The organism is Paraburkholderia sp. GAS448 (assembly GCF_050435685.1).
Taxonomy (GTDB): domain Bacteria; phylum Pseudomonadota; class Gammaproteobacteria; order Burkholderiales; family Burkholderiaceae; genus Paraburkholderia.
The window spans coordinates 115344-171480 of sequence record NZ_JBNDKT010000016.1; the positions used below are offsets into that span (position 1 = coordinate 115344).

Annotated in this window: 57 protein-coding genes and 3 pseudogenes (1 of these 60 running past the window's edge); 34 read left to right on the top strand and 26 right to left on the bottom strand. The window is 60.6% G+C overall.

The window, feature by feature from the left end; genetic code table 11:
* Positions 1–245: 245 nt before the first annotated feature.
* The 3 genes from P3T23_RS26720 to P3T23_RS26730 all read right to left on the bottom strand — a co-directional run bounded on the left by P3T23_RS26720 (position 246) and on the right by P3T23_RS26730 (position 3528).
* Positions 246–458 carry a hypothetical protein gene (locus P3T23_RS26720; RefSeq protein ID WP_429319103.1) on the bottom strand — a complete coding sequence of 71 codons (213 nt, stop codon included), beginning with the start codon at positions 456–458 and terminating at the stop codon, positions 246–248.
* A gap of 403 nt (positions 459–861) precedes the next feature.
* Positions 862–2328, bottom strand: coding sequence for a UvrD-helicase domain-containing protein (locus P3T23_RS26725; RefSeq protein WP_429319104.1), 1467 nt, complete (start codon positions 2326–2328; stop codon positions 862–864).
* 1008 nt (positions 2329–3336) lie between these two features.
* Positions 3337–3528 carry a hypothetical protein gene (locus P3T23_RS26730; protein ID WP_429319105.1) on the bottom strand — a complete coding sequence of 64 codons (192 nt, stop codon included), beginning with the start codon at positions 3526–3528 and terminating at the stop codon, positions 3337–3339.
* Between the two features lie 178 nt (positions 3529–3706).
* Between P3T23_RS26730 and P3T23_RS26735 the strand changes: the two genes are divergently transcribed.
* On the top strand, positions 3707–5062 hold the full coding sequence (locus tag P3T23_RS26735; protein ID WP_429319106.1) for a hypothetical protein: 1356 nt from the start codon (positions 3707–3709) through the stop codon (positions 5060–5062).
* 732 nt (positions 5063–5794) lie between these two features.
* Complete coding sequence (locus P3T23_RS26740) at positions 5795–5965, top strand: hypothetical protein (protein ID WP_429319176.1); 171 nt, start codon at positions 5795–5797, stop codon at positions 5963–5965.
* 132 nt (positions 5966–6097) lie between these two features.
* Here P3T23_RS26740 and P3T23_RS26745 read toward each other — a convergent pair.
* Positions 6098–6220, bottom strand: a pseudogene (locus tag P3T23_RS26745) (helix-turn-helix domain-containing protein); the annotation flags it as partial.
* Between the two features lie 292 nt (positions 6221–6512).
* Here P3T23_RS26745 and P3T23_RS26750 point away from each other — a divergent pair.
* The 4 genes from P3T23_RS26750 (at position 6513) to P3T23_RS26765 (ending at position 9979) form a co-directional block, all read left to right on the top strand.
* Positions 6513–6923: a hypothetical protein gene (locus P3T23_RS26750; RefSeq protein ID WP_429319107.1), complete on the top strand. Its 411-nt coding sequence runs from the start codon at positions 6513–6515 to the stop codon at positions 6921–6923.
* Between the two features lie 227 nt (positions 6924–7150).
* Entirely contained in the window at positions 7151–7561 is a 411-nt protein-coding gene (locus P3T23_RS26755) for a hypothetical protein (protein WP_429319108.1), read from the top strand.
* Between the two features lie 585 nt (positions 7562–8146).
* Positions 8147–8383 carry a hypothetical protein gene (locus P3T23_RS26760; RefSeq protein WP_429319109.1) on the top strand — a complete coding sequence of 79 codons (237 nt, stop codon included), beginning with the start codon at positions 8147–8149 and terminating at the stop codon, positions 8381–8383.
* Between the two features lie 267 nt (positions 8384–8650).
* Positions 8651–9979, top strand: coding sequence for a hypothetical protein (locus tag P3T23_RS26765; protein WP_429319110.1), 1329 nt, complete (start codon positions 8651–8653; stop codon positions 9977–9979).
* A 58-nt stretch (positions 9980–10037) separates the two neighbouring features.
* Here the strand turns inward: P3T23_RS26765 and P3T23_RS26770 are convergent, their stop codons facing one another.
* The 4 genes from P3T23_RS26770 to P3T23_RS26785 all read right to left on the bottom strand — a co-directional run bounded on the left by P3T23_RS26770 (position 10038) and on the right by P3T23_RS26785 (position 15407).
* Positions 10038–11000: an amidohydrolase family protein gene (locus tag P3T23_RS26770; RefSeq protein ID WP_429319111.1), complete on the bottom strand. Its 963-nt coding sequence runs from the start codon at positions 10998–11000 to the stop codon at positions 10038–10040.
* Positions 11001–11077: 77 nt separating this feature from the next.
* Positions 11078–12550 carry a benzaldehyde dehydrogenase gene (locus tag P3T23_RS26775; RefSeq protein ID WP_429319112.1) on the bottom strand — a complete coding sequence of 491 codons (1473 nt, stop codon included), beginning with the start codon at positions 12548–12550 and terminating at the stop codon, positions 11078–11080.
* Positions 12551–12707: 157 nt separating this feature from the next.
* Positions 12708–14351, bottom strand: a complete 1644-nt coding sequence (locus P3T23_RS26780) for a GMC family oxidoreductase (RefSeq protein WP_429319113.1) — start codon at positions 14349–14351, stop codon at positions 12708–12710.
* 153 nt (positions 14352–14504) lie between these two features.
* Positions 14505–15407, bottom strand: a complete 903-nt coding sequence (locus P3T23_RS26785; RefSeq protein WP_429319114.1) for a LysR substrate-binding domain-containing protein — start codon at positions 15405–15407, stop codon at positions 14505–14507.
* A 198-nt stretch (positions 15408–15605) separates the two neighbouring features.
* On the opposite strand from P3T23_RS26785, the gene P3T23_RS26790 reads away from it, so the two are divergent.
* Entirely contained in the window at positions 15606–15926 is a 321-nt protein-coding gene (locus P3T23_RS26790) for a DUF4148 domain-containing protein (protein ID WP_429319115.1), read from the top strand.
* A gap of 27 nt (positions 15927–15953) precedes the next feature.
* Here the strand turns inward: P3T23_RS26790 and P3T23_RS26795 are convergent, their stop codons facing one another.
* Positions 15954–16709 carry an SDR family NAD(P)-dependent oxidoreductase gene (locus P3T23_RS26795; protein WP_429319116.1) on the bottom strand — a complete coding sequence of 252 codons (756 nt, stop codon included), beginning with the start codon at positions 16707–16709 and terminating at the stop codon, positions 15954–15956.
* A gap of 45 nt (positions 16710–16754) precedes the next feature.
* Positions 16755–17195: a YybH family protein gene (locus P3T23_RS26800; protein ID WP_429319117.1), complete on the bottom strand. Its 441-nt coding sequence runs from the start codon at positions 17193–17195 to the stop codon at positions 16755–16757.
* Positions 17196–17424: 229 nt separating this feature from the next.
* On the opposite strand from P3T23_RS26800, the gene P3T23_RS26805 reads away from it, so the two are divergent.
* Complete coding sequence (locus tag P3T23_RS26805; protein ID WP_429319118.1) at positions 17425–19125, top strand: FAD-dependent oxidoreductase; 1701 nt, start codon at positions 17425–17427, stop codon at positions 19123–19125.
* A gap of 88 nt (positions 19126–19213) precedes the next feature.
* Here the strand turns inward: P3T23_RS26805 and P3T23_RS26810 are convergent, their stop codons facing one another.
* Positions 19214–19507 (bottom strand): YciI family protein, encoded by a 294-nt coding sequence (locus P3T23_RS26810; protein WP_408182548.1) that lies wholly within the window; start codon positions 19505–19507, stop codon positions 19214–19216.
* A 234-nt stretch (positions 19508–19741) separates the two neighbouring features.
* On the opposite strand from P3T23_RS26810, the gene P3T23_RS26815 reads away from it, so the two are divergent.
* From P3T23_RS26815 to P3T23_RS26900, 18 genes are all read left to right on the top strand, one after another.
* Positions 19742–20983, top strand: a complete 1242-nt coding sequence (locus P3T23_RS26815; protein ID WP_429319119.1) for an ABC transporter substrate-binding protein — start codon at positions 19742–19744, stop codon at positions 20981–20983.
* A gap of 67 nt (positions 20984–21050) precedes the next feature.
* Positions 21051–21803, top strand: coding sequence for an ABC transporter ATP-binding protein (locus tag P3T23_RS26820; protein ID WP_429319120.1), 753 nt, complete (start codon positions 21051–21053; stop codon positions 21801–21803).
* The gene (locus tag P3T23_RS26825) at positions 21796–22527 is read left to right on the top strand and encodes an ABC transporter ATP-binding protein (protein WP_408182552.1); all 732 of its coding nucleotides are present in this window, start codon (positions 21796–21798) and stop codon (positions 22525–22527) included. The genes P3T23_RS26820 and P3T23_RS26825 overlap by 8 nt, the downstream gene beginning before the upstream one ends.
* A 52-nt stretch (positions 22528–22579) precedes the next feature.
* Positions 22580–24490 (top strand): ABC transporter permease, encoded by a 1911-nt coding sequence (locus tag P3T23_RS26830; protein ID WP_429319121.1) that lies wholly within the window; start codon positions 22580–22582, stop codon positions 24488–24490.
* Positions 24491–24552: 62 nt separating this feature from the next.
* Entirely contained in the window at positions 24553–25419 is an 867-nt protein-coding gene (locus P3T23_RS26835) for an SDR family oxidoreductase (RefSeq protein ID WP_429319122.1), read from the top strand.
* A gap of 65 nt (positions 25420–25484) precedes the next feature.
* Positions 25485–26273, top strand: coding sequence for an SDR family NAD(P)-dependent oxidoreductase (locus P3T23_RS26840; protein WP_429319123.1), 789 nt, complete (start codon positions 25485–25487; stop codon positions 26271–26273).
* Positions 26274–26319: 46 nt separating this feature from the next.
* Positions 26320–27096, top strand: coding sequence for an SDR family NAD(P)-dependent oxidoreductase (locus tag P3T23_RS26845; RefSeq protein WP_429319124.1), 777 nt, complete (start codon positions 26320–26322; stop codon positions 27094–27096).
* Between the two features lie 157 nt (positions 27097–27253).
* Positions 27254–28513 carry an alpha/beta hydrolase gene (locus tag P3T23_RS26850; RefSeq protein WP_429319125.1) on the top strand — a complete coding sequence of 420 codons (1260 nt, stop codon included), beginning with the start codon at positions 27254–27256 and terminating at the stop codon, positions 28511–28513.
* Positions 28514–28528: 15 nt separating this feature from the next.
* Positions 28529–29392, top strand: coding sequence for a VOC family protein (locus P3T23_RS26855; protein ID WP_429319126.1), 864 nt, complete (start codon positions 28529–28531; stop codon positions 29390–29392).
* A 26-nt stretch (positions 29393–29418) separates the two neighbouring features.
* Positions 29419–31116, top strand: a complete 1698-nt coding sequence (locus P3T23_RS26860) for an AMP-binding protein (protein WP_429319127.1) — start codon at positions 29419–29421, stop codon at positions 31114–31116.
* Positions 31113–31892 (top strand): maleate cis-trans isomerase family protein, encoded by a 780-nt coding sequence (locus P3T23_RS26865; RefSeq protein WP_429319128.1) that lies wholly within the window; start codon positions 31113–31115, stop codon positions 31890–31892. Before P3T23_RS26860 ends, P3T23_RS26865 begins: the two co-directional genes overlap by 4 nt.
* A gap of 1 nt (position 31893) precedes the next feature.
* Entirely contained in the window at positions 31894–32391 is a 498-nt protein-coding gene (locus P3T23_RS26870) for an acyl-CoA thioesterase (RefSeq protein WP_429319129.1), read from the top strand.
* A 2-nt stretch (positions 32392–32393) separates the two neighbouring features.
* The gene (locus tag P3T23_RS26875) at positions 32394–33533 is read left to right on the top strand and encodes an FAD-dependent monooxygenase (protein ID WP_429319130.1); all 1140 of its coding nucleotides are present in this window, start codon (positions 32394–32396) and stop codon (positions 33531–33533) included.
* Between the two features lie 174 nt (positions 33534–33707).
* Positions 33708–35105: an MFS transporter gene (locus tag P3T23_RS26880; protein ID WP_429319131.1), complete on the top strand. Its 1398-nt coding sequence runs from the start codon at positions 33708–33710 to the stop codon at positions 35103–35105.
* A 79-nt stretch (positions 35106–35184) separates the two neighbouring features.
* Complete coding sequence (locus P3T23_RS26885) at positions 35185–35598, top strand: DoxX family protein (RefSeq protein WP_429319132.1); 414 nt, start codon at positions 35185–35187, stop codon at positions 35596–35598.
* Positions 35599–35718: 120 nt separating this feature from the next.
* Positions 35719–36942 (top strand): porin, encoded by a 1224-nt coding sequence (locus P3T23_RS26890; RefSeq protein ID WP_429319133.1) that lies wholly within the window; start codon positions 35719–35721, stop codon positions 36940–36942.
* A gap of 28 nt (positions 36943–36970) precedes the next feature.
* Entirely contained in the window at positions 36971–37909 is a 939-nt protein-coding gene (locus P3T23_RS26895) for a LysR substrate-binding domain-containing protein (RefSeq protein ID WP_429319173.1), read from the top strand.
* 126 nt (positions 37910–38035) lie between these two features.
* Positions 38036–38731 carry a TetR/AcrR family transcriptional regulator gene (locus P3T23_RS26900; RefSeq protein WP_429319134.1) on the top strand — a complete coding sequence of 232 codons (696 nt, stop codon included), beginning with the start codon at positions 38036–38038 and terminating at the stop codon, positions 38729–38731.
* Positions 38732–38743: 12 nt separating this feature from the next.
* On the opposite strand, the gene P3T23_RS26905 is transcribed toward P3T23_RS26900, so the two are convergent.
* The 4 genes from P3T23_RS26905 to P3T23_RS26920 are packed head-to-tail and all read right to left on the bottom strand — an operon-like array spanning position 38744 to position 41399.
* Complete coding sequence (locus P3T23_RS26905; RefSeq protein WP_429319135.1) at positions 38744–39217, bottom strand: nuclear transport factor 2 family protein; 474 nt, start codon at positions 39215–39217, stop codon at positions 38744–38746.
* A 24-nt stretch (positions 39218–39241) separates the two neighbouring features.
* Positions 39242–40072: an SDR family NAD(P)-dependent oxidoreductase gene (locus P3T23_RS26910; protein ID WP_429319136.1), complete on the bottom strand. Its 831-nt coding sequence runs from the start codon at positions 40070–40072 to the stop codon at positions 39242–39244.
* A complete protein-coding gene (locus P3T23_RS26915; protein ID WP_429319137.1) occupies positions 40069–40968 on the bottom strand; it encodes an NAD-dependent epimerase/dehydratase family protein in 900 nt (299 codons plus the stop codon). The genes P3T23_RS26910 and P3T23_RS26915 overlap by 4 nt, the downstream gene beginning before the upstream one ends.
* A gap of 11 nt (positions 40969–40979) precedes the next feature.
* Complete coding sequence (locus tag P3T23_RS26920) at positions 40980–41399, bottom strand: nuclear transport factor 2 family protein (protein WP_429319138.1); 420 nt, start codon at positions 41397–41399, stop codon at positions 40980–40982.
* A gap of 196 nt (positions 41400–41595) precedes the next feature.
* Between P3T23_RS26920 and P3T23_RS26925 the strand changes: the two are divergent.
* A pseudogene (locus P3T23_RS26925) lies at positions 41596–42177 on the top strand (LysR family transcriptional regulator); the annotation flags it as partial.
* On the opposite strand, the pseudogene P3T23_RS26930 reads toward P3T23_RS26925, so the two are convergent.
* The 9 genes and pseudogenes from P3T23_RS26930 to P3T23_RS26970 form a co-directional block, all read right to left on the bottom strand.
* Positions 42173–42514 (bottom strand): annotated as a pseudogene (locus P3T23_RS26930) (oxidoreductase); the annotation flags it as partial. The pseudogenes P3T23_RS26925 and P3T23_RS26930 overlap by 5 nt on opposite strands.
* Before the next feature lie 285 nt (positions 42515–42799).
* Positions 42800–44020 (bottom strand): MFS transporter, encoded by a 1221-nt coding sequence (locus tag P3T23_RS26935; RefSeq protein WP_429319139.1) that lies wholly within the window; start codon positions 44018–44020, stop codon positions 42800–42802.
* A gap of 54 nt (positions 44021–44074) precedes the next feature.
* Positions 44075–44722: a glutathione S-transferase family protein gene (locus P3T23_RS26940; protein ID WP_429319140.1), complete on the bottom strand. Its 648-nt coding sequence runs from the start codon at positions 44720–44722 to the stop codon at positions 44075–44077.
* A gap of 92 nt (positions 44723–44814) precedes the next feature.
* Positions 44815–45561, bottom strand: a complete 747-nt coding sequence (locus P3T23_RS26945) for an SDR family NAD(P)-dependent oxidoreductase (RefSeq protein WP_429319141.1) — start codon at positions 45559–45561, stop codon at positions 44815–44817.
* 65 nt (positions 45562–45626) lie between these two features.
* Positions 45627–46013, bottom strand: a complete 387-nt coding sequence (locus P3T23_RS26950; RefSeq protein WP_429319142.1) for an NIPSNAP family protein — start codon at positions 46011–46013, stop codon at positions 45627–45629.
* Positions 46014–46099: 86 nt separating this feature from the next.
* On the bottom strand, positions 46100–46849 hold the full coding sequence (locus P3T23_RS26955) for an SDR family NAD(P)-dependent oxidoreductase (RefSeq protein ID WP_429319143.1): 750 nt from the start codon (positions 46847–46849) through the stop codon (positions 46100–46102).
* A gap of 84 nt (positions 46850–46933) precedes the next feature.
* Positions 46934–47674 (bottom strand): SDR family NAD(P)-dependent oxidoreductase, encoded by a 741-nt coding sequence (locus P3T23_RS26960; protein ID WP_429319144.1) that lies wholly within the window; start codon positions 47672–47674, stop codon positions 46934–46936.
* A gap of 37 nt (positions 47675–47711) precedes the next feature.
* Positions 47712–48611 carry an alpha/beta fold hydrolase gene (locus P3T23_RS26965; protein ID WP_429319145.1) on the bottom strand — a complete coding sequence of 300 codons (900 nt, stop codon included), beginning with the start codon at positions 48609–48611 and terminating at the stop codon, positions 47712–47714.
* 46 nt (positions 48612–48657) lie between these two features.
* A complete protein-coding gene (locus tag P3T23_RS26970; protein WP_429319146.1) occupies positions 48658–49404 on the bottom strand; it encodes an SDR family NAD(P)-dependent oxidoreductase in 747 nt (248 codons plus the stop codon).
* 176 nt (positions 49405–49580) lie between these two features.
* Here P3T23_RS26970 and P3T23_RS26975 point away from each other — a divergent pair, with 176 nt between their 5' ends.
* The gene (locus tag P3T23_RS26975) at positions 49581–50480 is read left to right on the top strand and encodes a LysR family transcriptional regulator (RefSeq protein WP_429319174.1); all 900 of its coding nucleotides are present in this window, start codon (positions 49581–49583) and stop codon (positions 50478–50480) included.
* A gap of 235 nt (positions 50481–50715) precedes the next feature.
* Here the strand turns inward: P3T23_RS26975 and P3T23_RS26980 are convergent, their stop codons facing one another.
* Entirely contained in the window at positions 50716–51051 is a 336-nt protein-coding gene (locus tag P3T23_RS26980) for a hypothetical protein (RefSeq protein WP_429319147.1), read from the bottom strand.
* 660 nt (positions 51052–51711) lie between these two features.
* Positions 51712–52587: a TetR/AcrR family transcriptional regulator gene (locus P3T23_RS26985; protein ID WP_429319148.1), complete on the bottom strand. Its 876-nt coding sequence runs from the start codon at positions 52585–52587 to the stop codon at positions 51712–51714.
* On the opposite strand from P3T23_RS26985, the gene P3T23_RS26990 reads away from it, so the two are divergent.
* The 6 genes from P3T23_RS26990 to P3T23_RS27015 all read left to right on the top strand — a co-directional run.
* Positions 52586–53449, top strand: a complete 864-nt coding sequence (locus P3T23_RS26990; protein ID WP_429319149.1) for an MBL fold metallo-hydrolase — start codon at positions 52586–52588, stop codon at positions 53447–53449. The two genes, P3T23_RS26985 and P3T23_RS26990, sit on opposite strands and share 2 nt — an antisense overlap.
* Positions 53450–53550: 101 nt before the next feature.
* A complete protein-coding gene (locus tag P3T23_RS26995) occupies positions 53551–53853 on the top strand; it encodes an alcohol dehydrogenase catalytic domain-containing protein (protein ID WP_429319175.1) in 303 nt (100 codons plus the stop codon).
* A gap of 36 nt (positions 53854–53889) precedes the next feature.
* Positions 53890–54783, top strand: a complete 894-nt coding sequence (locus P3T23_RS27000; protein WP_429319150.1) for an alpha/beta hydrolase — start codon at positions 53890–53892, stop codon at positions 54781–54783.
* A gap of 29 nt (positions 54784–54812) precedes the next feature.
* Positions 54813–55169 carry an enoyl-CoA hydratase/isomerase family protein gene (locus P3T23_RS27005; protein WP_429319151.1) on the top strand — a complete coding sequence of 119 codons (357 nt, stop codon included), beginning with the start codon at positions 54813–54815 and terminating at the stop codon, positions 55167–55169.
* 149 nt (positions 55170–55318) lie between these two features.
* Complete coding sequence (locus P3T23_RS27010) at positions 55319–55711, top strand: zinc-binding dehydrogenase (protein WP_429319152.1); 393 nt, start codon at positions 55319–55321, stop codon at positions 55709–55711.
* 5 nt (positions 55712–55716) lie between these two features.
* Positions 55717–56137, top strand: the 5' portion of a protein-coding gene (locus P3T23_RS27015) for a PaaI family thioesterase (protein WP_429319153.1). 110 nt of this gene lie beyond the right edge of the window; 421 of the gene's 531 nt are visible here — the first part of the coding sequence; it begins with the start codon at positions 55717–55719; the stop codon falls past the right edge of the window.

Genomic DNA, 56137 nt, shown 5'->3' on the forward strand with positions numbered 1-56137 from the left:
GTTACCGTTGGAGGCTATTCTTCTGCCAGCGTCTATTACACCTACGCCGGAGACGACGCACCGTCATGGGCGAAGCAACCGGACGTCCAAAAGCCGTTTACGCAAATTGCGACAAATTTCGGTGGCGTCGCGCAGGCACGATGGGGGGTGGAGTTGAAAGATGGCGTATGGCGCCCCCTGGCTAACTAATCCTGTCCCTATCAGCTGGAGCGAAACGAGACCGACGGGCGATGGTGGAGCGTGCGTTACCCGTCGTATTCGAGCTGAACGACAAGCCGGGCGCCTGTGCCGCGCAGTTTTCCTTCGACCTCGAACTCCGTTAGATCGCGATCGAAGTCCATATACAGCTTCACCTGGATCTGGTCTGCAATCGTCGTCAGTTCGTAACGGCCAGCAGCGACGACAAATTTCCACGTGACTGAACTGAGAGACGGCAGAAGTCGTCGCAGGTCCTCCATGTCCAGTGTCGCACCGTCCGCGATCCGCCGAAGCGGGGACGAAGAGGATCGCGCGCCGGCTGATTCTTCCAACGACAATCTGATCGTAGTGCCAACGACCGGCGCGACGCGAAGGTGATTCTTGGCATACGCTTCCACGCGACCGAAAGCGACACGCGTTCTATCTCGAAAGTCCATTTTCAACCCAATACCTGCTTCGTGAGGTTGGCCGCGCCGCGTCCTGCACTCGCAATCCGGTCGGCAATCTTTTCAGCTTCGACTCCAGACCAGTTTGACTTGATTCGGAACCGGATGGGTGTTGTTGAACTAGTTGGTGCTGGGCAAGCAGCCAATTCGCTGGCAAATTGCAGAGGAATGGACCCGATCCGTAAATTCGAACCCGCACAGTCGCTGGTACGTACTGTCAAAGACGCGAGCTAAACAGCCGTAAAAGCTCCTCGCGCAGCTCGGAGATGTCCAGCACATGCTGTGCGCGCGTGACAGCCACGTAAAGCAGGCGCAGTTCGTCCTCGTCCAGCGTCAGGCGCCCGTCAACGGTCTTAAAGCGAAAATCATTGGCTACCTTCACCCGTTTCCATTCAAGCCCCTTCGCGCGGTGCACGGTCGAGATAACGTAGTCGGCGCGTGCCTCGGGCGTCACTCGCTGCGCCAGCGCCCGCAGATAGGCGGTGCCACACTCGTCGACGATCCGCACGATCGGTAGCAGGTCGCGACCGACCGCGCTCTGGGCAAACGACTGAGCGTCCTTCCACGTTTCGAACAACGAAAATGCTGCCGGCCGAAACGCCCGCCTGCCGTCCATCAACTGGTCGGCACCGTCGGCGAACGCCACGATCTCAGCAGGATTCATCCGGATCGCCGCCTTATGACCCGCTTCGACGCCTGCGGCCAACTGCCAGATCGCCGTCACGTTCTTGCGACACAAAATGGCGTCGACAGGCGGTGAGATAGTCGGGTCCTCCACCATGATCGAACCTATCGTGTCCTGGCCGCGAATGGGCGTACCCTCGCCAAGGAGACCGAGAATGCGACTGGCGAGCGCAGCGAACGTTGGTCCGAAGCGGAAAGATTCGGTTAGCGCGCGCTCGGGCGCGTCGATCTGAGCCATTGCATTGATCGCGCCGCGCCACTCATAGATCTGCTGGTAGGGATCGCCGACGTAGATAATCTGCGCGTGGCGCTGGCGGCCGAGGACCGAGAGCATGACGCCATCGCTGTCCTGCGCCTCGTCGAACAGAATAAAGTCCGCATCGATACGCGGTTCTGTCTGCGCCCATACTTTCAGATAGACGTCTGGCGCAATGGCCGTGCGCCCGCGTGGATCAGTGCTTTCATTCCACAGACGCGCGACGCAGTGAAGCAACGATTCGCGCAGCCAGTCGGCCGCCTTTTCATCGATCTTTTCGTCGACGGGGATGTGGGATGCCTCCGGCCGCAACCGCGCCGAGCGGCAAAACATACCCAGGCCGTCGGCAATCATCCGGCCGATTTCGAACGGCGTGACTTCGACGGTTTTTCCGGTGACGGTAGGCACCTGTACCGGCCCGAGCCCATAGCGGGCAGCCAGTTCCTGCGGCGGCTCGGCCGGGAGACTCACGCGCGCGGTCAGGGCGGGAGCGACGGACGCATACGCGAGCGAATGCACCGTGCGCGCGCTGACGTTGGGAGGAAAGCCGCGACGGGCGTGCCCGGCAATTTCCTTGTTGAAGGCGAGATAGCTGCCGCGCCTGCCGGTGAGATGATCGGCAATCAGCCGTAGGGTCGACGTTTTACCCGCGCCGGCATACGCTTTGACCTTCAGGTCGTCGCCGCCGAGAACCGAATCGACGACGGCGCGCTGTTCGGCGGTAGGCTTGAACGAACGAGGCATGGCGTGTGAGGCTGATCAAGAAGCCCGTAGTGTGCCGGAAAACCGAACGAGGTGAAGCACGGCGACCAGTGGAACATGCGGTCGGCCGTGGCCCGGCAGCGGCGGCTGAGGGCAGACGTCTGGGGGGATACTGGGCGGTACGCCAAGGCATCACCGCGGCGCGCAGTGGGCGTGTTGTAGACTTCGGCCATCGGACTGAGTTCGACCGTGACCAGCTAGCCGCTAACGATAGTTAATTTCCTCATTCCGGCAGTCGAGTCAAGGTCGAGCAATGCAGCAAGCGTCGCCGGCATCTGTCGTTTGTTACAACTTTAAGGTTTAACTGCAACGCACGGAGCTTCGCAGCACGGACGCGTAGCGGAGCGCGCCGATGAGGCTCTGTCTGCCCGAGGCGCCAAGGCGCAGCGCCCTTCCCGAGATTCACGACGCCGCAATCCTTCCACTTCCCTGGGAGGGCGGTCCATGTTTTTCTCTTTCGAAGTCCCGGTTGTCACACTTCGCGGACGACGGTTTCCGGCAGCGATTGTAGATGTGTGCGGCGATCGCCGCGGAGTAACGGTTCGTGTCTTCACCAACCGTACCAGACGGGTGCCGTTAAGAATCGCGACGCTGCTGAAGGTCGATGTCCGTTCGGCGGACTACGACTCCGACCCGACGCCCACGGTCGACTTCGTTCTCAACGCTGTACTTGATGAACTGGCCAGCCGCCAGGTCCGGGTGAACCGGCGGCCGGTCACACGCTGGCCGATTGTCACGTTCGATCAACCAAAGGCTGGCCGACGCGCAGGCTGGACAAACCGCGCTCGGCGCATCGCTAAAGGACACGCAGTAGCGATGTCGAGCGATAGGCATTGAAGAGATAGGCTGACGACCTATCAAGGGGGCGTCTCAGAATTCGGAAAAAACAGGCGCGAAATTCCGGTACCGTTTCCCTGAAATTCGGCCTCACGTAAAAAGCCGCTCATTGCGAGCAGCTTCCTTTAAACGGGCACGGTTGCCACGGCGACTTCACGAGGCTGTCGCCTTCACGACACGTTTGACGCCGCTTACGCGCAGCTTTCCGCGATAGGTCACGGTTGCCGGCTTCCGCTTTTCGCCGTCTTTCATCGCGGCGTCAACGCGCTCGAAAAGACGTACCGCGCCCTGCTTTTGCAGCGCGACGACAAGCGGGTAGCGTTTTCTACTGACGTTGGTAACCATAAAAGCCTCCTGAATCGGGCATCGGCGTGGCGGGCTCAACCGCATGCTTGCCGCTGCCCGCCCGCGAGCCGCGACAGGTGGCGCTCCGTCTCGTATTTACAACGCAAGATGCCCAATTTCCAGGCGGTTTTTCCTTGAATAGGTTAAAAGCGAATTGTGCCAACAGACTGGGACGCCCATGGCCAAAGCTGCGCACATTGTCTTCGTGAAGGATGAGGCGGGCAATATCGCCGCGGCCAGTGACCTGTCCACAACGAGTCGTTCCACGTACCTCTGTGTGGCATGTGGCAAGCAACTGCATCGGAAGACCCCCGAGAATGGCTTTCCTTACTTCGTGCACGCGCAGCGGACCTCTTGCCGGCTTGCCGCTCACTACGCCTTGCGCGCCGCCGCGCAGCGTGTACTGACAGAGAGCCGCTTCATCAAGGCCCCGCTCGCAGGGCAGCCAGTCGATGCCAAGAGGTTATCCGCGTCCCTCGCCCAGTGGTCCGACTCCGCCTGCGACCTGGAGGTGGGCCATGTACCGGTCGACTTTCTCGCCGAGACGGGCGAAGGGCAGTTGCTCATTGAGCTCTCAGTCCCGGGCCTGCCCAGGACCACTACACCGGCGCGCCTGCGCGCCCTGCAGCTGCCCACGCTCGAGGTAGAGCTGCCGCCGCCGGCGGACGTCCATGGTTTTAGCGACCTGCGCCAGTCGCTGCTGCATTCCCTGGCCAACAAGCGCTGGGTTTTCCATCCGGCGCATTCCCTTGCGACCGGTAGGCACAATGGCAGCCACTTTCAGGCGGCGGAACCTGAAGCCCCGCGAGCGCAAGCATTCGAAGCGAGCGCGCCTTCACCATGGAACCCCGCTTTGTCATTCGCAGACAGCACGTGCTTCCGGCAACTCGCGGTCACCGAAAAGCTCGAGGTGCTCGAAAAGGAAATGGACCTGCCGTGCGACCAGTGGCCTGCGTACGTCGATATTGAGGTCCGCGGCGAGCAGACGTTCGGCGTGGACCGGCGCGTGTGGCAGGCTGACGTTTTCAGCCGTTTTGTGCAGAAGGTCCATTCCGGTGTCGGTGAGAACATGTTTTCCGTCGCCGACGTCTCCGGATGGCTGAAGAACCGCTATCTTCTTGACCGCCCATTTCCGAGCGCAGACGGCATCGCTGTCCACCAGTTCCTCTCGGCACTGGTCCAACGAGGATTCCTTGTAGAGCGGAACGGCGACGAACCCCACTACCGGGTCGTTCGAACTCGCCCGGCCACCAATGAGTCCGGCCTCGTCTGGCGGCCTCACGCTACGCTGCCGGCAAGCCAGCTGCGCGTCCTTTCGACGCAGGCGGGGTTGCGCGTGCCGGTGGACCTCGTTCAGTGGCTGCTCGAGTCGTTTGACGACTGCCACCCGTATGGGACCGTTGACGACTTTGTTTCCGCGCTCTCACGAAGAGTCCACGCTCCACGGCGGAACATCATCGCGTTCTTGCTGGACGCAAAACTGGTCGTTGAGGGCGGAGAGGGCCCACAGGGTAGCCAGGAAAGACTCTTTTGAGTTGGGCTGAAGCCGACCGACGTGGCTGTGGCTGGCGGAAGCAGGCCTGGACTATCTTCATCAGGCGGGCGATGCCGGCGACTATGCGGCTCGCCGCGTACGTCGTATCGGTTGCGGTTCTGAGCCCGGCGACGCTGCTGTGGCGCAACGACTGCGGGTATTGACGGCCGGGCCCGAGCATTCCAACGCACGAGGCGCGCCCACTTACGGTTCGTCGTTCCCACCTGTTGGCCGCCCTGGTTGCCAGGTAGCCGCGCGGTTCCATCGATTTCGCGTCGCTCGTCGTCCGGTTTCGAGGCTTGCCGCTCACACCTGGTGACGGGATTCCCGCGTGGTGCGGCGCCGGGAGGCGGCCTTTCCGCCTCGAACCCGTGGAGCTACGCGTCCGCCCAGCCGAACGCGGCCTGGGCAACCTGGTGCAGTGCGGCAATCCTCGCTTTGTCCGCAATCGGGGGGTGAACAAGGTACGCGTCGCCTTGAGCGATCATTTGTCGTTCTGGCGGCAGGGCAGTCGTCGCGCGGGCGTTGATCGGCCAGCGCGCGGCGGTGCATAGGACCGCGGTGCTCGGCGTCGATCTCGCCGTATCCGGCGCAGTGACGGGCGAGGGACTTGGCGCCCGATCGCTTCGTTATACGGACAGTGCGGAAGTACTTGGGGCAAACGACGGACGGTTCGACAGTCGGCAACCGGTACCGCCAGGAGTATGGCGGCCGGGCGCCAATGTGAGCGCCGTGCTCGGCAATCTGGCGCAGCCATATCTGACCGTCGCGAGCATGTCGAACGGCTGGGTCAACAGTGACTTGGCGATCGACGCCACTCAGACGCAAGTCGTCGATCAGTTCACCGCCGAAGATAGTGGATCCGACAAAGCCGATTCGCACACTGCCGATTTCGCCCTTTAGCGAACGCCGGACATCCGAACGCACCCGGTCTGCTTGCGCGAGCAGACGCCGCGCATCCGCGAGCAAAATGCTGCCAGCCTCAGTCAGCACCACGCGCCTGCTGGTGCGCTGGAAAAGCGGCCCGCCCAGTTTTGCCTCCAGTGAGCGAATCTGCATGCTCAACGCGGGCTGCACGATGTGGAGGCGTTTGGCCGCGCGTCCGAAATGCTCTTCTTCTGCGACGGCAACGAAATAGCGTAGCTGGCGAAGACCCATGGTGTTCCGCAATCCGATCAGATTAAATGATCAATAAGTCAAATTAATCTATTTTACATTCGTCCCGAAAGATACGACGCTATCAGTCGAAAACGCATGACGGCGAACGCGGGCTCGCTCGTCGACGAGTGTCCATGACACTTCCTCGCGGCTCGTGTTTGCATCGGCGATAAGGGCCGACGGCGGCTCACCGGGCATCGTCGTCGCGCCCGGACTCGCCGGTCGCGCCAACTCGCCCTTCGGGCGACCCTTACCAACAGGTTAAAGATGAACGTTCCTTGCAGCTTGCGCAATGACGCGCCGCGACGCCGCCGGCGCGCTTTCCGGCGTGTCATGGATAGGTTGCGCGTTGGGGCCAGACTACCCCAAGCCGACAATCGATATCCCCACAAGCTTCAAGGAGGGCGTCGATTGGCAATGGGCGAATGCAAATCCACACGCGTCGCTATCGAATACCTGGTGGCTCGATTACAACGATACGTTGACTGACGGGCACGCGCAGATGGGGAATCAGTCGATTGCGCGAGTCGAAGCCGCTTATCGACTCGCGCAAGTGGCCGTTCCGGCGATCAAGGCCAGCTTCGTCCCGACGATCGGTGCGGACGATTCGGGATCACCCTCCGGACCGGGAGCGGAGGCCACAGGGGAAACGACCCACACGGCCCGGCGTGCAAAACTTTTACGACACCATGCGCATCGTTGATATCGTCGACCGCGACATTCTTCCGTACACCGACATCCGCCGCACCACGCGACTCGCGATCGTGCAGATACGTGCGCACGGCAACGCCGGACGGGCAGGACGAAATTGTCGTCCAGTTTCAGCGCCTGTTGATTCACACCTGGTTTAAGAGGCATCCGCAACTTTTCGCCGCGCGCCTCAAGAAGAACGGAACACGTCCTCCATTAACGAAGCAGAGGAAAAATCACATGACGTTTGATATCGAATCGCTGTTTGTCGACGCCGTCGATGGCACCGAGCGCGTCGCCACATCCATCACGCACAAGGACATCGTCACAAGCCTGTCTGCCGAGCTGGCCCAGCAGGCTGTCACCGTCCTGCATATCCTGTATCCCCGCACCGACGCGCGCACGCACGTGAGCCTCGATGCGCTGGTTGCGGCGCTGAACCGCCACGGCATGCATCAAGTCGCCCGCCTCATCGCCGAGGAAACGCACTATCTGCTGTTTCGCAATCCCGCAAAAGCGTGGCGTCTGCTTCAGGAGATCCGCAATGATTCGCTTGCCATCGGCGTGCAGGTCTACCACAAGGGGCTCGCGGGCGATGCGGCCGAGCAGGCGCTCGATGCTGATGCGCATAAGAGGCGCGCCGGTGCTTGACGCTGCCACTCCGACCGGCATTCGCCGGTGTGCCGTTTTTTCGCGCCAGACAGAATTGTGCATTACCGTCAGGCCGGTTTTTCTGGCGCGAGCGGAAGGGCAACCTGCCCCCGCACTTTTCGCGATGAGCCGCGCGACGATCTGCGAGCTGGGCTATGTTGAAAGTCCTCTGGACTCGCTGCTTGCCGATACCTTGATCTGGATGAGGCAGGAAGGTTTGATCGGACGTTGAGGACGATCCTCGCGGTACGGTGCGTTGACGTGTCGGTTATCGCCGCGGCGGCGATCTGGATGTCAACGGCAGGCAACTGGCAGCTGCGGTCAGCCTAATGAAGATTTTCCCGGCGCTCTGTCATGGCGCCAATGGTCTTCCGTCTTGCGCCGCACCTGCGCCGCGCCGCGGCAACGTCTCCGCTCGGCCAACTCCAGACGTTCGAGCCTCGCCCCAAATTTGCTCCAAAGCAGCCTTTGACGGCCTTAGAAGTCGGAATAATATGTATCCAAGATTGGGGACCACGCGGCGTTCTAGCGACGCCGATGTGGCCCACTTAATTCCGCGTTGGCCGATTGAGGATCATTGCAAAAATGGCGAAACAAAAGAAGAAGCTCACACCTGGTCAAAAGGCCGCGAAAGAGGAACGGAAAAGGAAGTTCATGTTTGTATTTATGAATGGCAAACAAGTGCGAGTTAGGCGACCAGAGAGAATTGATGGCATCGACGTCGATGAATTCATCCGACGAAATGCAGATCCAATCTGGCTGCATCAGAACGGAATGCATGAGCTCATAGAAGCTGCGCTTGGGCCCTATGCTCCGCTTTAAGGACTTTGATCAGGTTTCCTCCATCGAGGCTTGTGCGACGCCTGCACGCTGGCTCACCGGCGCGCTCACATGCATTCGGCTTAGGGCAGGCATCGCACAACCTTTATCAATAGCGCCTGTCCAATTCGTTCGGGCGGTCATTGCGGAATGGCCATTATCGCCATCGCGAGCGTTCTATTTGGTGGGGTGGCGCGCGCCGGTCGCCACAGCGGGGCATTTTGAGCGGTGCTGGATAATTCCGTCCGGGTTGAGCGACGGAGATTGCGCATGAAGTTCGAACTGATCCTGGCCGTAGACAGCGGCGGCGGCGAAATCACCAACGTGCCGCTTGCGCAGATGGCGCGTCCTGACGTCAGCGAACTGGCGACGTTGGGGCTCAGCCTGTGCGAGAGCAAACAATTGTTGGCGCAGCTTCAGCATGAAGTCGTCACCCGGCAGTTCGAGGCAACGACGCAACAGCGTCGGCACTGCGGGCAGTGCGGCACGAAGCGGGTCATCAAGGATTTCCATGGGGCGCGGTTCCGGAGTCTGTTCGGCGATGTCGAACTCCGGCTGCCGCGGTTGCGCAAATGCCAATGCGCCCTGGACTCGCCGGTACAAGGCTCCGGCAATGCCACGCTGCGGCAGCGCTGGATCGCACCGGAACTCGAATGCGTCCAGAGCGAACTTGCCGCAGTGTTGCCCTACGCGCGCAGCGCGGAACTCCTGAGCAAGCTCTTGCCCATTGGGGCGGGCAACAGTGCCAGCACAGTGCGCGCTCGCACCTTGCACGTCGGACAACGCCTGGAATCGGAGCTGACGGCTGCGCCCGTGAAACCGCCAGGTCCTCGCACGCCCCAGTCTCACGTCACGATAGTAGGCCTGGACGGTGGCTATGTTCGCCATTGCGACCCCGCTGCAGGGCACTCCTTCGAGATCATTGCTGGACGGCTACTGGCCGACGACGGAGCGCAGAGCAGCGTGGGCTTTGTGCGCACCGTCGACCAGCACTCGCGTACGCGGGTACAGCGAGCCGTTGCCGAACAGGGCAAGACCAGCGATAACCTGGTGGTCTTCACCGATGGCGACAGCCGCTTGCGTGACCTGCAGCTGTCGGTACTGCCCAGGGCGACACATGTGCTGGACTGGTATCACCTGACGCGGCGCCTGACCGTGTTGAGCAACGTCGTGTGCAGCAAGGAAGCCGCAGCACAGTTGCCCTCACGAGAGCACGCCCGGCTATCGGAGTGGGTCGATTCGATCAAGTGGCGCCTGTGGCACGGCCGCCCCGTCACGGCCATCGCCCGGCTCGAGTCCTTGCTAAGCCGGCTCGCGCGGCCTTCTTTGGCGGGCAAGGCCTTGGTGACTCGAGCCCACAAGCTCGCCGCCGGGTTGCTCCAATACTTGAAGAACAACGCCGAATCGTTACCCGACTCCGTCGACCAGATCATCGACAAGCGCATGTCGAAATCGCAGCAAATGCGTTGGTCGCCGCAGAGTGCACACCTTCTGCTTCAGGTGCGAATCCGCGTCATCGACGGCCGTCTTCGCCATGACTTCGAACGGTGGTACCCCGGCTTTACCACCAACGACGCAACCCTCCAACTCAGCGCCTGACCCCACCAAATAGAACGCTCTCCTTGGCGACCTCCACTGTCAGGCCACACGCGGCAATTCAAGCAGCCTTGTCGTCTTGCGGCGCGAGGCGGGGAAATAATGTCCAGGCATTGCCGTGGTTAACCGATTTGAGCTCGGCGACAGTGAAATCCTCGTAGGCGTCAAGCTGCGCAGTGAAGGTGCCAGCGATATCTGCTGAGACATACGGGAAATCGCTGCCGAAGAGAATCCTCTCGGTTCCGGTGAAGGCCTTGAGTGCCGGTAGCGCGACTGGACTCGCCGACAATGCGGTGTCGAAATAGAAATGCCTGAATTTCGCGAGGATATCGTCCGGACTATCGGCGTCGGGTCGGAAGACTCGAGCGAGTTGGGCGAAGCGATGTGATGCGTATGGAAGGAACCCGCCCGCGTGCGCGAGAATGATACGGACGTGTGGGTATCGGTCGATGATTCCGTTCTGCACGAGTTGTACGGCAGCGCGCGTCGTGTCGAACGGGTAATCGACCATAGGGGCGGCGACAGCGTCGAGTCCCGGAATCTGCGGTAAACCAGGGTGCATGAAAACAACTGCGCTGCGGCGGTCGAGCTCAGCCCAAAGCGGTTCAAAAGTCGGATCCGCAAGATATTTCCCCTCGTAGTTCGACAGCAGGACCACACCGTCGGCTCGAAGCTCGTCTAGTGCGTATTCAATCTCGTGAAGCGCGCCATCGACGTCAGGGAGAGGAAGTGTCGCGAAGTGCCCGAAACGAGCGGGTCGCTTGACGACGAGGTCCGCCGTGTATTCGTTTACGCGTCGGGCCATCGTCCGGCGCTCTGCTGGCTTCCACGCTGCGACGCTTGGCGCCGTCAAGGACAGGATGCCAGTAGCGATCTGTTGGGAATCCATCATGTCGACAGCGCTTTGTGGCGACCATCGAGGAATGACGGTGCCTGACTGATCGCCGCCATTTGATGGAAGCTCGTCCGCCCAGAAGGGCGGGACGACGTGCTGGTGAACATCAATGCGACGAGCCGCGCTCATAAATCGCTCCGTGTGCTTGAAGAATGATTGGGTGAGTGACGGAAAAGCCAAGGGTGCGACTTCTCCGTCGACATGGATCAGAACGGGTAGTTGGGGAGCTGCGAGCGCACTGTGATCCATTGCCACTCGCTGAACTGGTCGGCATTGCTGGACGCGCCGTGGCCGAAGCCGTTGCCGGAAATGCCGAGGCCGCCAATCGGGCCATAAATCCCATGCACCACGGTCTGATCGTTGATGTGGACCACTCCGGAATGCAGCGCATCGGCGACGCGTTGGGCGCGGGCCAGGTCGGGGGAAACCACCGCCGCCGACAGGCCGTACTCGGTCGCATTGGCCAGAGCAATGGCCTCCTCGTCGGTGCGGAAGGTCGTGATCGCCGCCACCGGCCCGAAGATTTCCTCGTCGAAGGCAGCCATGCCGGCTGTCACTTCGGTGATAACGGTCGGCTCGAAGAACAGTCCATAGCGTGAGCCACCCGTCAGAAGCTTCGCTCCCTCGGCCACTGTCTGCGAGACGATCCGCTCGGCATTGGCGGCCTGGCGTTCGTTGATGATCGGCCCGACCTGGACCTTTGCGTCGAGGGGATTGCCGACGACGAGTGCCTTGGCCTTTTTCACCAGGGCTTCGACGTAGGCTTCGGCAATGTCCTCGTGTACCAGGTGACGGCCGGTGGTGAGACAGATCTGGCCTTGGTGGAAGAAGGAGCCCCATGCGCCAGCACTCGCTGCCGCCTCGATATCTGCATCGTCGAGCACGATGAAGGGATTGTTGCCGCCCAATTCCAGTGATACGCGCTTAAGCTGTCCGCTGGCGACCGAGCCGACTTCGCGGCCGACACGGCTGGAACCCGTAAAGCTGACCATATTGATAAGCGGTTCTTTGACCAGTGCGGCACCGGTCTCCGCAGCGCCCGGCAGCACGTGGAACAATCCTTTGGGTAAGCCAGCTTCTTCAAATACCCTGGCAAAAGCCACGCCGCCGATAATCGGCGATTGCACGTCGGGCTTCAGCAAGACGGCGTTGCCCATCGCTAGTGCCGGGGCGATCGCCCGCACGCCCAGGATGAAGGGCGAGTTCCACGGCGTAATAATGCCGATCACGCCGAGCGGAATACGCCGGGCGATGCTCTGAAAGCCCGCCTCCATCGTTTGGGTCAGGATGCCTATGGGCTGGCTCCCGAGCGCGGCTGCCTCCAGAAGCTCGCGTGCGGTGACGTGCACCTCCCACTGTGCTTTGGCGCGAATCGAACCGGTCTCGCGGACCAGCTGTTCGGCCAGCTCGTCGGCGTGCGACAGCACGAGGCGGGCAGCCTCCCTTAGCACATCGCCACGCTGCGGCCCTGCCAGTTTGGCCCAAGCCTTTTGCGCCTCGCGTGCCGATGCGGCGGCAGCCGCGATGTCCTCGGCGGACGCGATGCCGATCGTGCCGAGCTTTGCGCCCGTGGCTTTTTCCGTCACATCCTCGGTGCCGAGGCCTGGGTGCTTCCATCCGTTGCTGTAGATTTTTTCATTCCACACGTGTGTGGGCGTCAGCAATGCTGTGCCAGTCATTCTTGCTTCTCCAAAGGATAGTTATTCAGACTGATCTCCATGTACTGAAAAGTAATATGAAGCCGTCTGCAAATCAGGTTGTTGAGAAGTCCGTCTTTCGGACAGGTTTATGCAGCCGTTAAATGCAGCACACATGACGTGTCGCCGCAGCGCAGATTCAAGCGGAAAGTTTTGCCGCGATGCGTTCGGCCACCATGATGGTCGTGACGTTCGTCGGGGCTGACGGGATGTCGGGAATAATCGATGCATCGACGACCCGCAGCGCTTCGACGCCGCGCACCTTGCCCCACCCGTCGACCACGGCGGTCGGATCGGCTTCGGTGCCCATTGGCACGGTCGAGGTAGGGTGCAGATAAGCCGCGACGTTCGAAACGATGTTTGCCCTGAGCGCTTTGTCGTCGATGGTGTTGCCCGGCGCCATCTCATGGTCGATTACGTCCAGGAAGGGTGCGGAACGGCCAATCTGGCGGGACAGTTGCACGGCCTCGACCAGCCGTTCGAGATCGTTCTTGTCATCGAAGAAGTTGTAGCGAATGTCCGGTGCGGCGCGTGGGTCGCGGCTCGAGAGCCGCAACTGACCAATCGACTTCGGCAGCGTCACCGCACACGCCAGAACGATCGCACCACCGGTGGGGCTGACCTTTGGGTCGATAAGATGCGTGCCCGATATCTGCAGGTCGAGATCGCCGGGCGCCGCGCTCTGCGAGCGCGTCCATACCAGCGCGCCGGCAGCGGGCTGCATGGCGTTTGATTCGCGCTTGAGTGCGTAAACGTTGTAGAAGAACGGATGATCCTGCAGGCGGTTGCCCACCGGCAGGTCGGCGACGGTTGCAATGCCGAATTCGGAGAGGTGCGCAGCAGGCCCAATGCCCGAGCGCATGAGAATCGCCGGGCTGCCGAAAGCCCCCGACGCGAGAATAACTTCACCCGCGGACAGAACGTGACCGTCGACCAATTTGATGCCCACGGCACGCTTACCTTCGAAAACCACGCGATCCACTTCGGCACCGCCCTGGATCGTCAGATTCGGACGTGCACGCACGGCGGCCGTGAGATAGGCCATGCCCGTATTGATGCGCACGCCATCGACGACGTTGAGCGTGTAGGGGCCGGCACCGTGCTGGTCCGCGCCATTGAAGTCCGATACGTGCTTCAGCCCCAGCGTTTGCGCGCCGTCAACGAAAGCTCGCATCGACGGTGTGTTCTCCGCGGCGGTACGCTGCCGGATCGGAAATGGCCCGTTACGTCCGTGCCAGGCGTCGTCTCCGGAGGGCGTGTTTTCCATCGACTTGTAGGCGGCCAGCACGTCCTCCCACGACCATCCTTCGATGCCGCGTTTGGCCCAGCGCGCGAAATCGGCCTGCCGGGCGCGAATTGCGACGGCGGCATTGACCGCCGAGCTGCCGCCGACCACGCGGCCTCGGGGCACAGGTATGTTGTGGCCGAGACTGGCGGCGTCATCGGTGTGGTAGTGCCAGTCATAGGCTGGCGAGCCCGCGACGATATTGGCGTCCTTCAGTACTTGTGGGTAGTCGTTCGGCGCGAAGTTCGGTCCCGCTTCCAGCAGCAGAACGCGGCGCCGCGAGTCTGCGCTCAGGCGCGTCGCGAGGACGGCACCAGCCGAGCCTCCACCAACGATCAGGATATCGAAATACTTCGTGGATTTTGACAGTCGACCAGACCCGGTGTTTCCAGATTGCTTTTCCACCCCCAAGGCTGATGTGGTACCGGTAACCGTACCGACTGCGGCAACTGCCGCTGCAGCGCCTGTAATGAGGACTTCACGTCTGGACATCTTCATTGTTGTACTCCTGAACACGTTTGCGGCGCTTCAAGCGCTCGGTGAGCCGATCAATCGATATCGACCGGCTGTGTGCTCAGGATGGGCCCGCTTCAGCGAGACAACAAGATGACTTGCCTGGACCCCATGTCCAATGAGATGGACGATGCGACTTTACGCGACGACTAGTGGGATGCGCTCGGCCAGAAAGTCTAGAAATGCGCGAACGGAGGGCAGCATGCCATGGCGAAACGGGATGACCGCCGTGATACTGGCTTCGCCGGCCAGCCAGTCGGGCAAGACCCGCTGAAGTGCGCCGGATCGCATGTCTTCGTTGCAGACATAGGCGGGCAAGGCAACGATGCCGAGGCCGTTCTGCGCGGCCTGCTTGAGGGTAACGATGTCATTGCCGGCCAGACGGGGTTTGAGCGGCACAACTATTTCTCCGTGCGATGGGTGCTTGAGCTTCCAGGTCATGGGACTGTTGTGCCTCAACATGACCAGCGTGTCATGTCCGGCGAGGCTTTCCGGCGCGAGCGGCATGCCGTGGTGCTCGACGTAGCTGGGGGAGGCGAACAGGAACCAGGGCGCCGGTGCCAGCGTGCGCTGCACGAGTGTCGAGTCGGACAGCGGACCGGTGTGTGAGCGCAGCGCGAGGTCATAGTTTCCGCCTGCGATATCGACCTGTTCGTCGCTGATGTACTGGATCACATTGATCTTCGGATAGCGTTGAATGAAATCAGGGAGTATCTGCCGCATGGCGAATAGTGAGGTCGCCACCGCGGTGGTGAAGCGGATCGTGCCGCTCGGCTCGGCAAGGCGCTCGCGCAAGGCGCTTTCGGCGAAGTCCGCACGTTCCAGCATCGCAATTGCATGCCGGTAGAACACGTCGCCCGCATCGGTCATGCTGATTCTGCGTGAGGACCGGTTGACGAGCCGTACGCCGAGGGCAGCCTCGAGTTGCTGGAGACGATGGCTTACCGTCGACTTCGGCACGTTCAGATTGCGGCTGGCGGCGGTGAGTCCCCCGCACTCCACGATACGAACGAAATACCGGAAGTCATTGAGATCAAGCATTGGCGCACCTTGCGAGTCCAGTGTGATAGACGGGGTCACTGTATACCGTTTGCTGATCCGCCGGACTTTTATCAAATCAGGAAGTGTGTGTGTTCGAAATGACGTTTTTTACGGGACAGGACGACGGCTAGACTGACTTCACTCACTCCCGCACATCGCGGATCCCGTAGAACGCCAGACTATCCCGGAGGTAGCGTTGTGAAAGCGAACGCGAATCGAATTGTTGCCGTAGCCCTTGCCGCTGTCCTAATTGTTCCGACTGTAGCGTTCGCCCAGACGACGTCGGCCTTGACCCGCGATCAGGTCCGCGCGGAATTGCGTCAGCTCGAACAGACTGGCTATGACCCTGGTGCCAATCACGACTCCCGTTACCCTGCGGATCTGCAGGTTGCCGAAGCCACGGTTGCTGCGCGTGACAACGCCGTTCAGGGTTCCGTCGCCGGCATGAGCTATGGCACATCGATTAACGGCTCTTCGCAAACGGGCGTTGCGCAGAAACAGTCGTCGGGCTCGAAGTAGGTCTGCGTCGGTCGTCGTCTCGATTGGTTACGAGACGGTCGTGCCGCTCTCCGCGAGGAAGATCGATCCGGTGGTGACACGTGCTTCGTCGGAGGACAGAAACAGCGCAGCGTAGGCGATATCGATGGGTTCCGCTGCGCCGAGCAGATTCTTCGCGTTGAGCTCGCGCATGCCCTGACTCACCCGCAGGCGTTCGATAACCCGTGGCGAAAGCGTAGTGGAGGGAGCGATTGCGTTGACACGAATCCGGTCGGCCGCGTAGGTCACGGCAAGGGAGCGCGTCAACGCGGCGACCCCGCCCTTGGCCGACGTGTAGCAGTCCACGCCGGGCACCCCAATCAGCGCGACATTGGATACCATGTTGACGATCGCTCCGCCGCCATTCTTGCGCATATGCGGAATCGCGAAGCGGCAGCCAAGGAAGGTGCCCCACAAGTCAACTTTAATGACGCGCCAGAACTCTTCCAGATCAGCGTCAACTACCGTGTTGTCGCGCGGCGTCGAGCCACCCGCGTTGTTATAGAGGATGTCGAGTTTGCCAAACTCGGCCAAGGTTGCCTCGATCATGGCAGCGACACTATCGCTTTGCGTGACGTCGGTCGTTATCGCGATTGCCTTGCCGCCGTCTTCCCGAATGCCCGTCGCGACGGCCGCAGCCGCAGCGGCGTCGATATCGGCCACCACGACGCTTGCGCCTTCACGAGCAAACAACTGCGCGGCGCTGCGGCCAATGCCGATTGCGGCGCCCGTGATGATCGCTACCCTGTCGTTAAGCCGGAGCATGTCAGAACCTCTCTTCTCGCTAACTGTGGTGGATACAAACAAGCGTCATTGCGGTACAGGTGGCACCTCAGGGGTGGCGGAAAAATGATGATGAGCAATCAACCATCGTCCGCTGCGCCGCACAAGAAGCCACGTGGTGCGTAAGGTGGCAGCCGACGGTTTGCCACTGGCGAGCGTAAAGCGGAAGTTGCCGTAACCTTGAGCGAGAAACGCGTCGGGGCCGAGCTCGGTGATCACCTGGTCGACGAGTTCGAGCTGCGTCGAACTCAGCATGCCGATGTACGACGCGAAGTATCCGCGCACACCTTGCGTGCCGGTGGCCATGCCGGGCCGACCCGCGAACATCGTGGCGTCGTCGCTATACAGCGCGGTCAGGCCGTCGACGTCCCAATGCAGCGCCGCAGCATTCCATGCGCTTTCCATGGAACGCAGCGCCTCGCCTGCAGCGCTGGGCGCCTCTTTCACTGTGGTTTCTGTCGTGGACATGCTTGTCGCCTTTCAAAGGGGAGTGACAGACCGCGTCCGCGTCACGCCTGGTTCGGCCGCGATAGGCAGGATGTACTCATTTAACTTTGTGTTGACTCTAATGTCAATAGTTCGTCTAATGTGTCAAACGACGAGCGATGCAACGACCGAGTTCGCGCGATCATTGAGTCAAGGTGATCCCGCGAATCTTCCGCACGCCGACAACGCATTCAGACAAACGGAGGAAGACATGAGCGACATGGAGAACGTGACATGCGACGTGCTGGTGGTCGGCACCGGCGCGGGCGGTCTGGCGACGGCAATCACGGCAAAGAAGCAGGGGCTGAACGTCATAGTGGTCGAAAAACAGCCCGTATTCGGCGGCAGCACAGCGCTATCGGGTGGCTGGCTATGGGTGCCGAACAATCCGCTAGCACGCAGAGCCGGCATTGAAGACACGGTGGAGGCGGCCCGCGACTACGTCGAGCGCGAAGCCGGAAGGCACTTCGACGGGCCGCGCGTCGATGCTTTCCTCAGGCGCGCGCCGGCCATGGTTGAGTTTTTCGAGCGAGAGACGGAGGTCAGGTTCACGCTCGGAGCGGCTTTTCCCGACTATCATGCGGAGACGCCCGGCGCTTCTCACGGCGGCAGACCGATCTGCACTGAACCGTACGACGCCAATGAACTGGGCCCTCACGCAGCATTGCTGAGCCCGCCGATTCGCGGCATGACCTTTGTCGGCCTCACCTTTGGCTCCGGGCCGGACATGCGGCACTTTCTGAATGCGCTGTATTCGGTGAATTCGGCCTGGTACACGGCCAAACGCCTTGTCAAATATGGCCGGGACCTGCTGCTTCACGGGCGCAGCATGAAGCTCTTCAACGGTGCCGCACTGGCCGCGCGCCTGTACAAGTCGGCGGTCCAACTCGACATCCCGATCTGGTTAAGTACGCCCGTGACAGATCTGCTCGACGAGGGCGGCCGCGTCTATGGTGCCGTGACCACGCACGAAGGGCAGGTGAAGCGGGTCCGGGCGACCCGCGGCGTCGTTCTCGCGACGGGAGGTTTTCCCGGCGATCTCGCACGCCGCGAGGCTGTGTTTCCACACGCGCCCAGTTCGGCGGAACACATCACGATGGCGCCGGCCACCAACACCGGCGACGGCCTGCGCCTCGCGGAGTCGATTGGCGCCGCCACCAATATGACGTACCCGCACCTCGGCTCGTGGATGCCGGTATCGCGTGTTCCACTTGGCAATGGCCGGGAAACCGCCATCACGCATATTCTGGATCGCGGCAAACCCGGCATCATCGCGGTGCGCGCTGACGGCCGGCGCTTTACCAATGAAGGTGCCAACTATCACGATTTCGGCGCCGCCATGATCGGCGAGGCGCCCGGGCAGCGTCAGGCTGTTTTTCTTGTCGCCGATCACCGGGCGGTGCGCAAATACGGCCTTGGGTTTGCCAAACCGTTCCCTGTGCCGCTCAGTCCCTACCTGCGCTCCGGTTATCTGTTGCGCGGCGCGACCATCGAGACATTGGCGAAACGTGCGGGGATCGAAGCCGGTGGCCTCGCGCAGGCGATTCAGCAATTCAATCTGCACGCGCGCGACGGTCGCGATCCGGAGTTCCACAAGGGGGAGGCTGCCTACGATCGCTTCCAGGGCGATCCGCTGCATACGCCGAACCCATGCATTGGACCGCTCGACAAAGGGCCGTACTACGCCGTGCGGTTGATGCCCGGCGATATCGGCACGTTTGGCGGCCTGCGCACCGATACCCAGGGGCGTGTGCTCGACGAGCAGCGCCAGCCGATTGCGGGGTTGTACGCCGTAGGGAACGACATGGCGAGCATCTTCGGCGGCAGCTATCCGGGTGGCGGATCAACCCTCGGGCCAGCGATGACGTTTGGCTATATCGTCGGTCGACATCTTGCCGGGATCGACGACTGACAGTGAAAAGGCCGTTTGCGTCCCCCGCAAACGGCCTTTTTCACCGATGGTGCCGGCGCAGTGGCCTTCAGGCCGCTCCGAATCGCGCTTACATGCAGTTCTCGAAATTGAAGAACGACTTGCGCCACTGCACGACTTTCACCTCCTGAAACAGACCGCCTTTGTTGAAAGGATCACCGGCGGCGAATGCCTCGGCAACGGACCTGTCGTCAGTATCGATGATGATGATGCCGCCGTGCGGCACGCCCTCTGGATCGAGCATGGCGCCACCCGCGAGCATCAGATGTTTTCGCTCGCTCAGGTAGGCGACATGTTGTGGCCGCAGTTCAGTGCGCAGCGCGCCGCTGCCGGGTTTGTCAAAAGTGAGCATGGCATAGGGCATGAAACATTTCTCCTGTAGATAGACGACCAAGTAAGCATTGCGTGAATTCTACGATTACGTCAAAAAACAAACATACAAGTTAACCCTTGAAGCTAGCCTTTAACGTCGACCCCTCACGTTAACCCTTCGGGCATCAGGGTAAAAACGGACCATCGCTCGCTTGACGTTTTGACGGGTATGTCGAAATAATTGCATAAACGACAACCAGACATAAAATCAACTGGAGACGCAGTCATGAACTTCCCCCATTTCCTTACGAGCATCGGTAGGTCTTGTGCGATACCGCTGATGGTGTCTGCAGCCTTGACCGCGGCATGGCCCGCTGCCGCCCAGTCGAATGGCCCGCTGAAGATCGGCGTGCTGACCGACATGTCGTCGGCCTATAGCGACCTGGCCGGTAAGTACTCTGTGGCCGCCGCGCAGATGGCGATCGAGGATTTCGGCGGCACGGTCAACGGCCGCAAGATCGAACTGGTGACGGCCGACCACCAAATGAAACCTGCCGTAGGCTCGGCAATCCTGACGCAGTGGTTCGATCGCGACAACATTGCCGCCGTATTCAGTCTCGCGGGTTCGTCCGTCGCGATGGCTGCCTCGGCGATTGCGAAGACGCGTCCAACGCGCACTGTGGTCTACACGATCGCCCAGACCTCTGATCTGAACGGCAAGGTGTGCCTGCCGAATAGCATTCACTGGTCGCCCGATTTCTACGCGCTCGGTGTCCCGTCCACTCGCTATGTGAGCCAGAAGCTTGGCAAGGCGTGGTACGTCATGGTGCAGGACACCGCCGCCGGTGCGCCTGCCTACAACGCCGCGATCGAGGGCATCAAGAGCGGCGGTGGGCGCCTCGCGGGTGAAGTGCGTGTGCCGGTTAATGCAGGCGACGTGTCGTCATTTGTGTTGCAGGCGCAGGCGTTGCGACCTACCAGTCTTGCGGTTGGCTTCGGCGGCACTGACATGGTCAACGTCGTCAAGGCGGCGCACCAGTTCGGCATGACACAGGGCGGCGTCACGCTGGTCGCAAACGGGGGGCTGTTCGCGACGGACATCAAGGCGATGGGGCTTGACCAGGCGGCCGGCATTGTATTTGCCACCCCGTTCTATCCGGAGATGAATGCCGATGCACTCGCCTGGTCGAAGCGTTTCATGGCGAGAACGGGCGTCGTGCCCGCGTTTTCGCACGTTGCCGAGTATGAGGCCGTCACTCATTACCTCAAGGCAGTCCAGCAGACGAAAAGCGACGACGCCACGGTTGTCGTGCCGGCGATGAAAGCCATACCGGTCAACTCGTTCGCTGTCAAGAACGGCCATATCCGCGCTGACACCGAATTGATCCGTCCGATGTACCTCGCGAGAGTGAAGGCACCGTCGCAATCGAAATCGGTATTCGACTATGCCGAGCTGCTTGCCGTCGTGCCGCCCGAGGAAGCGTACTCGCCGCTAGCGCGTAGCGAATGCCCGTTGGTGAAAAAGTGATTTCGGGGCTTACGTCAACGCTTTCTCCTGGCGCATCCGGCTCACGCTACGACATAGAGGTAATTTCATGAGTCAGTACATTCTCGAAGCACGGGGGCTCGTCAAGCAATTCGGCGGCCACCTTGCTGTGGGAGGCGTGGATCTGCGTATTGAACGCGGCCACATTCATGCGCTGATCGGACCCAATGGGGCCGGCAAGACGACAGTATTCAACCTGCTGACAAAGTTCCTGCAACCGACCGCGGGCACCATCAGCTATCGCGACAACGACATTACGCATGCGCGGTCTGCCGAGGTTGCCCGTATCGGTATGGTGCGTTCGTTCCAGATCTCGGCGATCTTTCCGCACCTGACGGTGCTTGACAACCTGCGTCTTGCCCTACAACGCAAGCTCGGCACGGCGTTCCATTTCTGGCGCAACGAACGCAGCCTCGACGTACTCAACGAACGCGCCGAAGAATTGATCGCTGCAGTGGGTCTTGCCGACTACACGCACGCGGTAGCGGCCGACCTGTCGTATGGCCGCCGGCGCGCGCTTGAAATCGCCACAACGCTGTCGCTCGAGCCGGAGTTGCTACTGCTCGACGAGCCGATGGCCGGCCTCGGCCGGGAAGACATCGGCACCGTCTCGAACCTGATCGCCAAAGTCGGTGAACGCTATACGGTGCTGATGGTCGAGCACAACCTGTCCGTGGTCCAGGCATTGTCGAACCGGATCACCGTGATGGCGCGTGGCAAGGTGCTGGCCGAGGGGGCATACGCTGAGGTATCGAAAGATCCCGACGTTCGCGCCGCTTACATGGGGGCCGCCCATGACTGACGATACGACGCGCATCAAGACTGACGACGTTCTGCTGACAATACGGAACCTGCGTGCCTGGTATGGCGAATCACAGGTGTTGCATGGCATGAACTTTGAGATCGGACGTGGCGAGGTTGTCACGCTGCTTGGCCGCAACGGCGCAGGCAAATCGACGACGCTCAAGGCCATCATGGGCATCGTCGACCGTCGTGACGGTGAAATCCGGTTCGGCGGCCGCGAATGCACGACGCTGCCTTCTGAACGGATTGCGAAGCTGGGCATTGCCTATTGTCCGGAGGAGCGGGGGATCTATGCCAGCCTGACAGTCGGGGAAAACCTGCTGCTGCCGCCGGTGGTGGCCGACGGGGGCATGCCGGTCGACGAGATATACCAGATCTTCCCGAACCTGTACGAGCGCCGTCAGAGCCAGGGGACCTGCATGTCCGGCGGCGAACTGCAGATGCTCGCGATCGCCCGCATCCTTCGCACCGGAGCGCGGTTGTTGTTGCTCGACGAGCCAACTGAGGGTCTCGCCCCCGTCATTGTCGAGCAGATCGGGACGCTTATCGGCACCCTCAAACAACGCGGTTTCACCATCTTGCTGGTCGAGCAGAACGCTCACTTCGCAGCGGGCGTCGCAGATCGCCACTACATCGTCGAGCATGGCCGCGTGGTCGACATGATCCCGCGCGCCGCTTTCGACAGCAGTAGCCAGCGTGTCAATCAATACCTGTCGGTTTGAGGGCGGCGAGCCCCGGCATCGCAAGACATTTGATACGGACTAGGAGCAGAAGATGGACTCGTTACTCCAGGCTTTGCCGCCGCCCGCGGCGTTTTTCGGACAGTTGCTGATTGGTCTCATCAACGGTGGTTTTTACGCAATGCTTAGTCTCGGCCTTGCGGTGATCTTCGGCTTGCTCGGGATCGTGAACTTTGCGCATGGCGCGCAGTACATGCTGGGGGCGCTAGGCGCCTATGTACTGCTCGACACATTCGGCCTCGGGTACTGGCCCACGCTAGTCATCGCTCCCGTTCTGGTCGGCGCATTCGGCATCGTGCTCGAACGCACGCTCCTCAAGCGCATGTATCGGCTCAATCACCTGTACGGCATGTTGCTCACGTTTGGTATGTCGCTTGTGATCGAGGGACTCGTACGCTACAAGTTCGGCTCGACGGGTGTTCCCTATCCGATACCGCCTTCGCTTGGCGCAGCGTGGAATCTTGGCTTCATCTTTCTTCCCGCTTACCGCGTGTGGGTGATCGGTGCGGCGCTGTCGGTCTGCCTCGCGACGTGGTACGTGATCGAGCGTACATCGCTCGGCGCGCACCTGCGGGCGGCGACCGAGAATCCGAGGCTGACCCGCGCGTTCGGCATCAATGTGCCGCGCCTAGTTACACTGACCTACGGGTTCGGCGTGGGCCTCGCGGCACTCGCGGGCGTGATGGCGGCGCCGATTTACCAGGCCAACGCGCAGATGGGCTCGGACGTCATCATTGTCGTATTCGCGATCGTCGTGATAGGTGGGATGGGATCGATCATGGGGGCCATCATCTCGGGATTCGCACTCGGTGTGGCCGAAGGCCTGACGCGGGTCTTTTACCCCCAGGCCTCAACTACGGTCGTGTTCCTCATCATGGTCGTCGTGCTGCTGGTGCGACCGGCAGGGCTCTTCGGTAACGCGTTGCTGACCAGCCAGGGGCAGGCGGTGCACTGCGAACCGACGCGGCCGTTTTTCTCGCCGGCCACAACGCGCGTGTTGATCCTGCTTCTGCTCGCACTCGGCCTTGTGGCGCCTGCGCTCATCTATCCGGTGTTCCTGATGAAGGTGCTGTGCTTCGGACTGTTTGCCAGCGCGTTCAACCTGTTGCTTGGCTACGGCGGCATGTTGTCGTTCGGTCATGCGGCTTTCTACGGGTTCGCCGGCTATGTGACCGCGCATTGCATGAAGGAGTACGGCTTCGACCCGTTGCTCGGCGTGCTGGCCGGCGCGGCCGTTGCAGCGATGATGGGACTGGCGTTCGGCTTCGTCTCAATTCGCCGGCAGGGCATCTATTTCTCGATGGTGACGCTTGCGCTCGCACAGCTTGTCTACTTCTTTTCGTTGCAGGCGCCGTTCACGCATGCCGACGAGGGCATCCAGGATGTGCCGCGCGGCATGCTGTTTGGGAGGATTGACCTCAGCAACACCACGGCGCTGTACTACTTCGTGTTCGTCATCTGCGTGGGTGGCCTGTGGGTCATCTATCGCGCAATTCATTCGCCTTTCGGTAACGTGCTGAAAGGCATCCGGGAGAACGAGCAGCGTGCAATCTCGCTGGGCTACGAGACGCATTACTTCAAGCTGCTCACGTTCGTCCTGTCAGCGACGATGGCGGGTGTGGCCGGTTCGCTCGATTCATTGGTGTTCCAGCTGGCGTCGCTCAACAACGTTCACTGGTCGATGTCAGGACTCGCGATCCTGATGGCGATTCTGGGCGGCGTGGGCACGTTCTCTGGGCCGATCGTTGGCGCGGTCGTCGCGGCGGCGATGGAGAATTACCTGGCGGCGCTGGGCGCGTGGGTGACGGTTATTCAGGGCGCGATCTTTATGGTTTGTGTGCTTGTGTTCCGGCGCGGGATCGTGGGCGAAGCTGCCCGGTTGTTTAGTCGGCGCGCGCCGGTACCGCCGAAGGCGAACGAAGAACTCGTCGCCAAAACGTTGTAGACGCGCGCTGTGTCATTCGTGATGTGGCCGATGTTTCCTTGCCCTTTTATGGAGTCGATGAGATGACAACTGTGGGAAATAGCACGATCGACGACATCTCCTCCGGGTTTCGCCGTCGCGCAGTCGTCACGGGCGCGGCGCGCGGGCTTGGCCGTGCGATGGCGAATGGGCTCCTCGACACTGGCCACACTGTGCTGTTTGTCGACCGTGATGCCCAGCAGGTCGCGGAAGCGGTTGCTCAGGCAAATGGGCAGCGCGGCACGGCCAATGCCTTCAGCTTCGCCTGTGACCTGACGCAACCCGGTGCAGTCGCCGACGCAATGTTCAGGGCAGACGAAACGCTTGGCGGCATCGACATCCTGGTCAACAACGCGGGTGTGGGGCCGTCCCTTGTCAGCACGGATTACTTCGACAGTCCACCTTCGTTTGTCGATCTATCCGATGACATGGTGCGGTTGTTCTTCGAGATCAATGCTGTCGCGCCGTTTCTGCTCGCGATTCACGCCGCGCGGCGCATGCGTGCGCAAAACTGGGGGCGTGTTGTGAATGTCACGACTAGCCATGAATCGATGATGCGACGCGGCTTCGCACCATACGGCGGCTCGAAGGCGGCGCTCGAATCGCATTCGGCCATCATGGCCCAGGACCTTGCCGGCACCGGCGTTACCGTCAACGTACTCGTGCCGGGCGGTCCTGCGGATACGCCGATGATTCCCCCGGAGGCGGGTTTCGACCGATCGATGCTGGTGCCGCCGCAAGCGCTGATCGCGCCGCTCGCTTGGCTAGTGTCGGAAGGCAATGCGGCGCCAAACGGCAAGCGGGTGCTGGCCGCCACCTGGACGCCTGAGGCGGCCACGGCAGCCGGCGATGCTTCGGTTGCGCCAATCGGTTGGCCGCTCATCGGCAGAACGATCATGCCGAACCCATAGCCGTTACACCACTACCCCACTACGCAACGCATCGCAGTGTCATCGAATTCATCACAGGAAGCAGCATGCAGACATTTCAGGAAAAGGTTGTGATTGTCACTGGCGGCGCCCGCGGCATGGGCCGCGTCGAGTCGACCTTGTTCGCCGGGGGTGGCGCTTACGTTGCGATCTGTGACGTCACGCCCGAGGAAGGCGAGCAGAGCGCCTCCGAGTTGCGGGAGCGAGGGCTGCAAGCGCGTTTTTTCAAGCTCGACGTGACATTGCAGGAAAACTGGAGCCAGGTGATCGCAGCAGTGCTGGAGTGGCGCGGGCGTATTGACGTCCTGGTCAACAATGCGGGCATTCTCTTTCGCAAGACGATCTCGAACTATCCCGAAGCCCAGTGGCGCCGGGTACTCGACGTCAACCTCACCGGCACCTTTCTCGGTGTGAGCCAGGTCGCACCGACCATGTGCGCACAACGCAGCGGTGCGATTGTCAATATCGCGTCCAATGCAGCACTGTCCGGACACTCGGACCCTGCCTATACGGCGAGTAAATGGGGCGTGCGCGGTTTGACGAAGTCTGCAGCGCTCGAATTCGCGGCGTTCAACGTCCGTGTCAATTGTGTTTGCCCAGGGCTTGTCGTGACCGACATCAATCGCCATTCACCGCATCTGCGGCCGATGATCGATATGACACCGGTCGGCCGCGCGGTCGAAGCCGATGAGATCGCATCGGTCGTCGCGTTCCTGGCGAGCCCGGCGTCCGGGGGCATCACAGGTGAGGAGATCGTCGTGGACGGTGGCTTTACAGCAGGCGCCGCCTACTGGAAGGTGGCTAGCCAGGCAGGTCTGTATCAGATACCCAAATGAGCATCGCATCCATCGCAATATTTCATATCCACGCAAGGGGTTTATAGTGAGTCTGTCCACTTTTGAAGGCAAGTCGATATTGGTCGTCGGCGGAGGTGCGCGCGACGGCATTGGATTTGCAACCGCACAGATGCTGGCCGAGCAGGGTGCCCGCATCGCGTTGGCCGATCTCGATGATGAACGAGTACGTGAACTCGTGGCCGATCTGCCGGGTTCCGAGCGACATTCTGCCTACGCACTCGATGTCACGGACGAAGCCGCGATTGCGCAAGTCGTTGAGACGGTCGCGCAGCACCACGGTGCGATCGATGGCCTCGTCGTTTCGGCTGGTCTGTATTCGCCTGAGTCTTTTACGGCGACTTCACGCGCCACCTGGGACCGCCTGTTCGCGGTTAACGCCACCGGTGCGTTTCTGGTCTCGCAGACCGTCGCGAAACGCATGGTGGAGTGGGGCCGCGGACGCATTGTTCTGGTTGCGTCTATCGGCGCGCGCCAGCCGCAGCTGACCGCGGCGGCTTACGGCGCGTCGAAAGCCGCAGTGATCCAGTTGGGCCGTTACATGGCACTGGAACTGGCCCGGAAGAACATTACGGTTAACATTGTGTGTCCCGGCTCGACCGCCACGTCGATGATGGGCACCGATCCGGTCCGGCACGAGATAGCGATCAACGGCAATCTCGCGCAATGGCGGCTCGGCATTCCACTGGGGCGCATGGCTGAGGCGTCCGATCAGGCAGCAGCAGTTACGTTTCTTCTTGGCGAAACCGGCCGCCACATCACCGGGCAAGTGGTAACGGTTGACGGTGGGCAGTCGTTTCTCTAGCCTGGGCTTGGTGCGATAGCAGGCGCGGGCGCATTTTGGCCCGACAGCGCGGAGCAGTGTGGTGGACTTCGAAGAATACAGTCAAATTTATTTGTCTAAAATTTGACGTTGACGTCAAAAAAGCTATACTGACGTCAACGGATACGGAGACATTGATATGAGCAACATACCAGCCGGCGCAGTTCTCGAACGTCCTCATACGTTGACGATCGACTGGTTTCCTGACACTTTGCCGCCAGCCACACAACAGACCAGCGTGACACTTCGCACCGAAGATGGTGCGGCCACGTGCGGCGTGTTATATCGCGGCGCGTCGACGAAAACGGTCGTTTGTCTGATGCATCCACGCGAGAACTTCACGTTCCACTACCTGATTCCCGGACTGCTGCGCGCGGGCGCGTCGGTCTGGGCACAAGCGGCGCGCTCGGTCGGCAACGACCTCCGGCTCGAGCATGAACTTGCCCTGCACGACGTCGCGGCCGGCTTATGCTATCTCCGCGAAACGGGCTTCGAGCGCATCGTGTTGCTCGGCAATTCGGGCGGTTCGGGGCTCTATAGCTTCTACATTCAGCAATCGGCATTGCCCGCGCAAGACCGGATCACGAAGACGCCTGGTGGTCGCGCTACACATCTGGCGAATGCGACCATGCCGATGGTGGACGGCATGATCTATCTGGCTCCGCATCCGGGGCAGGGGCGTTTGTTGATGGGGTGCATCGATCCGTCGGTTACTGACGAAGGCGATGCGCTGTCGATTGACGATACGCTGAACCCCTTCAACCCCGAGAACGGCTATTCCCGCGAACCGGGGGCGACGCGCTATAGCGCTGAGTTCGTCTCCCGCTATCGCGATGCGCAGCGGGACCGCGTAGCGCGCCTTGACCGGATGGCCCGGCAACTGATCGCCGTGCGCCAGGACGCGAGGCAAGCCGTGAAAGACAAGCTAGCGACCCACCGGCAGAAGCTTGAGGCCAACCACACGCCGATCATGACCGTGTGGCGTACGGATGCCGACCTACGCTGTCTGGATCCGTCGCTTGATCCGTCCGACCGCAAGCCCGGTTCGCTGTGGTCGCCGAATCCGGTGATCTCGAACTATGGTTCGGTGGGCTTTGGACGCTTGTGTTCTCCGGAGTCCTGGCTCTCCACATGGTCCGGTCTGTCGTCGAATGCGGCGTTGGAAGCAACCGCGCCTTCGGTCACCGTGCCCTCGTTGCTGGTCGAATACACCGGCGATCAAACGACTTTTCCATTAGCCATTGCCGACATTTTTTCCCGTATCGGTTCGACCGACAAGACCCACGTTCGCGTGCGCGGCGATCATCACGGCCGACCGCTGGATGACGGGGATGAACCCGGCCGGGCAATTGCCGCGCGCTCGGTCGGCGAATGGCTGCATCAACGGTCTTTCTTATAACTCGGGAGTTGACGAATGAATCAATCAGTACCGCTCAGACTTTCGGGGGTCGACCACACGGCGCGTCCGACGTGGAAGCTGCGCGAAACCATCGAGTTCTATCGCGACACGTTGGGTCTGCCGCTCGTCCATACGATCTCCGCGCGAGGCTGGGGTCCGGAGAGTCATCCGGATTTCCTGCACTTTTTCTTCGATAGCGGCAACGGCAGCACGATTGCCTTTTTCTACTATCTGGGCGAACCGCGACCGCAAGAACGCCCCTTGATGCCGCCTACGCCAGATGACCATGTATTCGATGCGACGCACACCGCCTGGCTGACCGACAGCACGGAACAGCTGCTCGCGTGGAAGGAGATGCTCGAGGTCAAGGGTGTCGAGGTCTCATCGACCACCCAGCATGAAGTGATCGAATCGATCTATTTTCGCGACCCAAACGGCTACTTCATCGAGATCACGGTCAAGCTGCGCGAACTGCAATCGCTGGACGCGCGGGATGCGGCGCTAACACTTGAGGCGGCGATCATGGCAGAGCAGATCGCCAGTGACCATGCAGGGCGAGTCCGGGAGATTGATACTGTGTGGCAGGAAAAGGGCAGACTGTTGAGTGGGCAGTGCGGCATAAAGTGCGAAGGCCCGGGCATTTTCGTGCCGGCGCTGGTGGAATTCGCAAGCGTGGTTGATGCAGCGCGGCACAAATCGGAGTATCGCGTCTCGCAACCGTCGCCGGGTTACTTCCTGATTGAATCGAACGAGACGCTCGAATTCAACCGCAAGGAACTGGGTTTGAAACCGGCCGTCTGGTATGGACTCTTCACCGGCGGGTTGTGTGGGCGTATTGACACGTTTGACAAAGACCGCGTTCGCATCGTCGAACAATAAGAGCGGGTCGACTGGAGAAGACAGACATGGCAGGTATCCATTATCCGCTCGAAGGCGTCGCGTATTGCGAGCCGTCGATCGCTCAGCATTATTTTCAGGTGGGGGCATGGAAAGACAGAACGTTCGGTCAGGCGCTCGCCGAGACGGCGCAACGCCTTCCCGACAAGCCGGCCCTGATCAGCGACGAACGCAGCATCACATTTCGTGCGCTGGATGAACAAAGCGACCGTCTGGCCGCTGCCTTGCTCAAACTTGGACTCGAACCCGGCGCACGCGCAGTGTTCCAGATGGGCACGACGATCGACACCGCACTGGCTTTATGTGCGTGTTACAAGAGCGGTATTGTTCCGGTTTGTGCGTTGCCGCAGTATCGCGAGGTCGAGATCGGCAAGCTGGCGAGCTTGTCGTTGCCGCAAGCCTATTTCGTGCAGGCCGACGCGGCACAGTTCGATCTGGTCGGTTTTGGACGGAAGATGTGTGCCGAACATCCGTCGTTCAAAAATCTGTTCGTTGCGCGTGGTGATGCGCCCGCTGGGACGCACTCAATGTCCGCGTTACTGGAATCGGTCTCGCTGGATGAGGCGAGGACCACTCTACGCGGTGTGCACATCGGCTCGGAAGACGTCCTGAGCTTCCAGCTCTCAGGCGGCACGACAGGAGTGCCCAAAATCATCCCGCGTTTTCACGCGGAATACCTCGCGCATGCCGAAGCGTGGGCGAGGCACGTGGAGGCGGGTGAACACGCCACGTTGATCTGGTCGCTGCCTTTGCTTCACAACGCGGCGCATCTGTATGCGCTCGTGCCCACGATATCCCTTGGGCAAACCACCGTACTCATGCCGAAGGTCGATATCGTACGGATGGCGGAATTGATCGAGCAGCATCGCGTGACGCATGCTGTTTCGATCGGACCCGTCGCGCCGCAGATCATGGCGTGTGCAGAGGTGCTTGATTACGACCTGTCGTCGCTCAAGCTGTTCTTTTGTCTGACTCGGGCCGATGCGCTCGAAACGTTCCTCGGCGTGACCAGTTCGAACATGTACGGTACGACAGAAGGATTGCTGATCGGCTCTGGCCCGGCAACTAACGCATTCGTCCGTCATCACACGCACGGGCGCTCGGGTTGTGATCATGACGAACTCGTTCTGCTCAATGCCGATAACGAATCGCCCGTCGCGCCTGGCGAAATGGGTGAGCTATGTTTTCGCGGCCCGTCCAGCCTGAGAGGCTACTACAACGCACCGGAGGCTAATGCCACGGCCTTCACGTCGAACGGTTTCTTCCGGACCGGGGACATGATGCGCACGCATGTCATCGACGGCGTGACCTACTTTTCGTTCGAAGGGCGCCTGCGCGACAACATCAATCGCGGTGGCGAGAAGATCGGCGCCGAAGAAGTCGAGGCGTTTCTGAGCCGCCACCCGGCCGTACTGGACGCAAAACTCGTGGCGATGCCCGATCCGTTTTATGGAGAAAAAGGCTGCGCGTTTCTGATCATCCGTGAAGGACATGCCGCGCCCGATATCCCGCAGATGATCGAATTCCTCTCGTCGCAGGGGCTCGCGAAGTTCAAGTGTCCGGAGCGGATTGAAATCGTCGACGCGTTTCCGGTGACACGGGTTGGCAAAGTCGACAAACCGGCGATGCGCCGGATCATTGCCGAAACGATCGAGGCCGAAACCGCGGCGAACCTTTTCACTTTCCAGACAGGATCAATGACATGAGCAAGATCGTCTACCGGATCGGCCAGATCGTGCCGAGTTCGAACACCACGATGGAAACCGAAGTGCCTGCCTTGTTGCGACGCCGTGAAACGCTGGCGCCGGAGCGCTTCACGTTTCATTCGAGCCGCATGCGCATGCATAAAGTGACGAAGGAAGAACTCGTTGCGATGAACAAGGAAGGTTTGCGATGCGCTGCAGAACTCGCCGACGCTCGCATGGACGTGATGAGCACGGCCTGTCTTGTGGCGATCATGGCGATGGGACCGGGATATCACCGCACGGTGGAGAGGGAGTTGGCGGAGGTGGCCAAAGCCAATCAGTGCGATGCTGCAGTGATGACTTCAGCGGGTGCGCTCATAGAAGGCCTGAAGATCATGGGCGCCCGCAGAATTTCGTTGATGGCGCCCTACATGAAGCCGCTAACCAAACTGGTGGTGGAGTACATCGAGAGCGAAGGGATCGAGGTGGTCGATGCGCTGTCATTCGAAATTCCCGATAACCTGGACGTGGGGCGGCGAGACCCCATGCAGCTTCTGCAAGACGTGGAAAGGCTTTACGTGGCGAATGTCGATGTCGTCGTCGCGTCGGCGTGTGTACAGATGCAATCGCTGCCGGCCATCGACGCGATCCAGACCCGGCTCGGGGTTCCCGTGACGTCAACCGCGGTGTGCACGACACGACGGATGCTCGACAGGCTGGGACTCGACGCGAAGATTCCGGGTGGAGGCGAGTTGCTGACTGAGTTTGCACTCCCTGTAGTGCCGGCTGAGGCCTGACATGACCGCCTTCGAGGGTTTCGACACAGGCCCGTCGGAGTGGCTGATCAGTGGTCAGCCCTTCGTGGTGCGCCGGCGCGTGAAATGGGCGGAGTGCGATCCGGCCGGGGTGGTGTACACGGTCAATTTTAGCGAATACGTGATTTCCGCGGCAAATCGCTTCTACGCTTTCCTGCTTGGCGCCCCGGTTGAAGCGGGCAAGGACGCCCATTCATTCGGCACACCGGTCAAGGCGCTTAGCTTTGTGTTCAACCAGAGCCTGAAGCCGGATGAACTGTTCGACGTGAGCGTGACCGTCATGGACGTGCGCGAACGTTCCTTCGACCTCGCGATAGCGGGAACCACGGTGACCGGTGAGAACATTTTCTCGGCGACGCTGAGTCCAATTTGCATAGCCCGGCCCGAACGCCGCTCGATCGCCATACCACCGGAATTTCGCAACCGTTTGTTGGAAGTCGCCGCACAACGCACGGCGCTCGAATTAGAAGCAGGAGACTGAGGATGGACATCAATATCGTAGGAGCAGGGCCGGGCGGGCTATTTTTCTCGTATCTGGTCAAGCGCCGCTTTCCGGAATGGACGGTCCGGGTTTTCGAACAGAATGACGCCAGCGCAACTTACGGTTGGGGCGTGGTGTTCTCGGATGTCGCGCTATCGTTTCTCGAGAAATCGGACCCCGAGTTTTTCCGTCGCTTTACCGCCGGCCACGTGCGTTCGGAGCATATGGAAATCGTCCATCGTGGCGTGCATGTGCCGATTCATGGGAATTGCTTTTCGCGGGTCGCCCGCATTGCCTTGCTGCAGTTCCTGCATGCGGAATGCGGATCGGCGGGTGTCGATCTACGTTTCAACGCTCGCGTGGATGACCTGGGTGCATTGCGCCAGGCCGATCTAGTGGTGGTTGCCGAGGGTGTGAACAGCCGGACTCGCACGCAGTATGCGGATGCCTTCAGGCCCTCGTTCGTGCAGCGTCGAAACAAATTTGCCTGGTACGGAACGAGCAAGCCGTTTCACGCTGTCTCGCTGATCTTTCGCGAAACCGGGTTCGGTGTCTTTATCGCTCATAGTTACCAGTACAGCGACCGGATGAGTACGTTTCTGATCGAGACGGATCCGCAGACATGGGCTCGCGCCGGACTGGGCGAGATGAGCGATGCAGACAGCCGTGCCTTCTGCGAACAGGTTTTCGCCGGCGACCTGGACGGACACGGGCTGTTGTCGAACAAGTCCACATGGTTTGAAGCCGTGACCGTTAAAAACGAGAACTGGCATCACGAGAACATGATTCTGATCGGCGATGCACTGCGTTCGGTGCACTTCTCGCTCGGCTCCGGTACGCGTATGGCGATGGAAGATTCGATCGCGCTATACGAAGGTCTGTGTGCCCATACGACTGATCTCGAAGCTGCATTCGCGCATTTCGAGGCGTCGCGCCGCACTGCTTCAGATCGCTTCCAGCTGGCCGCGGCAAAGAGTCTTGACTGGTATGAGAACTTGGGCGACAAGCTGCATCTCGATCCGATCGGCTTCACTTACGACTATATGCGCCGTACCGGACGTGTCACGCATGATGATTTGCGCAAGCGTGATCCCGAGTTCGTTCGCCGATATGAACTGATTCACGGTGAGCCAGTGAACTGAGGTTCCGGCTGCGGTGGGTCTGTTTTTTTTTTGTTCGTTATTTGTCGGTGTCGTCAAATAAAAGATGTGAAAGTCAATCGAATGGCGACCACGGTTGTCACGGGGACGACGGGTCCGTCCGGGTCCGCTCACGCGAATTCGCATCGAATATAGAAATCAGGTTGGGAGACAGTCATGGCATCGCCTGGTGAAGAGAGCGCTTTTTCGTTGTTTGACGGCCGGCCTGTTAGCGCGATGCAGTGGCGCGTGCTCGGTCTATGCGCGTTGTGCATGGTGATCGACGGCTTTGATGTTCAGGCTATGGCTTACGCCGCTCCGGCCTTGATAAAAGCCTGGGGCGCAAGTCGCTCCGTGTTGGGGCCGGTGTTCGCCGCCGGGTTGCTGGGCATGTTCGCCGGATCACTGGTGCTCGCGGGATTTGCTGATGCGATCGGCCGTCGTCCGATGCTGATCGCGGCGACCGCCTGGATAGCGACGTGCATGGTGCTGACCCCTTTCGCCAATTCGATCGGCGCACTGATCGGTATTCGTTTTGCTGCCGGCATTGGCATGGGCGCAATCGTGCCGAACGCGATGGCTCTCGCGGGCGAATACAGCCCGGCACGCATCCGCGTCAGCCTGATGATGGCGGTATCGTCGGGTTACATCGTCGGCGGTGTGGTGGGCGGTGGGATTGCGGCGCTGGTGATCGCGCCGTTCGGCTGGGGTGGCGTTTTTTACGCGGGAGCGTTGCTCACGGTGCTGCTGTCGCTTGTGATGTTCGCGGTACTTCCCGAATCGCTGCAATTTAGCCTGCTTCGTCACCCGCAGACGCCACGTACGTTGCTGCTGCTGCACCGGGTGGCTCCGGGGGCCGCCATGCCCACCATGCCCTCCATGTTGTCAACCAGCAAGGCACGCAGCGGCAACGCGCTGGCGCCGCTGCTGGGCGAGAACCGTCGGATCGTCACACCGCTGCTCTGGGCCGGGAACTTCGCCAACATGCTCTGCGCGTACTTCCTCGCCGCATGGATCCCCGTGCTAATGAGCGGCGCGGGCTATTCGTCCAATCGAGCGGTGTTGGCGGGCACAGCGCTTTGGCTTGGCGGACTGGTGGGTAATTTCGCGCTCGGCGTGCTGATAGACCGGCGCGGCTTTGCTGCGGTGTTGTTTGCCAATTTCGCCCTTGGCGGCATTGCGATTGTGGGCATCAGTTACTTTCACACGATGCCGCTGGCCGCCGTCCTGTGCATCGCACTAGCGGGATTTTGCATTCTGGGCGGTCAGTCCGGTCTGAATGCGCTCGCGGTCGCGATCTATCCGACCAGGGCGCGTGCTACCGGCGCGGGCTGGGCGCTCGGTTTCGGCCGGCTCGGTGCGGTGCTGGGGCCGCTAGCCGGCGGGCAGTTGATGGCGCTCGCGTGGAGCGTCGATCGGACCTTGCTCGTCTCGGCCGTACCGACTGTGCTGGCGGCGGTGGCGGTCGGCACGCTTGGTCGCCTGCATGAGCGACGTGTCAAGCAGATTCCGGCTTACCCGGAGACGCTGCCGGTCCGGCACAACACGACCAATCCGCTGGACAAAGAGGCATAGCCGACGCCCGAACGGGACGCCGAATCCAGGCGCCTGGTGAACGTATTGATCCGATTTCTAACCACGATGTGAGGCACTGTTGAATACAAGCACTTCTTCGGCCGCAACCCTCGGCCGCATTCTCATGAGCTCGCTTTTCCTGATGAGCGGTTTCGGCAAGCTGGCCGATCCCATTGGGACGAAAGATTACATTGCCTCGAAGGCGCTGCCATGGCCCGAGGCTGCCTACGTCATCGCCGTGATTATCGAGCTCGGGTTCGGCACGGCGCTCGTTCTCGGTTATCGTACCCGTATCGTGGCCGCAGTAATGGCGATATTTACCCTGGCGACGGGAGTGACCTTTCACGACAACTTTGCTGATCCCAAGCAGATGATCAGTTTCATGAAAAACATTGCGATTACGGGTGGATTTCTACAGGTGATCGTATGGGGTGCCGGTTCTCTGAGCCTCGATGCGTTGATCGCGGCAAACCGGCGACGCGCGCGAGCGTAGCGGTCAGCGATTCTTTATTACTCGAGACCGGGACTCTTTTGATTGGCTGTAGCACGAACTGATCCGTCCATAGGCGGATCAACAATAAATAGTATAACTTATTAAAATTGGAGACAATTCGTGAAAAGGGCTTATATTGGCTGTTTGCTTGGTGGTTTCGTTTGCACGGTACAGGCGCAAAGCTCGATCACCCTCTATGGCATCGTGGATCTCGGCGTCACGTATGTGAACAACGCGCAAACCGGCAAGACGGGCGGCACGCTGTCAGGCGCGTCGCAGGTTGCGCTTACCGATGGAACGGCGACAGGAGTCAGCGGGAGTCGCTGGGGGCTGCGAGGAACGGAGGACCTTGGCGGAGGGCTGAAGTCGCTATTCGTCATCGAGAATGGTTTCACCGCGAATAACGGTGCGCTTGCGCAAGGCGGCACGGAGTTCGGCCGCCAGGCCTACGTCGGTCTTGCTGGCGGACCCGGCACTGTGACGCTGGGCAGGCAATATGACACATTGGTCGACTTCCTGCAGCCGCTGGCTGTGGTGGGGCAGTGGGCCGGATATATGGGTACGCATCCCGACGACGTGGACAATCTGGCCAATTCGAATCGCATCAACAATGCGGTCAAGTTCACGACCGCTGCGTACCATGGCTTAAGCGCAGGCGCAGCCTATAGTTTCGGCAGCACGGCGGGGAGCATCACGCAGAACCAGATCTGGTCACTCGGTGCAGGCTATACCAGCGGTACCTTGTCACTCGGGGCCGGCTACCTGAATGCGCGCGATCCGAACATTTCCTTCTATGGAAACACGCCGAATAAAGGCGGTGTGACGGCGGACAATATGGGGGCGCTGGGCTCGGCGACGTCGGCCCAATCGAATCCGGTGTTTGCCGGCTACGCGTCGGCTAAAACGACCGAGATTTTTGGGGTTGGTGCGGCGTATACGTTCAGCGCCACTACGCTCGGACTGGTCGCGACCAATACACGTTTTGAGTCGCTTGGCTCTGCCTCCGGTCCCAATCCGTTCGGCTATTTCGGAACGGCCCAGTTCACGAACCTTGAATTGAGCGTGAGAACCCGAGTAACCCCGGCATTCTTGCTCGGCACCGCATTTGACTATATGCGGCGAAACTCGGTCAAAGGCGATGATGGCGCGCGGTATCTGCAATTCGACCTCGGTGCCGATTACAACCTGTCCAAGCGAACGGACCTATATGCGCTGGCGGTCCTGCAGCACGCAAGCGGCCGTGACTCACTCGATCAACCGGCGGTCGCCTCGATCAGCGGCTTTAGTCCGTCCACTACCAGCAATCAGGTGGGTGTTCGCGTCGCGTTGCGGCATAAATTCTAGCGATGGCTGGGGCAGTCGGGCGGGCACGATGAACCTAATACGAAACATGAGAGTCTTCGTGCGCGTGGCGGAGGCGGGCAGTTTTACCGCGGGCGCGGAGCAGTCGGACGTGACCACGGCGCAGGCCTCCCGCCATATCTCCGATCTGGAAGTCCATTTGCGCAGCCGGTTGTTCAATCGTACGACCCGGCGGATCGCATTGACCGATGCAGGGAACCGATATTTGCAGCGCTGCAAGGAGATTCTCGCACTGGTCGACGCGTCCGAAGCGGAGGCCGGAGAAGCGCGAACATCACCGGCGGGCGTGCTGCGAATTCATGCTCCGTTGAGCTTCGGGCAGATTTATGTCGTGCCGGCGTTGACTCAATATCTGGAGAGATATCCGTTGGTGCGTGCCGAAGTCACGCTTTCGCAGCGAACGCCCGATCTCCTCGACGAGGGGTTCGATGTTTCGCTCCAGGTCGCCACGACCTATTTGCCCGACTCCGCACTCGTATCCGCCAGAATCTGCACGATGCCAACCGTGCTTTGCGCGTCGTCGAAATACATCCAGAGTCGCGGCGCGCCGAGGTCGGTGCCGGAGTTGCATCAGCATACGTGCCTCCAGTTGGTGACCCCGCACTTTCCGGTCGATCGCTGGAGGTTTGAAGGAAGGGACGGCGTGGCGGAAATCGAACTGCGCCCCGGGAAGTTGCGCGTGAACTCGGCCGATGCATTGGCGGTTGCCCTGGTTGAGGGATTTGGCATCGGGCCGTTGCCGATGCTTTCTGCGTTGTCGGCGCTGCAGAGTGGGGCGCTGGTGCGCGTGCTGCCGGAGTACGAGTTGCAGGGTACAACCGTGTATGCCACTTATTTGTCGCGAGAATACCTGGACGCAAAAATCAGAACGTGGATTGCTTTTCTCCGCGAGTTTGTGACGGCGGCGCTTTGCGCCCGTCATATTGAATACTCAACCAGCGACGCATGACGATGGTGCCTGGATCAGGTCAGACCGCGAGGGGTTGAACGGGATGGCCTGAGCGTTACAATCACGCAAACACAACACTACGGTAGGGCGGCAATCTGGCCGTCGACCGCTATCAGGAGTGGTTTCGTGGCAAAGGTGAATGCTGAGGGACAAAAAGAACAGATCCTGAACGCCGCGGCCGCGCTCTTCATCGAGAAGGGTTTCGGCGGTGCGTCGATGCAGGAAATCGCCGAGGCACTCGGCGTGACGCGTACCGCCGTCTATTATTACTTCAAGAACAAGGACGAGATACTCACGGCGCTGGTCGAGGAGGTCACATTAAGAGCGAGGCGCCTGTCGAGCCAGGCGGTCGCCGAACCAGATGCGGATCCGAAAGAGCGCCTGCGTCTGCTGGTTCATCAGCATACGATGCTGATTCTAAGCCACTACAACGAATTCCGCGTGATCCATCGCACCGAGCAACAGTTGCCCGAACGCGCGTATCGCGCGAACGAAGACGCCAAGCGCGCGGTGTTGAGCAACTTTACCGCGGCAATCGAAGCAGGGGTAAGCGCCGGGGTGTTCCGTGTCGTCGACGCCAAGGTCACAGCGTTCACGCTCATCGGCATGTGCAGCTGGCCTGCATTCTGGTACAAGCCGGAAGGGGCGAGCAGCGCGATCGAGATCGCCGACACGATCGCGGAGCTCGCCGTGCAATCGGTCGTGCGCCCGGCCAAGCGGCAATTGAAAGGCAACAGCGCCGTTAGCGAAGCGCTGGCGCTGCTGCGTGAGGATCTGGATCATCTGTCGCTGATGATCGACAAACCGCCGAAGGCCGGCTAGTTATTTGTTTGCCTACGGTTTGACGCTCTCGCTGCCCATAACCGGTGTCCAGTTGACGAGGGGTGTGAGAAAGTGGAGATCGAAGTGGCGTTCGACGAACGCCCAGCGGCCGTCGCGACGTTCAAAACGGTCGTGGTAGAGGCCGCTGATTTGCACCGGACCCATCTCGACATGGGTGCACGGGCAGTCGACGGCTGCCCGACCGGTCGCCGTATCGCCGTCGATATCGATCAACGGGTTGGCCATCCAGTGATGCATGTGGGGCATCTTCTGCCAGTTCTGCCGGGCCGATTCGAGAATCGCTTCGACGCCTTCAAAGTTGCCGAAGGCGTCGCCGAGTGACAGCAGTGCACCCCCATGCCATATGCTGCGCAACAGGTCTTCGTCATGGTTGTCGAAGGCTTGGGCGTATTCAGCGATCAGCCGTTCAAGAGCAAAGCGGCTTTCCACCGCTTCGAGCCGTGAGTCCAGAGTTTGAAGATTCATGAAATGTTTCCTGTGATGGATGATTTAGAAGTCGGTGGATCGGGACAGTTCGCGCCAGCGTTCGACTTCACGGGCAACGTAGTCCAGCTTGTCGTCCACTACCTTGAGTGCATCGGCGCCGGCGACGAAGCGCAACGGCGGGTCGGTTTCGTTTGCGATCTGGACTAGCGCGAGGCCAAGCTTGTCGGGGTCGCCGACCTGGTTGTGATTGCGGGCTTCGAACACTGCGTTGGCCTTGGCGCGGAAATCGTCATAGTCGTTCAGAGCGTGCGTGCCGCGTCTTAGCGAACGGTCGTCGAGGAAGTCGGTACGGAAGGCACCTGATTCGACGATGGTGAGCTTGAGGCCGAAGTCCGCGATTTCCTGTGCCAGAGCCTCGGAGAATCCCTCAATGGCGAACTTGGTGGCCGAATACATCGAGGCACCCCGGACACCCTTGAAACCGCCATTGGAAGACATGTTGATGACGTGCCCTGCACGTTGCCGACGCATCACCGGCAATACCGCCCGGGTGACGTTGAAAGTGCCGAACGCGTTGGTGGCGAACTGGCGTTCGATTGCCTCGGGTTCGATTTCCTCGAATGGTCCGAACTGGCCGTAGCCAGCGTTGTTGACCAGCACATCGATGCGGCCAAAACGGGTGAGGGCGGCTTCCACGGCGGCCTTAGCTTGCGCTGCGTCGCGAATGTCCAGCTGCGCTGTCAGAACGTGCGCCGTGTTCGCTGCATAGACCTGCTGCATCCGTTCCAGGTCGAGATCGGTGGCAACCACTACGTCGCCCGCGGTCAGCGCTGCCCGGGCGCTGCCGGCGCCGATGCCACCGGCGCTGCCGGTGATGAACCAGACTTTGCTCATAGCGGCATGTCCTTTTCAATCCAGGTCAACGCCGACGTGTGGCGTGGCGTCCAGCCGAGCTCCTTGCGGGCACGCTTCGCGCGGACACGGCTATTGGAGCCGAAGGTGTAGTGCGCATGGACCTTACCCCAACGCTCGGTAGCTTGCTCCACCGTCAAGGATTCAACCGGTCCAAGCTGTAGACGTCGTGCGATAGCATCGCCAACTTCACCGAATGATGCTTCTCCGTTCTCGATGAAATAGAACGCGCCAGCCGGTGCTTTCTCGAACGCGAGCAGATAGAGTTCGGCAACATTTTGAATATGGACGTTCGACCAGCGATTGACGCCCCGCCCTACAATGTGCACCACGCCACCTTTGCGAGCGTCGTCGACCAGAAACGGGATCTGCACGCTGCGCGGATTGAGGCCTGTGCCACTGCCGTAGATGTTGCTCGGACAGATCACTACGGCGCGCACACTTTCCGCGGACGCGGCGAGTACCCGCAGTTCAATGTCACGACGTGGTTGCTTGACAGGCTCGACGACCATCGGCGTGTCTTCGTCAAAGATCGCTTCCGAAACGCTATTGCCCAGTGCATCATCGCCGATGACACTCGAACCGCTCGTGTGCAGCAGTGGCTTGCCGGAGTCCCGCAGGCCCTCGATAAGGGCTTCGATCGCCGACCGATGGTCGCTGTCGGCGGCATGGATCACACCCTCCGAATGCTGGGCTTCGCGCGTCAGGAGACTGCTGTCTTCGAGGCTGCCGATCACGGGCTCGATACCCAGTGCTTTCAATGCTTCGGCTTTGCTTGCGTCGCGGATCAATCCACGAACGCTATGACCTGCGGCGAGCAGGCGGCGGGCGACAGTGCCACCGACGAAACCGCTGGCACCGGTTACAAAAATGTTCACGATCTGTTCCTTTAGAGGACTCGGTTAGGTAGCTTAGTTGGCCTTCGAAGCCGGCAGCAGGTGGTCTGGTGCGCGACAAGCCGCCATGTTTCCTGCTCGCGGCGCCAGATCACCATGAAGAGCGAATGGAGACTTCGTTCTGTTCCGCGCACGGTCGCCTCCATTTTCACGAGGCCGCTCGCGATGAACGACCGATCGCCAAGGGGCACGACTGTCTCGATGCGGCTATTGGCGCTTCGGTAGATCACCGCGCCCGCCCGGATGGCGTCGAGGTAGGTCGTCTTGTCGTCCTTCAGACCACTCGAATGCACGAATTGCAGATCGTCGGATACAAGGTCGGTTAGCGCGATAACATCGGCATTCAGCAGTAACTGCCATCGTGTGTCTTCGAGCTTGCATGCGAGATCGAGAAGGTCTGGTCCGGTTGTCATCATGAGTTCCTGTTCAGGCATTGGTTTTGCCGCTGCACATTCAATACGACGGGAATAGAGGTCGTTGTCACCTACGAGGCAATGAGTCCGCGACCTCTCCACACCGCAAAAGTAACGGCTTTTCGGACGTGAATTAAGTAGGGTAGAGTTCCCGATAGAGTGGACAATGTGTCCGCGCAATGGATGCTGCGAGACTATGGATAGCGTTGCGCTTAATGTTTTTGTTCAGGCTGCCGAGACGCGCAGCTTTGTAGCTGCCGGTCGAAATCTGGGTATTTCCGCTTCAGGCGTGGGTAAAAGCGTAACGCGTCTCGAGCAGAGTCTCGGCGTCAGATTGTTTCATCGAAGCACACGCAGCGTCAGGCTGACGGCCGAGGGCGAGATGTTTGTCGAACGCGCACGCCGCATTCTGGCGGAGTTCGACGCGGCGCAAGCCGAGTTGTCCGAGACCTCGGCGGTCCCCAAAGGGCGGCTGCGTATCGGCTTGCCCATGATCGGCGAGCCCTTTCTACCTGTGCTTGCCGAGTTTCAACGGCGATATCCCGAGATCGAACTGGATCTCGATTTCGACAACCGGAAGGTCGATGTGATCGAAGAGGGTTACGACGCTGTCGTGCGCAGTGGCGACGTTGAGGATTCCCGTTTGACCTCGCGGCGACTGGGCTCTTTCCGGATGCTGCTCGTTGGTGCGCCAGCCTATTTCGAGCGCTGCGGGAAGCCGGTGCATCCCAGGGAACTCGCCGAACACGCCTGCATTCAATTCCGTATACCGAATACGGAACGTGACTCGACGCTTTACGTCCAGCGTGGCCGAGTTGCATTGTGATGGCGATCTTCGAGTGCTGGCGAATCGCCTCGATGATCGGCTTCAGCGCTGCTTCCGTGGCGTCGTCCCAGAGGCCGAGGTCGCCGGGCGTGATGCGTCCGTCGGCCTCCACGGCGGTTGCCTCGATGCTCAACATTCCTGCGCCGGAGAGCGCCATGCCGCCGAGGTGAATCATGTGCCAGGAATGCGCCTTGCCGTCGATGGCCACGTACTGGCACATCGGTGATACGACGATGCGGTTCGGGAGCGTCACGCCGCGGAGCGTGAACGGAGAAAATAGCGAGCTCATATTTTTTCCTGAAAGAGAAGGGACTGGCAATCGCCGGTCCAAAGCCTGTGTTTCAAGCGGCTGCGCCGAAACGCATACGTAACTGCATTCATTGCACTTGCATACCTGGGGAACGATTTGGTGCTGGCCAGCCAGCAAGCCTCACGAGGCCGTTTTGCCGCTGTTAACCCTGATGATCTCTCCGGTGAAGTGTGCGATGGTCTGGTCGAGGAGATTGCGCATGTCGTCTGCGTGGACGAATTCTGCGTCGATACTGACCGTCTCCTGTCTCGCGGTAGCAGTACCTCATGCCGCAATTGCGGTTGCATTTCGCACCTTTGCCAGACGCCTGCCGATGCTAACCGCCAGGATCAGCGCTGCCGCCTCACAGGTAGCGGCGGTCCAGCCCAGGTTGCTCACGGACGTGAGGTTCAAGGTAACCGAGCCAAGCGCGGCACCGAGCGAAAAGCCGAGATACATGAACGAAGCATTCAGAGACAGCACAATCGGCGTTCCCCGCAGGCCGGCGATGCTGACCAGTCCTGCCTGCTGCGCAGGGTAGAACGACCAGTGCGCAATGCCCCACGCTATGACGCCGATCAAGACAGGGAAAAGGGCAAGCGTTTTCGGCAGCCAGTGCGCGCTAAGCGATAGCAGCGAGAAAGCCAGGATTGTTACCGCCAGGCAGGGAATGATCACTTGGCGCGAACCAAGGCGGTCCACGGCTTTGCCGCCGATGACCACGCCAACGGCGGCCGAAACGCCCCAGGTGAACAATACATAGCCGATTTGCGCGCCCTGAAGTTCCGTGGTTTGGGTAACGAATAGCGCCAGGTAGGTGTAGACCGTGTATGCGCCCATGGCCCACAACGTGGTGACGATCAATGTCATCAGGATCACCGGTTTGCGCGCGGTATGAATGCGCTCGCGCAAGGTAGCGGTCGACAAGCCAGCGCCTATCGCCCGTGGCAGGCCGAACAGCAGGCCTGCGGTGGCCGCGGCCGACAAGGCGGCGACCCCGGCAAACGTCATGCGCCAGCCGAGCCGGTCGCCGACCAGTGCGCCCAGCGGTACCCCGAAGGCAACCGCAATCGAAATACCACCGTTGACGATGGCCAGCGCCGTACCGCGTCGTTCGGGGCCAGCGATGGCACCGGCCAGCGCGTTGGCACCGGGAACGTACAGGCCGGCGGCTGCCGCGAGCAGGATGCGGGCCGCCATCAATTCCCAATAGTTCTGGGCGACCGACGCAATGATGTTCGCCAGGGTGAAGACCGAGAGCGACAGCATCATCAGCGTGCGCCGATCGAAGGCGCCGGTCAGGGCCGTCAGGATCGGCGAGCTGAGCGCGTAGGCCAGGGCAAATACCGTGACCAGCTGGCCAGTGGCGACAATGCTGGTACGCAGGTCGGCGGCCATGTCGGGCAGCAGGCCGGCGATCATGAAGCTTTCCGTGCCGACTGCGAACGTACCTAATGCCAGCCAGTACAGCGGCACAAGGGAAGTGGGCGTGGTGCTGGAGCTCATTGCTGTTCCAATTGATTATGCGGCGATGGCCGCGATTGGGGCTAAGGGCGGGGCTTACGCCTTGGCGCTCGGCCGTGCCGATACCTTCTCGTGCCAGCGCTTCAGGGCCACCCGCTCGTCGGGGATGGCCAGCTTGAGGCCGCCCGCGGCGAAGTCGATCGTGACCAGCGCCGTGATGTCGGCGACCGAGTAGCGATTACCGGCCACGAAAGGGACCTCACTCAGCCGGGCATCAAGATCGGCAAAGAAGTTCTTCACCCGTAGCTTGCTGCGCTCCGTCAGCTCGGGGATCTGCTCGTAGTCATGGGGACCGGCGATCGCGCGCCCCTTGAGGCCTGGCGCGGCGTTGCGGATGGCTTCCATCACCGCAGCGAAACCATCCAGTTCGGCGCGCCGTTCCCACATTGTCACCAGTGCCTTCTCCTTCGCGGTTTCGCCGAACAACGGGTTCTGCGGATAGGTTTCCTCGATGTAGCGGCAGATGGCTGGCACCTCGCCGATGGCTGTGCCGTCTTCCAGCACCAAGGTCGGGACGACGCGGCGCGGGTTGATGGCCCGATAGGCCTCGAAATGCTGCTCGCCTTTGCCCAGGTCGACCGGGATGAGCGGGATCGACAGTCCCTTTTGAGCGAGGAAGATGCGCACGCGCCGCGAATTGGGCGAGCCTGCAGATTGGTAAAGTTTGATCGTGTCGGAAGCCATTCTGAAATCTCCACATCTGTTGAATTGAGATGCCGGCGCGCCAACCGCGCTGCCAGTGGGCTCGCTGGCAGTGGGCTATATGCCGGCAGGGCTCACAGCGTCGAACCGCCATCGACGTGCAACGTGTCGCCAGTGATCCAACGAGCATCATCGGAAGCGAGGAACGCGACGACGGCACCGATGTCGTCTGGCTCGGCCATGCGCTTGAGCGCCTGGATGCTCAGTGTGAAATCCCGTCCTGCGTCGGTCCTGGCGAAACTGGACATGTCAGTCGGAACCACGCCTGGCGCCACGGCATTGACTCGGATGCCACGTTCGCCCAGAGCTGAGGCGAAATGCTTGACCAGGGTGTCGATGGCACCTTTGGTGGCCGCATAGGCGGCCAGCGTTCCCACGGAGGCGCGTGCAGCGAGCGAGGAAAGCAGCACGACACTGCTGCCCTTGCACATGACCGGGAGCAACTGCTGCACAAGGAAATAGGGAGCGCGCACGTTCACTGCGAAGAGATTGTCGAAGTCCTCGACCGTGGTCTCCTCGATCGTGCCCACTTTCGCGATAGCAGCGTTGGCGACGAGGATGTCCAATCGGCCGCCGATGATAGTGCGCACGTGCTCGGCCAGCGCGTGCGGACCGTCCGGTGCTCGAAGGTCGGCTGCGATCTTCTCGGCTTTCCCCCCTGCTTCGCGGATTTCGGCGACAACCGCCGCCGCTTCCTTCTCTCCGCTGCTGTAGTGGACAAGTACTTGGGTGCCGGCCTTTGCCAGCGCGAGCGCGCTGGCGCGTCCGATGCCGCGTGACGCGCCGGTAACCAGCGCGGTTTTACCCGAAAGCTTGATCATGATGCGAATTCCTTGCTGTTGATCGTCAGGTCGGCGTTCGATCCGTCTTCTTATATTAAGGATGACTACTTAAGCGGTGAAAACTCTGTCGGACGCATGATGCTCGACTCCATGCTGAGGAAAATGTCGAGCGCCTTCACCTTGCGGCCGAATTCCTGCCAGCGGCTATCGGCTGCCATCCGGTCGCGACGCTCGAGTCGATCGTCGAGACTCTTATAGGCCCAGATGTGCACGATCTGGCTGATATTGCCGATCTCAGTTGTAAAAAAGCCGATCAGTTCGCCGAGAAACTCCTGCTGAAGCGGCAGGCCTTCACTCTTATACAGAGCAAGCCAATCGGCGCCGCGCAGCGGCTTAAACGTATAGGTGCGAATTTCGTAGAGCATCTTATTTCCCTTGGCAGCCGAAACGCTTCGAATTGGGCCGGCGGATCGCATCGATTGGCTGGTCATCGAATTTGCCACGTGGAGATTCACGTAAGCAACGATTGGCCTTGTCGACAAGCCGCTGTCTGCGTAGCTCCGTGACGGCACCCTTCTTACGAGGCGGTCTTGCCCCCGTTGACTCTGAGGACTTCTCCCGTCATGAAACTCGACTTGAGCGACGCGACGAAGAAGATGGCGTCCGCGATTTCTTCCGGAGTGCCCGCCCGCTTGAGCGGCACAGCCGCGAGAAAGGCCGCCTTGCGTTCGGCGTTGTCGGTGAGGCGGTTCAGCATCGCGGTCTCGACGGGACCCGGTGCGACGGCATTCACGCGCACGCCGAACGCCGCGGCCTCGATGGCCGCGGACCTGGTGAGGCCTTCCACTGCGTGCTTGCTGGCTGTGTAGAGAGAAAGCTTCGCCGCACCGCGCGCGCCCATCGTGGATGAGATGTTCACGATGCTGCCGCTGCCTTGCGCCGACATGACGCGCAGTTCGTGTTTCATCGCGAGGAGCGTGCCTAGCACGTTGGTGTCGAACACGGCCGCGTAGCGCTCGGGCGTTTGTTCCCACAGCGGAGCGGGGTCGCCCTCCGTGCCGGCTGCGTTCACTGCCACATCCAGGCGCCCGAAGCGCGCGACGACGCCGTCGATCAGCTTTCGCATGTCGTCTTCGAAGCGCACATCCGAGTGCAGGAACTCAGCTTGAGCGCCCAGTGCGCGCAGTTCTTCGGCGAGTTGCTGTCCTTGTTCCTTGCGGCGGCCGGAGACGACGACGCTTGCCTTCTCGCGGGCGAAGGCGATGGCGGTCGCGCGGCCGATGCCCGTAAGGGCGCCGGTGATCAGTACAACAGGTTGGTTAGCCATTGGCTTCTCCTTGATGGGCCAGCGGTTACAGGTGCTCTGCACCGCTTAGCCGGCTCGTACTTGGGATGTACAGCAGAGCGGTTCTCAAGCGATGGTGCCGCCATCGACGGTGAGGTTGGCACCCGTGATGTAGCTTGCCTCCGGGCCGGCGACGAAGGCCGCCAGCGCGGCGATCTCATCGACATGGCCGTACCGCTTTAGCGCCGTATTGGCGATCTGCGGTGTCGCCCAGTCGCCTGCGGCGGGGTTCAGGTCGGTGTCGATGGGGCCGGGTTGGACATTGTTGACCGTGATGCCGCGTGACCCGACCTCACGCGACAGCCCTTGCGTGAACATTTTCACTGCGCCCTTGGTCGCCGAGTAGGCCGCCAGGCCCGGCGTCGTCGTCCGCTCTCCCACGCAGGAGCCGATACTGATGATGCGGCCGCCTTCCTTCAGATGCTTGAGTGCGGCTTGTGTGGCGATGAACACGCCGCGCACATTGAGGTCGAGCATCTGATCCATCTCTTCCAGGGTCGTCTCTTCGAATGGTTTGGGGATCGCTGTGCCCGCGTTGTTCACCAGAATGTCAAGTTGGCCGAAGGTTTTGACGGTCTGCTCCACCGCGACGTTGACCGCCTTGGCGTAGGTCGCGTTCACCTGGATTGCGATGGCCTCGCCGCCGGCGGCTTTGATCGCTTTCACGACTTGGGCGGCGGCATCGGCGCCCTTGGTATAGGTGATTGCCACGCTGGCGCCGTCGGCGGCCAGCCGCTTGGCGATGGCCGCGCCGATGCCACGGGAGGCGCCGGTGACGAGATCTGTCTTGTTGGTCAGGTTTGCCATGGGATGTGTCCCCGCAAGTTGGGGAGATGCTCGAAGGTCAGTTGGAAGACGGCAGTGATGGGAAAGGCAGGGTTTCGGCCGCGCCGTCGGGCGTCTCGAATGCCGCGTCGAGGAACTGGGTGGCTTGAACCACGAACAGCTCTGGATATTGATAGAAAGAGCCGTGATTGGAGTCCGGGTAGACGATCAACTGGGCGTTAGGCAGGTTTTGCTGCAGAACGTAGGAGTTGTGTGTCGGGATGATCACGTCATTGCTCCCCTGCACGACAAGGGTGGGTTGGCGAATGCTCCTCAGGTAATCCAGGACACCTTCGTGCTGGGCGATGCACTTGCCGATGGCCTCGCCCTGGTGGGCGATGCCTTCGGCGCTCATCTCCGGATCGCGGTCCTTGCGCTCCCACTTGCGCTTGAGAAAGGCCAGGCCCGCTTCGCGACTGGAGGCGGAGGGCGAGAAGTGGACGGCCAGCCACAGGTGCTCGGGCGGATCGTAGGTGCTGGAAAAGATCGCATGCGACTGGCTGGCCACCATATCGGCACCGCGTGGACCCGTGCCGACCAGGATCAGTCGACGTACCAGATCGCCGCTCTGCAGGGCGATTTCCTGAGCGACCATGCCGCCGATGGAAAAGCCCAGTACGTCGACGCCGGAAAGACCCAGCGCCGCAATGAAGGTGATCGCGTTGGCGCCCATCTCCGGGAAGCTGGTGGGAACTTCACCGGAGCTCGAAGAGACGCCGGCGTTGTTGAAGAGAATGATCTCCCGGGTCTTGGCGAGGCCGTTGGTCACCGCTGGATCCCAGTAGTCCATGGTTCCCGTGTAGTGCTGGTTGAACACCAGCGGCACGCCGCCCGGCTTGCCGAAGCGGCGATACGCAAAGCGGATGCCTTGGGCTTCGACATACTGCGTCGGCGCCGTTTGATGGGTATATGTGGTCATGTCAAGTGTCCTTTGTGGCACGCCAGGAGAGAAGCTGCAAGGACGATCAGCCCGCGGTCTTGCCGCCATCGACGGTGATGACCTGGCCGGTGACGAAGGCGGCGCCATCGGATGCCAGGTAGAGCACGGCGCTGGCGATGTCGTCCGGCTTGCCGATGCGCGCCAGCGGAACAGAGGACACCAGCGCGGCCTTGTGCTCCGCCGTGCCGGTGAAGCGGTCGAGCATGCCGGTGTCGGTCGGCCCCGGGGCAACGGCGTTGACGCGCACACCTGTGGCGGCGACTTCCAGCGCAGCCGACCTGGTGAAGCCCTCGACCGCATGCTTGCTGCCAACGTAGACGGAGGCGTAGGCCGCCCCTTCGTGGCCGTAGGTCGATGAGATGTTGATGATGCTGCCGCTCTTCTGAGCGGTCATCACACGCAGCTCGTGCTTCATGCTTAACAACGTGCCCAGCACGTTGGTATCGAAGGTCGCGGCGTAGCTCTCGGCGGTCTGGTTGACCACCGGTCCCGGCTGGCCCTCGGTGCCGGCATTGTTGACGGCCGCGTCGAGACGGCCGAAGCGGGCAACGGTCTGGTCGACCAGGTCGCGGACTTCGTCGTCGTGGCGGACGTCGGCCTGGATGAAGGCGACTTCGGCGCCGAGCTGCTGAAGTTCGGCTTCGAGCGCATTCCCTTCGGCCTGACGGCGGCCAGAGACGACCAGACGGGCACCGTTCCTGGCAAAGGCCAGGGCGGTGGCGCGACCGATGCCGGTCAGGGCGCCGGTGATAAGGATGACGGGCTTGCTCATGATTAAACTCCTGTGAGGTATCACTGGGACGTATGGGGTGGCTGACCGGCAACACCGGCTCGAACGCTGGAAACACTCGCCATCACGTCGACACAGGAGGAAATCTAGGGGCTTGTGGCAAGATTGAAAAAGACTTAATAAGCTGGATGGCATACTTCAAAGGCATGGGATCTGCAATGGAACTGCGACATCTACGATATTTCATCGCCGTCGTCGAGACGGGCAGCCTGACGGAGGCAGCCGAACGGCGGCTGCACACTTCGCAGCCGTCTCTGAGTCGGCAGATCCGGGATCTGGAGGACCAGGTCGGGGTCGAATTGCTGAGCCGCAGCGCGCGGGGCGTGGAGCTGACGCCAGCTGGCAAGGCGTTCATCGATCACGCCCGGCTCGCGCTGACCCAGGTAGATGCTGCAGTCGAATCGGCCCGCAGGGCAGCGTATCCTGCGAAGCAGCGCTTCGCCCTCGGCTTCCTCACCGGGCAGGAAATGACCTGGCTGCCTGAGGCCATGCACATTCTGCGCGGCGAGTTGCCGAACATCGAAGTCACCGTATCCAGCGACTATTCGCCGGATCTTGCCGAAGGACTCGCGCGCGGCAAGCTGGATCTGGCGTTCCTGCGTGCCGAACCGGACTTCGATCTCACCTACCAGGTCGTTGGCCGGGAACCGCTCGTGGTGCTCATGCCTAGTGACCATCCGCTGACGCCCCGCGTTGCAATCCTTCCGCAAGAACTCGTTGGCGAGCCTTTCATCACTATGGCGAAGAAGGCTAAGGTGCTGCGCGCGGTGATCGACGACTACCTGGAGCGCTCAGGGGTCCGGATCACGCCGGCACAGAGTGTAGACAACCTTGCGATGGTCATGTCGCTGGTTGCGTCGACGGGAGGCGTGACGCTGATCCCGGCCTATGTCGAGAACCTGATGCCCTGGTCTGTCGTCAGCCGTCCGCTCGAAGGCGAGGTGCCGACGATCGACCTGGTCATCGGCTACAGCAAGGCAAATTCCTCTCCGATTCTGAAGCTGTTCCTTTCGAGGGTGGATGAGCTGATCTCACGCGCCGCGAAGAGGTCGTCATGATCCGAGTCCCAGCCAACGGCATGTGTCAACGGCAAAGCAGACGTTCGAACCTCATGCGGGAGCGGCTCAAGCGGGTCGACAGACTGACCATCGCCGCCGGCGCTCCGGCCCCGTCACTACTTCCATCACTTCCTGATTATTGTTAGTCAAAAACACAGTCGTATCCCTACCCTCTATTTTAAGCGGGAGATTTTTGTCGGGTGATTGAATAATTACATGCCTCGGTTGATACGTTTTAGATCGGCAGGGAGCGGCTGCAAGCTGCGGCCTGATAATTACTAAAGATACTTACGGGATGTCGTACTAGCAATGCTGCATCGTGGTCACGCAGCACTGCGTCAACTGCGTCGAAAGCCTTCTTCAGCTCCTTCTGCCCGGGCTTCGTCGCATTGCCGCCTTGCGAAATGGCATCAGCTTCCTTCTTCAGTCGCTTTACGAGTTTCGCAGCAAACCGGCTGTCTAGCGACCTGTCCTGGACGAACCCCTTGATCTGTACTGTCGACGCCACCAACGCCTGTTCAGTCGTCTCACTCGAGTCGCTGGCATCGTCAGAAAACGATCTCTTACTCATCAAAAATCTCCAAAAGATGACTACTCTCGTGGAAGCGTAGGGTTGCGAATCGAAATGCCTCAGAATTCCAACCTCGCGAATTCGAGCGATCATCGCCTGGGCTTGTATCCCAGGCGTCCCTTGGCGAATGCGGAAAAGTGAAGATCGCCAATTGCACCCGCCCACGCATTTACCCAGCGAGTAGCGAGAGTCTTCTCAACCTCCGAATCGGCGAGCATGAGACGGTAGGTCGCGACACGCACGCGACCCAACGCGTATTGCTTGCGCGTGCATTCCCGGCACCGACACGAGGCGTCTTTATGCATCGCCGACGAGTGAAGGAGGTGAAAGGTAGGGAGGTACGACCCGACCAGCACCTCATAGTACCCCAGTGAAGCGCCGTCTAGCGCAGCCAGACCCTGCTTGTCCCCCCGCTGGAGATTCGTAGAAAGGCTGCGTCGGCGGCGTGTCAGCTGCATGCGCCGTTATTCTCCAGAACAAGCTTGGCGGTGCTCAGGAGATACAGCGCATGGACATCCGAGACTGGCATACTTGTCTCCACCGCGTGATCTCGTTCAACGAGCGATCTGACAATGAGCCACAAAGCTACCTCGCGGCTAATCCGTTGCCCGTAAAATCTCAAGGCGTGCGGGTCCACGTGATAACGAAATTCAGCCTCGCTCAGCGCCTGCGCGTCGTCGGCCTTGCTCGGGTTGTCCGTACTTGGGAGTGAGGAAGTGGCGGCCATGCCGACATGGCAAAGTCAATCATGCAATCGAGCGCGTCCGCACCAGCGCCGGCCTGCGGCAAATTCAAAACTGCATGCAGGACCCCGAGGTAATGCCACGCGAGTGCGTCAACGTGCGTGTCGTTCGGCAATTCGCCATTCGCGACCCCATCGCGCAAGAGACCTGCAAGCATCTCATACTGAAACCCCGCGCTTGCTCGCGCAGTTACCTTCCCCTCCTCTGTAAGGTCCATCATCTCGGCGCAGCTTCGCGATATCAGGCAACCCGCTGGACGCTCCGGGTCAGGGCGCGTCGGCAAGTAGGCACGTAGGATCCCTAGGAGACGCCCTCGCGCGGTATCTGCTTGGACCCCGTTCATCCGCTTGAGCACTCGCTCCGTATATGCTGCAAGAGCCTCCCGGAAGAGACCGTCTTTGTCACCAAATCGTTGGTAGAGGCTGGAACGGGACAAGCCTGTCGCCTCTGTAAGGTCATTGATTGATGCCGCCGCATAGCCGTGGCGCCAAAAGACCTTTATTGCCGCATCGATTGCGGCCGCGTCGTCGAATTGCGGCTTTCCGCTCATGGAACCCTCATTAAAAATCTTGACAAACAAGAACGCTCGTTCCAACATTCTTGTACCGTTCGTTCCATGATACATCAAAGGACTCTTCATTGCGTATGAGCGGGCGCTCGAACCGAAGCGACTCGTGATACTTCCGGGCGGGCCACTATGACCCCTACCTTGCACAGCGCGATGCGGCAATCGCCGCGGCAATCGACTGGTTTCAAATGCATCTCTAACATCTTTCGTTTTGAGGACAGCCATGACCACAACTGATACCCGTTTGTCGCAGCTTCACTGGGAAGTGATGACAAGGAAGCGCGGCAGCGCTACACAAGGGGTGCCACCAGGTACGGAACATCTCCAATGGGTCTCAAATGCGGCGACCCTCTTCTGGAATGACCACGATGCCCTTCTGGTAGACACGTTTCTTAGCGAAGCCCATACGACAGAGCTCGCCGATTGGATCGAATCCAAAGGCAGCACGTTGCGTACCATCTATGTGACACACGCTCACCCAGATCACTTCTTTGGATTGACTGTGTTGCTGAAACGTTTCCCGCACGCGCGGGCAATCGCACCCGAAAATGTTGTGCAAGGCATGCATGACACGATCACACCGGAGATGCGTGCGCGCTGGAATAAAGTTTGGCCAGGGCAGGTACCTGACGTGCTGACGGTTACCGAAGTCCTCGATGCGAAGTCCTTCATGTTCGGGGGCCGTGAATTTCGTATTGTCGACACTGGGCATACCGATACAGACGATACGACGGCGGTCCATGTTCCGTCGATGGATCTTGTAATCGCTGGGGATGCCGTCTACAACGAGACTCATCCGTACATGCTGGAATGTGATCGCGCTGGCCGACAGGCCTGGCTTGACGGGCTCGAGATAATCGCAGCGCTTAATCCCCGGTTTGTCGTCGTAGGGCATGGCCCGCTCGAACCCGACAACAGCCCAAAGCATATCGCGGCGACCCAAGAATACATTCGCGATTTCGAACGGCTCAATCAGAATACTTCCACGCCCCGCGAGCTCTACGATCGTATGCTGGCGCTGTATCCCGAACGCATTAATCCGGGATCACTCTGGGGCAGTGCTAATAAAGCAAAAAGCGAAACGTGACAGGAATACGAACCATGAAAACAATTCAGTATCGTGCGATCGGTGGTTACGCCGAGAACACGCTCGTTGAGATTCCGCCGCCTACGCCTGCGGACGATCAGATGCTCATTAGCATGCGGACGGTAAGGACCAACCCTATCGATAACGCTTTTCGTTCAGGCCACCATTGGGCGGCAACACCGGAGAATCTGCCGCGTGTCGGTGGTCAGACGGGAGTGGGCCAAGTCGTGGAGTCAAGGAGTCCGCCTTATAAGGTCGGTGATCGCGTGTTCGTAACAGGCCCTGGATTCGGCATTATTGTCGACGGGACTTGGAGAACATCGCTCGCCGGGCAGCGTCCTGAAGTTCTCTGCCGAACTTGGCCGTCGCCTGTACGGCAAGGTCGACGACAGTCTTTTCTATAGTCCCGCTTGATAGGCAAACCGCCTCAGGAGTTCAAAATGATTAAACGCACCGACGTGGAATTTGAAGTTGATGGCAACGTCAAGCTTCGCGGCTGGCTCTTCGTTCCGCCCGGCGAAGGGCGGCGGCCAGCCATCACGATGGCGCATGGTTACGCCGGCGTGAAAGAACATGCCCTCGAGCCGTTTGCGAAAGCCTTTGCCGACGCCGGATTCGTCGTGCTGCTGCATGACCATCGTGGATTCGGTGCGAGCGAAGGCACGCCTCGCCACGATATCGACCCGTGGCGCCAGATAGCCGACTGGCGACGCGCGATCAGCTACCTCGAAACACTGGATGTCGTCGACGCCAAACGCATCGGCTTGTGGGGCACCAGCTATGCTGGCGGCCACGCTATCGTACTTGGCGCGACAGACCGGCGGCTACGCTGCGTCGTCGCGCAGGTTCCGACCATCAGCGGCTATGAGCAGGGCCTGCGCCGCATTCCCCCCGAAAACGTAGCCACAATCGAAGAAGCGTTCGCCGACGACGACCGCGGGCAATTGCGCGGCGACGCGCCTCGCCGACAGGCGGTCGTGAGCGACGACCCGAGCGTCCCTGCGTCCTATCGAGCAAAAGATGCCATCGGTTTCTATCTGCGGCCGGTACCGGGGGGCGCGTGGGATAACAGCGTCACTATCCGTTCGACGCGTGCCGCTCGCATGTATGAGCCCGCTCACTGGATTTCCAGAGTATCGCCGACCCCGCTCCTGATGGTTGTGGCCACCCGCGACACCATCACGCTGACCGACTTGGAGCTGGCCGCCTACGAACGCGCGTTGCAACCCAAGCGCCTCGTGACCATCGAGGGCGGACATTTCGATCCTTACTTGTCTATGTTCCAGCAGTCCAGCGACGCCGCAGTCGAATGGTTCAAGCTGCACCTCGGCTAACTCCACTTCGATGAACAAGGAATTCTTCCATGGCTCATTTGACAGTCAGCTTCGACAGTCGCTTTGCGACGATCATCCTGGATCACCCTCCACAGAATCGCATTGACGATCAAATGGTCGACGAGCGTGCGACCGCGATCACTGCAATCGAAAGCAGCGACGCCCAGGTCGTGATCGTACGAAGCGAGGGTAACGACTTCTCCTTTGGAGGCGACATCCTGCCCTGGCCCGAAGCAAGCCCTCACGAACTTCGCACCCGTTTCGAACACTATATGTCGGTGTTCAATCGTTTAGAGCGGACTTCCTTGCCCGTGATCGCCGCGCGATCTGGCCAAATGTGCCCACCTCGTGGGCGCCGAGAGGCCGGGCGCTCAACCTGGCGCTGACACAGTGTGGCATGCGACAAGAGTATCCCGTTTCTCTCGCCGCAAAAGTTCGCTTATACGGGCACTTGAGAGTACACGTCATGATTATTCAATCTTCGTGTTTGCGTCACCACCCCCCTGCTGCACTACTCTTTTCGCTGCGGACTGCCGTGACTTCCGCGCACGCCGACGGCGTTCGCCGGATAACCGACGGCAAGGGCGTCGATATCGTCATCGAGAGCATCGGCGGGAGCGTGACCAGTGAGGCGCTATCTAGCCTTGGTCCCGGCGGTGTCCTGATCAGGTTGGGCTACTCCGCTGGACGCAGAGCCACGATCGATGTGACGGACCTCATCTGGAAGCGCGCGCGGATGGCCGGTTTCTCTCTGTTCGCCCAATCACCGACCGCGATCGCCACTGCGTGGCGGGACATCATCCCGCTGATCGTGGGCGGATCAGTCAAACCGATCGTCGAACGGGTCTATCCCCTCGGCGAGGCAGGCGAAGCCCTGTGCCATCTGATCGAGGATCGGCCGTTTGGCAAAGTCGTCTTGGCGGGGTGATCGACATGGCAAACGTACCTGCGCAACTCCCGCGCGAGCGCACTATCCACTGGGACGATCCCGGTGCCCTGGCTGAAGCGGGTCAGGGGATGAGCGGGCGAGATTTCCTCGACGCGATGCTTCGAGGCGACGTTCCGCCGCCGCCGATCTGCCATCTGGTCGACTTCACCTTCGACCGGATTGATGACGGCCGCGTCGAGATGGTGCTGAAACCGCAGGAATCCCAATACAATCCGATCGGATCGGTGCATGGCGGCATCATTGCTACGGTGCTCGACTCGGTCATGGGCTGCGCTGTCCACACCAAGCTCCCGGTCGGACGGGGGTACACAACGCTGGAGATCAAGGTGAACTACCTTCGGCGCGTCAACCGCGAGAGCGGGCCGATGACGGCGGTCGGGCGCGTCGTCCACCTGGGCCGCCAGG

Bases quoted from the DNA above. Each gene is read 5' to 3' on its own strand.
- P3T23_RS26720 (WP_429319103.1), bottom strand. From the start codon at position 458: ATGGAGGACCTGCGACGACTTCTGCCGTCTCTCAGTTCAGTCACGTGG.
- P3T23_RS26725 (WP_429319104.1), bottom strand. From the start codon at position 2,328: ATGCCTCGTTCGTTCAAGCCTACCGCCGAACAGCGCGCCGTCGTCGAT.
- P3T23_RS26730 (WP_429319105.1), bottom strand. From the start codon at position 3,528: ATGGTTACCAACGTCAGTAGAAAACGCTACCCGCTTGTCGTCGCGCTG.
- P3T23_RS26735 (WP_429319106.1), top strand. From the start codon at position 3,707: ATGGCCAAAGCTGCGCACATTGTCTTCGTGAAGGATGAGGCGGGCAAT.
- P3T23_RS26750 (WP_429319107.1), top strand. From the start codon at position 6,513: ATGACGCGCCGCGACGCCGCCGGCGCGCTTTCCGGCGTGTCATGGATA.
- P3T23_RS26755 (WP_429319108.1), top strand. From the start codon at position 7,151: ATGACGTTTGATATCGAATCGCTGTTTGTCGACGCCGTCGATGGCACC.
- P3T23_RS26760 (WP_429319109.1), top strand. From the start codon at position 8,147: ATGGCGAAACAAAAGAAGAAGCTCACACCTGGTCAAAAGGCCGCGAAA.
- P3T23_RS26765 (WP_429319110.1), top strand. From the start codon at position 8,651: ATGAAGTTCGAACTGATCCTGGCCGTAGACAGCGGCGGCGGCGAAATC.
- P3T23_RS26770 (WP_429319111.1), bottom strand. From the start codon at position 11,000: ATGAGCGCGGCTCGTCGCATTGATGTTCACCAGCACGTCGTCCCGCCC.
- P3T23_RS26775 (WP_429319112.1), bottom strand. From the start codon at position 12,550: ATGACTGGCACAGCATTGCTGACGCCCACACACGTGTGGAATGAAAAA.
- P3T23_RS26780 (WP_429319113.1), bottom strand. From the start codon at position 14,351: ATGAAGATGTCCAGACGTGAAGTCCTCATTACAGGCGCTGCAGCGGCA.
- P3T23_RS26785 (WP_429319114.1), bottom strand. From the start codon at position 15,407: ATGCTTGATCTCAATGACTTCCGGTATTTCGTTCGTATCGTGGAGTGC.
- P3T23_RS26795 (WP_429319116.1), bottom strand. From the start codon at position 16,709: ATGCTCCGGCTTAACGACAGGGTAGCGATCATCACGGGCGCCGCAATC.
- P3T23_RS26800 (WP_429319117.1), bottom strand. From the start codon at position 17,195: ATGTCCACGACAGAAACCACAGTGAAAGAGGCGCCCAGCGCTGCAGGC.
- P3T23_RS26805 (WP_429319118.1), top strand. From the start codon at position 17,425: ATGAGCGACATGGAGAACGTGACATGCGACGTGCTGGTGGTCGGCACC.
- P3T23_RS26810 (WP_408182548.1), bottom strand. From the start codon at position 19,507: ATGCCCTATGCCATGCTCACTTTTGACAAACCCGGCAGCGGCGCGCTG.
- P3T23_RS26815 (WP_429319119.1), top strand. From the start codon at position 19,742: ATGAACTTCCCCCATTTCCTTACGAGCATCGGTAGGTCTTGTGCGATA.
- P3T23_RS26820 (WP_429319120.1), top strand. From the start codon at position 21,051: ATGAGTCAGTACATTCTCGAAGCACGGGGGCTCGTCAAGCAATTCGGC.
- P3T23_RS26825 (WP_408182552.1), top strand. From the start codon at position 21,796: ATGACTGACGATACGACGCGCATCAAGACTGACGACGTTCTGCTGACA.
- P3T23_RS26830 (WP_429319121.1), top strand. From the start codon at position 22,580: ATGGACTCGTTACTCCAGGCTTTGCCGCCGCCCGCGGCGTTTTTCGGA.
- P3T23_RS26835 (WP_429319122.1), top strand. From the start codon at position 24,553: ATGACAACTGTGGGAAATAGCACGATCGACGACATCTCCTCCGGGTTT.
- P3T23_RS26840 (WP_429319123.1), top strand. From the start codon at position 25,485: ATGCAGACATTTCAGGAAAAGGTTGTGATTGTCACTGGCGGCGCCCGC.
- P3T23_RS26850 (WP_429319125.1), top strand. From the start codon at position 27,254: ATGAGCAACATACCAGCCGGCGCAGTTCTCGAACGTCCTCATACGTTG.
- P3T23_RS26855 (WP_429319126.1), top strand. From the start codon at position 28,529: ATGAATCAATCAGTACCGCTCAGACTTTCGGGGGTCGACCACACGGCG.
- P3T23_RS26860 (WP_429319127.1), top strand. From the start codon at position 29,419: ATGGCAGGTATCCATTATCCGCTCGAAGGCGTCGCGTATTGCGAGCCG.
- P3T23_RS26865 (WP_429319128.1), top strand. From the start codon at position 31,113: ATGAGCAAGATCGTCTACCGGATCGGCCAGATCGTGCCGAGTTCGAAC.
- P3T23_RS26870 (WP_429319129.1), top strand. From the start codon at position 31,894: ATGACCGCCTTCGAGGGTTTCGACACAGGCCCGTCGGAGTGGCTGATC.
- P3T23_RS26875 (WP_429319130.1), top strand. From the start codon at position 32,394: ATGGACATCAATATCGTAGGAGCAGGGCCGGGCGGGCTATTTTTCTCG.
- P3T23_RS26880 (WP_429319131.1), top strand. From the start codon at position 33,708: ATGGCATCGCCTGGTGAAGAGAGCGCTTTTTCGTTGTTTGACGGCCGG.
- P3T23_RS26895 (WP_429319173.1), top strand. From the start codon at position 36,971: ATGAACCTAATACGAAACATGAGAGTCTTCGTGCGCGTGGCGGAGGCG.
- P3T23_RS26905 (WP_429319135.1), bottom strand. From the start codon at position 39,217: ATGAATCTTCAAACTCTGGACTCACGGCTCGAAGCGGTGGAAAGCCGC.
- P3T23_RS26910 (WP_429319136.1), bottom strand. From the start codon at position 40,072: ATGAGCAAAGTCTGGTTCATCACCGGCAGCGCCGGTGGCATCGGCGCC.
- P3T23_RS26920 (WP_429319138.1), bottom strand. From the start codon at position 41,399: ATGACAACCGGACCAGACCTTCTCGATCTCGCATGCAAGCTCGAAGAC.
- P3T23_RS26935 (WP_429319139.1), bottom strand. From the start codon at position 44,020: ATGAGCTCCAGCACCACGCCCACTTCCCTTGTGCCGCTGTACTGGCTG.
- P3T23_RS26940 (WP_429319140.1), bottom strand. From the start codon at position 44,722: ATGGCTTCCGACACGATCAAACTTTACCAATCTGCAGGCTCGCCCAAT.
- P3T23_RS26945 (WP_429319141.1), bottom strand. From the start codon at position 45,561: ATGATCAAGCTTTCGGGTAAAACCGCGCTGGTTACCGGCGCGTCACGC.
- P3T23_RS26950 (WP_429319142.1), bottom strand. From the start codon at position 46,013: ATGACCAGCCAATCGATGCGATCCGCCGGCCCAATTCGAAGCGTTTCG.
- P3T23_RS26955 (WP_429319143.1), bottom strand. From the start codon at position 46,849: ATGGCTAACCAACCTGTTGTACTGATCACCGGCGCCCTTACGGGCATC.
- P3T23_RS26960 (WP_429319144.1), bottom strand. From the start codon at position 47,674: ATGGCAAACCTGACCAACAAGACAGATCTCGTCACCGGCGCCTCCCGT.
- P3T23_RS26965 (WP_429319145.1), bottom strand. From the start codon at position 48,611: ATGACCACATATACCCATCAAACGGCGCCGACGCAGTATGTCGAAGCC.
- P3T23_RS26970 (WP_429319146.1), bottom strand. From the start codon at position 49,404: ATGAGCAAGCCCGTCATCCTTATCACCGGCGCCCTGACCGGCATCGGT.
- P3T23_RS26975 (WP_429319174.1), top strand. From the start codon at position 49,581: ATGGAACTGCGACATCTACGATATTTCATCGCCGTCGTCGAGACGGGC.
- P3T23_RS26980 (WP_429319147.1), bottom strand. From the start codon at position 51,051: ATGAGTAAGAGATCGTTTTCTGACGATGCCAGCGACTCGAGTGAGACG.
- P3T23_RS26990 (WP_429319149.1), top strand. From the start codon at position 52,586: ATGACCACAACTGATACCCGTTTGTCGCAGCTTCACTGGGAAGTGATG.
- P3T23_RS26985 (WP_429319148.1), bottom strand. From the start codon at position 52,587: ATGGCTGTCCTCAAAACGAAAGATGTTAGAGATGCATTTGAAACCAGT.
- P3T23_RS26995 (WP_429319175.1), top strand. From the start codon at position 53,551: ATGCTCATTAGCATGCGGACGGTAAGGACCAACCCTATCGATAACGCT.
- P3T23_RS27000 (WP_429319150.1), top strand. From the start codon at position 53,890: ATGATTAAACGCACCGACGTGGAATTTGAAGTTGATGGCAACGTCAAG.
- P3T23_RS27005 (WP_429319151.1), top strand. From the start codon at position 54,813: ATGGCTCATTTGACAGTCAGCTTCGACAGTCGCTTTGCGACGATCATC.